At 44.8% G+C, this 43587-nt stretch carries 36 protein-coding genes and 1 riboswitch; of the genes, 21 read left to right on the top strand and 15 right to left on the bottom strand.

All coding sequences use genetic code 11. From position 1 onward, the window contains the following. Nucleotides 1–640: 640 nt before the first annotated feature. The 3 genes from HMPREF2983_RS07030 to HMPREF2983_RS07020 are packed head-to-tail and all read left to right on the top strand — an operon-like array spanning nt 641 to nt 4501. Nucleotides 641–2095: a PTS galactitol transporter subunit IIC gene (locus HMPREF2983_RS07030; protein WP_070667517.1), complete on the top strand. Its 1455-nt coding sequence runs from the start codon at nt 641–643 to the stop codon at nt 2093–2095. Continuing rightward, nucleotides 2092–3024, top strand: coding sequence for a 5-dehydro-4-deoxy-D-glucuronate isomerase (kduI, locus tag HMPREF2983_RS07025; RefSeq protein WP_070667516.1), 933 nt, complete (start codon nt 2092–2094; stop codon nt 3022–3024). The genes HMPREF2983_RS07030 and kduI overlap by 4 nt, the downstream gene beginning before the upstream one ends. 19 nt (nt 3025–3043) lie before the next feature. Then, on the top strand, nt 3044–4501 hold the full coding sequence (locus HMPREF2983_RS07020; RefSeq protein ID WP_141757637.1) for an MFS transporter: 1458 nt from the start codon (nt 3044–3046) through the stop codon (nt 4499–4501). A 252-nt stretch (nt 4502–4753) separates the two neighbouring features. Here HMPREF2983_RS07020 and HMPREF2983_RS07015 read toward each other — a convergent pair whose 3' ends face one another. Beyond that, complete coding sequence (locus tag HMPREF2983_RS07015) at nt 4754–5491, bottom strand: nitroreductase family protein (RefSeq protein ID WP_039873626.1); 738 nt, start codon at nt 5489–5491, stop codon at nt 4754–4756. 790 nt (nt 5492–6281) lie between these two features. Here HMPREF2983_RS07015 and HMPREF2983_RS07010 point away from each other — a divergent pair. From HMPREF2983_RS07010 to dnaA, 5 genes are all read left to right on the top strand, one after another. Continuing rightward, complete coding sequence (locus HMPREF2983_RS07010; RefSeq protein WP_070667515.1) at nt 6282–8867, top strand: adenosylcobalamin-dependent ribonucleoside-diphosphate reductase; 2586 nt, start codon at nt 6282–6284, stop codon at nt 8865–8867. Between the two features lie 26 nt (nt 8868–8893). After that, nucleotides 8894–9274 carry a dihydroneopterin aldolase gene (gene folB, locus HMPREF2983_RS07005; protein ID WP_070667514.1) on the top strand — a complete coding sequence of 127 codons (381 nt, stop codon included), beginning with the start codon at nt 8894–8896 and terminating at the stop codon, nt 9272–9274. Nucleotides 9275–9331: 57 nt separating this feature from the next. Beyond that, nucleotides 9332–10594 carry an N-acetylmuramoyl-L-alanine amidase family protein gene (locus HMPREF2983_RS07000; protein WP_026285882.1) on the top strand — a complete coding sequence of 421 codons (1263 nt, stop codon included), beginning with the start codon at nt 9332–9334 and terminating at the stop codon, nt 10592–10594. 40 nt (nt 10595–10634) lie between these two features. Further along, complete coding sequence (locus HMPREF2983_RS06995) at nt 10635–11534, top strand: MlaD family protein (RefSeq protein ID WP_004377231.1); 900 nt, start codon at nt 10635–10637, stop codon at nt 11532–11534. 367 nt (nt 11535–11901) lie between these two features. After that, nucleotides 11902–13308, top strand: a complete 1407-nt coding sequence (gene dnaA, locus HMPREF2983_RS06990) for a chromosomal replication initiator protein DnaA (RefSeq protein WP_004371497.1) — start codon at nt 11902–11904, stop codon at nt 13306–13308. A 631-nt stretch (nt 13309–13939) separates the two neighbouring features. On the opposite strand, the gene HMPREF2983_RS06980 is transcribed toward dnaA, so the two are convergent. The 8 genes from HMPREF2983_RS06980 to hflX form a co-directional block, all read right to left on the bottom strand. After that, the gene (locus HMPREF2983_RS06980) at nt 13940–14632 is read right to left on the bottom strand and encodes a thiamine diphosphokinase (protein ID WP_070667512.1); all 693 of its coding nucleotides are present in this window, start codon (nt 14630–14632) and stop codon (nt 13940–13942) included. Continuing rightward, nucleotides 14604–15221 (bottom strand): nicotinamide riboside transporter PnuC, encoded by a 618-nt coding sequence (pnuC, locus tag HMPREF2983_RS06975; RefSeq protein WP_070667511.1) that lies wholly within the window; start codon nt 15219–15221, stop codon nt 14604–14606. Before pnuC ends, HMPREF2983_RS06980 begins: the two co-directional genes overlap by 29 nt. A gap of 1 nt (nt 15222) precedes the next feature. Further along, the gene (locus HMPREF2983_RS06970; protein WP_070667510.1) at nt 15223–17400 is read right to left on the bottom strand and encodes a TonB-dependent receptor; all 2178 of its coding nucleotides are present in this window, start codon (nt 17398–17400) and stop codon (nt 15223–15225) included. 94 nt (nt 17401–17494) lie between these two features. After that, nucleotides 17495–17594, bottom strand: a riboswitch (TPP riboswitch). Between the two features lie 110 nt (nt 17595–17704). Next, nucleotides 17705–18622 (bottom strand): helix-turn-helix domain-containing protein, encoded by a 918-nt coding sequence (locus tag HMPREF2983_RS06965; protein WP_018919583.1) that lies wholly within the window; start codon nt 18620–18622, stop codon nt 17705–17707. Nucleotides 18623–19192: 570 nt separating this feature from the next. Continuing rightward, on the bottom strand, nt 19193–20848 hold the full coding sequence (locus HMPREF2983_RS06960) for a fumarate hydratase (RefSeq protein ID WP_004371477.1): 1656 nt from the start codon (nt 20846–20848) through the stop codon (nt 19193–19195). 790 nt (nt 20849–21638) lie between these two features. Beyond that, a complete protein-coding gene (locus HMPREF2983_RS06955; protein WP_070667509.1) occupies nt 21639–24545 on the bottom strand; it encodes a M16 family metallopeptidase in 2907 nt (968 codons plus the stop codon). 6 nt (nt 24546–24551) lie between these two features. Beyond that, complete coding sequence (locus HMPREF2983_RS06950) at nt 24552–26399, bottom strand: DUF4954 family protein (RefSeq protein WP_070667520.1); 1848 nt, start codon at nt 26397–26399, stop codon at nt 24552–24554. Between the two features lie 60 nt (nt 26400–26459). Continuing rightward, on the bottom strand, nt 26460–27707 hold the full coding sequence (gene hflX, locus HMPREF2983_RS06945) for a GTPase HflX (RefSeq protein ID WP_070667508.1): 1248 nt from the start codon (nt 27705–27707) through the stop codon (nt 26460–26462). 961 nt (nt 27708–28668) lie between these two features. Between hflX and HMPREF2983_RS06935 the strand changes: the two genes are divergently transcribed. Next, on the top strand, nt 28669–30642 hold the full coding sequence (locus tag HMPREF2983_RS06935; protein ID WP_070667506.1) for a glycoside hydrolase family 97 protein: 1974 nt from the start codon (nt 28669–28671) through the stop codon (nt 30640–30642). 247 nt (nt 30643–30889) lie between these two features. Here HMPREF2983_RS06935 and HMPREF2983_RS06930 read toward each other — a convergent pair whose 3' ends face one another. The 4 genes from HMPREF2983_RS06930 to porQ form a co-directional block, all read right to left on the bottom strand. Next, complete coding sequence (locus tag HMPREF2983_RS06930; RefSeq protein WP_070667505.1) at nt 30890–31171, bottom strand: type II toxin-antitoxin system YafQ family toxin; 282 nt, start codon at nt 31169–31171, stop codon at nt 30890–30892. Beyond that, nucleotides 31168–31416 (bottom strand): hypothetical protein, encoded by a 249-nt coding sequence (locus HMPREF2983_RS06925; RefSeq protein ID WP_070667504.1) that lies wholly within the window; start codon nt 31414–31416, stop codon nt 31168–31170. The genes HMPREF2983_RS06930 and HMPREF2983_RS06925 overlap by 4 nt, the downstream gene beginning before the upstream one ends. A gap of 115 nt (nt 31417–31531) precedes the next feature. After that, on the bottom strand, nt 31532–32224 hold the full coding sequence (gene cmk / locus HMPREF2983_RS06920; RefSeq protein WP_070667503.1) for a (d)CMP kinase: 693 nt from the start codon (nt 32222–32224) through the stop codon (nt 31532–31534). After that, nucleotides 32221–33168, bottom strand: coding sequence for a type IX secretion system protein PorQ (gene porQ, locus HMPREF2983_RS06915; RefSeq protein ID WP_070667502.1), 948 nt, complete (start codon nt 33166–33168; stop codon nt 32221–32223). Before porQ ends, cmk begins: the two co-directional genes overlap by 4 nt. 318 nt (nt 33169–33486) lie before the next feature. Here porQ and HMPREF2983_RS06910 point away from each other — a divergent pair, with 318 nt between their 5' ends. The 9 genes from HMPREF2983_RS06910 to HMPREF2983_RS06870 all read left to right on the top strand — a co-directional run bounded on the left by HMPREF2983_RS06910 (nt 33487) and on the right by HMPREF2983_RS06870 (nt 39662). Beyond that, on the top strand, nt 33487–34212 hold the full coding sequence (locus tag HMPREF2983_RS06910; RefSeq protein WP_070667501.1) for an energy transducer TonB: 726 nt from the start codon (nt 33487–33489) through the stop codon (nt 34210–34212). 1 nt (nt 34213) lies between these two features. Next, the gene (locus HMPREF2983_RS06905) at nt 34214–35185 is read left to right on the top strand and encodes a polyprenyl synthetase family protein (protein ID WP_004371463.1); all 972 of its coding nucleotides are present in this window, start codon (nt 34214–34216) and stop codon (nt 35183–35185) included. Between the two features lie 25 nt (nt 35186–35210). Further along, nucleotides 35211–35912, top strand: coding sequence for a hypothetical protein (locus HMPREF2983_RS06900; RefSeq protein WP_070667500.1), 702 nt, complete (start codon nt 35211–35213; stop codon nt 35910–35912). 2 nt (nt 35913–35914) lie between these two features. Continuing rightward, nucleotides 35915–36691: a TatD family hydrolase gene (locus HMPREF2983_RS06895; protein WP_070667499.1), complete on the top strand. Its 777-nt coding sequence runs from the start codon at nt 35915–35917 to the stop codon at nt 36689–36691. A gap of 15 nt (nt 36692–36706) precedes the next feature. Continuing rightward, complete coding sequence (locus HMPREF2983_RS06890) at nt 36707–37555, top strand: MotA/TolQ/ExbB proton channel family protein (RefSeq protein ID WP_070667498.1); 849 nt, start codon at nt 36707–36709, stop codon at nt 37553–37555. After that, entirely contained in the window at nt 37549–38064 is a 516-nt protein-coding gene (locus tag HMPREF2983_RS06885) for a hypothetical protein (protein ID WP_070667497.1), read from the top strand. The genes HMPREF2983_RS06890 and HMPREF2983_RS06885 overlap by 7 nt, the downstream gene beginning before the upstream one ends. Before the next feature lie 2 nt (nt 38065–38066). Continuing rightward, entirely contained in the window at nt 38067–38594 is a 528-nt protein-coding gene (locus HMPREF2983_RS06880; RefSeq protein ID WP_070667496.1) for an ExbD/TolR family protein, read from the top strand. Further along, on the top strand, nt 38591–39064 hold the full coding sequence (locus tag HMPREF2983_RS06875) for an ExbD/TolR family protein (protein ID WP_070667495.1): 474 nt from the start codon (nt 38591–38593) through the stop codon (nt 39062–39064). The genes HMPREF2983_RS06880 and HMPREF2983_RS06875 overlap by 4 nt, the downstream gene beginning before the upstream one ends. Nucleotides 39065–39161: 97 nt before the next feature. Next, a complete protein-coding gene (locus HMPREF2983_RS06870; protein WP_004371456.1) occupies nt 39162–39662 on the top strand; it encodes an Lrp/AsnC family transcriptional regulator in 501 nt (166 codons plus the stop codon). 52 nt (nt 39663–39714) lie between these two features. On the opposite strand, the gene HMPREF2983_RS06865 is transcribed toward HMPREF2983_RS06870, so the two are convergent. Then, entirely contained in the window at nt 39715–40197 is a 483-nt protein-coding gene (locus HMPREF2983_RS06865) for a dihydrofolate reductase (protein WP_070667494.1), read from the bottom strand. Beyond that, nucleotides 40194–41480 (bottom strand): methyltransferase RsmF C-terminal domain-like protein, encoded by a 1287-nt coding sequence (locus tag HMPREF2983_RS06860; protein WP_070667519.1) that lies wholly within the window; start codon nt 41478–41480, stop codon nt 40194–40196. Before HMPREF2983_RS06860 ends, HMPREF2983_RS06865 begins: the two co-directional genes overlap by 4 nt. A gap of 110 nt (nt 41481–41590) precedes the next feature. On the opposite strand from HMPREF2983_RS06860, the gene HMPREF2983_RS06855 reads away from it, so the two are divergent. From HMPREF2983_RS06855 to HMPREF2983_RS06845, 3 genes are read left to right on the top strand one after another with little or no spacing between them, the layout of a single operon-like run. Continuing rightward, nucleotides 41591–42373, top strand: coding sequence for a DUF6249 domain-containing protein (locus HMPREF2983_RS06855; protein ID WP_004377275.1), 783 nt, complete (start codon nt 41591–41593; stop codon nt 42371–42373). A gap of 6 nt (nt 42374–42379) precedes the next feature. Further along, nucleotides 42380–42919 (top strand): RNA polymerase sigma factor, encoded by a 540-nt coding sequence (locus HMPREF2983_RS06850; RefSeq protein ID WP_070667493.1) that lies wholly within the window; start codon nt 42380–42382, stop codon nt 42917–42919. Continuing rightward, on the top strand, nt 42903–43271 hold the full coding sequence (locus HMPREF2983_RS06845; protein WP_070667492.1) for a DUF5056 domain-containing protein: 369 nt from the start codon (nt 42903–42905) through the stop codon (nt 43269–43271). The genes HMPREF2983_RS06850 and HMPREF2983_RS06845 overlap by 17 nt, the downstream gene beginning before the upstream one ends. Nucleotides 43272–43587: the final 316 nt, after the last annotated feature.

The raw sequence follows: 43587 nt of genomic DNA, 5'->3' as shown, positions 1-43587 counted from the left end.
TGTTATTCGGTAACAAAGTATTATCTTTGCAAACGGAATAACAAGCGTTCTTTCTTTAGCAGTAAACAGCGACACAAAGCATTTCGCTCGTTTCCAAATCGTTACCTATTTAGTTGTATCAATAAGGTAACTTCTTTATTTTCAGTAAGTTGTATTTTAAGAGTTATTTTGCACCGCGTTTTCAGTCATTTTATGTTCTGATTTGCACCAAATGAGCCGCTGAAATGCCCCACTTTGCATGCTTTTTCAACTTAAAAGCCTGTTTTTTCTCGGTTTCTTTGGGAGATAATGTTTAAGCAATTGCGTAATGATTTGATGCTGAATGAATTACGAAACGGGCCCAAAACTCGCGTATTTGCAGCCGGGTTGTTCTCTGATGAAAACCGAACGAAACCTGAAAGAGGTTTTGTAAAGAATATTTGTATGAGGAGATGAAGGCGTAGCTTTGGCTCATTAATGACATATTTCTCTTGAACTGCTGTTTATAGTTGCTTTTTGTGAGTTTCTCATCTCATGTTTAAGGAAAACTAACATATGAAACCCTTTAGAATATGAAAACTTTTCTTAACTTTGCATCCAACGCGTGAAAAACGGCGGAATGACAGAAACAATCTACAAATATAAATCGTTTAAATAAGAAATGGAACAGATCTTTAGCTACATCATCAGCTTTGGAGCCAGCGTGATGATGCCGATTCTCTTCACCATTATTGGACTCTCTATTGGTATGGGCTTTGGCAAAGCTTTGAAATCAGGCCTCTATGTGGGTGTCGGTTTCGTTGGCTTGGGTGTCGTAACCGCCCTGCTTACTACGAATTTCAATACTCCTTTGAGTTCAATCTCCGATTTTTATCATCTTCAACTCAATGTCTTCGACATGGGATGGCCTGCAGCTGCAGCCGTAGCTTATAACACTGCAGTGGGTGCTTTGATTATTCCTGTCTGCTTAGGCATTAACTTTCTGATGCTCATCACGAAGACAACGCGGACGGTGAACATAGACCTTTGGAACTATTGGCACTTTGCTTTCATTGGCGCTGTGGCTTATTTCGTGATGGGAGAGAGCCTGCTTTGGGGCTATTTCTCAGCCATTGTGTGCTACATGATTACGCTTGTTTTTGCAGACTTGACGGCAGAACGCTTCCAGAAGTATTATGATTTGGAGGGTATTTCCATTCCTCAGCCGTTCTGTCAGAGCTTCGTTCCTTTTGCAGTACTTATCAATAAGGGATTGAAAAAGATACCGGGCTTCAACAAACTCGACATTGATGCCGAGGGATTGAAACGCAAGTTTGGTGAGTTGGGCGACCCTTTAGTGCTCGGAGTTATCGTGGGAAGTCTGATTGCTTTATTTGGGGAAGCCGGTCATATCACTGATTTCAGTGGCTATCTGAAAGAACTTCAGCAGGCTGAACCAAGCACTACAGCCACTGATGCAACAATGAGCATCGTGAAAAATGTGTTGGCTTTAGGCGTGATTATGGGTGCTGTGATGGAGTTGATACCGCGCATCACGAAGTTGTTTATCGACGGATTGATGCCTATTTCAGAGAAAACGAAAGACCTTGTAGCGCGTAAATTCGACGGCAAGAAAATCTATATCGGTATGAGTCCGGCCCTTGTTATCGGTCATCCCACGACACTTGTGGTCTCTCTTTTCCTCATTCCAACCATTCTCGCATTAGCAGTTTTCCTGCCAGGTAACCAGTTTCTGCCCTTAGCTTCATTGGCCGGAATGTTCTATTTGTTCCCCATGGTGTTGCCTTTCACTAAGGGTAATGTGGTGAGAACATTCGTTATTGGTCTTGTGGCCTTGATTTTCGGACTTTATTTTGTCACCGACATGGCTCCTGCTTTCACGCAGGCGGCAGCCTCTGTCTATGCAGAAACCGGTGATAAAGCAGCCCATATCCCCGATGGTTTTTCGGGTGGTGCACTCGATTTTGCATCAAGTTTATTCGGTTGGGTTATCTATAAGTGCACTGCCTCATTGGAATATGTGGGCATGGGACTGTTGAGCGTGTTCACCATTGCACTTTTATTGTTCAACCGTCGACAGATTATTGCAAGTGAAAAAATAACAAATACGAAATGAAGAAAACATTATTAACCTTGGCCTTTGGCCTTACTGCAACCATCAGCATGGCACAAACGAATTATGAAGTGAGATGGGCTAACCATCCGGAAGATGTAAAACACTACGACACACAACGTCTTCGCAAAGACTTTGCAATAGAGAAAGTGTTTGCTCCAGGCGAAGTTAACTGGGTCTACAGCATGTATGACCGCTTCCTTATCGGTGGAGCTGAACCTGTAGGTGCACCAATCCATCTGACAACGATTGAGCCTTTGCACACGGATAAGCCACAGGATAAGAAGCGACTGCTTGATAATCGTGAGCTGGGTATCATCAATGTTGGTGGTAAGGGCACGGTGATTGTCGACGGGAAAACCTATGAATTGGATTTCCAGGAAGCGCTTTATGTGGGCCGTGCAGATGATAAGAACAATAAGGATATAGTGCTTTCAAGTGTTGATGTGGCTCATCCTGCCAAGTTTTATATGAATAGTGCCTGCGCACATAAGTCTTACCCAACGAAGAAAGTGACTCTGAAAGAGGCCAATAACATTAAGGCCGGTTCACTCAAAGAAAGCAACGACCGCGTTATTCACCAAATGATTATCGACGGAGTTGCCGGAGTTCGCACCTGTCAATTACAGATGGGAATCACTGAACTGAAGGAAGGTTCGGTGTGGAACACCATGCCTGCCCATACACATATGCGCAGAATGGAAGCTTACTTCTATTATAATGTGCCCCAAGGACAAAAGATTCTCCACGTAATGGGCGAGCCTCAGGAGACAAGACCAATCTGGTTGAACAACGAACAGGCTGTAATTTCACCGCAATGGAGTATCCATTGTGCAGCAGGTACAAGTAATTACACCTTCATTTGGGGCATGGCAGGCGAGAACTTGGTTTATACTGATATGCAAGTCGTAAAGATACCGACTTTAAAATAACTGATAAAACCAACTGAAAGTGGAAAAGATACAAACTGCAAAGATGTCCAACTTCCGTTGGGTGATATGTGCTTTGCTTTTCTTGGCAACCACAATCAACTACATGGACCGTCAAGTTCTGTCGTTAACTTGGAAAGATTTCATCGCTCCTGAATTTCACTGGAGTGATGATGACTATGGAACGATTACGGGTTTATTCTCAATCTTCTATGCTGTGGCCAATCTCTTTGCGGGTAAGTTCATTGACTGGATGGGCACAAAGAAGGGCTATTTCATTGCAATTCTCGTCTGGTCAACCGGTGCGGTGATGCATGCGGGGTGTGGATGGGTAGCCATGCAGGTTGAAGGTTACGGGAGTATAGAGGCCTTGCGCATGGTACAGGCGGGCAGTGATGCCGCTGTTGCCATTGCAACTATCAGCGTCTGGCTCTTTCTTTCGTGTCGTCTGATACTTGCAGTAGGCGAGGCAGGCAACTTCCCTGCGGCCATTAAGGTGACTGCCGAGTACTTTCCTAAGAAGGATCGTGCCTTTTCTACTTCTATCTTTAATAGCGGAGCGTCGGTTGGAGCATTAGCTGCGCCGGCCACAATCCCATTGCTTGCCCGTGCATGGGGCTGGGAAATGGCTTTCATTATCATTGGTGTTCTGGGCTATGTGTGGATGGGTTTCTGGCTGTGGCTGTATGAAAAGCCAACTCGAAACAAGCATGTCAACAAGGCAGAGCTATGCTATATTGAGCAAGACAGCGACCTTTCAGCAGTTGAAAAGGTTGAGACGGAAGAGAAAGAAGAGAAGACTATCAGTTTCATGAAGTGCTTCTCGTATCGACAGACATGGTCGTTTATCATGGGAAAGTTCATGACCGACGGTGTGTGGTGGTTCTTCCTGTTCTGGGCTCCGGCCTATTTCTCCGACCAATATGGTTATAAAAGCGATTCAACGATGGGCATCATGCTTGTCTTCACGCTGTATGCCATCTGTACATTCCTAAGTATCGGCGGTGGTTATCTGCCCACTTACTTTGTGGATAAGAAAGGAATGAACCCCTATATCGGCCGTATGCGGGCAATGTTAATCTTTGCTTGCTTCCCTGTGTTGGGTTTGTTTGCACAGCCAATGGGTGCATATAGTCCTTGGTGGCCAGCCATTATCATTGGTCTTTTGGGTGCCGGACATCAGGCATGGTCGGCAAATCTCTATTCCACTATCGGCGATATGTTCCCCAAATCAACGATAGCTACAATCACAGGTATTGGTGCTATGGCAGGCGGAATAAGTTCGTTTATGATCAATAAAGGTTCGGGAAAGCTCTTCACCTACGCTGAGGCGCAGGGTTCTGCGTTCTCTTTCATGGGCTTTGAAGGTAAACCTGCCGGCTATATGATAGTCTTCTGCATCTGTGCAGTGGCTTATCTTGTAGGCTGGTGTATCATGAAATTGCTTGTGCCTAAATACAAACCTATCGTTGTGGAGTAGGGGGAGGAGTTGACAAGTGGAGGAGTTGACGAGTAAACAAGTTAGCTGTAGACGAGTTGACTGTAAACAGGTAGACATGTTATTTGAACCTTTAACAATAACTTGTCCACTCGTTTACCCATAAAAATACATGTGTTTACGACCGCCCTTAATAATAATTGACGGGTAAACAAGTTGTGTGTTGGTTAGCAAACAACTTGTTTACCCGTTTACTTGTTCACTCGTTTACAGCCAACTTGTCAACTCGTTTACTTACAAAAACCCTTGCTTTTTCAGTGCTTCTAAAAAGCCTTTACTCATTTCCTCGTTATCTTTCTTCGTATATCTAAGGTCAGTAAACACCTGTGCAAGCGTCTCCTTATGATTGATTTCCACGAAATGTTTGTTCTCGGGTAAAGTCTCTTTTTCGTGATAGATGTCGTTGATACAGTTGGAAGTGTAGTCGTTAAAAGTCTCCTGATGCATGATAGCACGCAATGGAAGACGGTCGGTGAGAGCGGGATTTTCGTCAGGCCAGCCCAAAGTTATTGTTGCCACAGGAAACACCAAGCGTGGAAGTTTCAGGATATCAATAATCATTTGTGGCATATAGAGCGTGGTGCCGAGAAAGCAGGTGCCCAATCCTTCAGCCTCAGCAAGGTTACAAAAGGTCTGCGTATAAAGCAAAGCATCTGTTGAAGCATTCATGAAAGAGAGGAAATTATCATATCCCGGTGTTGCTTTTCGCTGCTCAGCCCATGCTGTTGTGCGTCGGAAATCAGCGCAAATCGTCAGTACCACAGGCGCTTCCACTACCATGGGCTGATTGAAATGCGCCGGAGACAGCTGTTCTTTCCTTTCTTTACTGCGGGTCACGACAACGCTATAGAGTTGCAGATTGCCCATCGTTGGGGTACGTTCTGCCGTTTCCAACAGGCGATTTAGCAACTGCTCGCTGACCTCTTTGCGTGCATATCTCCTGATAGTCTTTCTGTTTTGGAATGTATTCATCGTCATTTTGCTTGGGATTTATTATGGTAGCAAAGTTACATAAAATATTCCATTTGGGCAAAGTGCAGTCAGTTGGTCGTTTCATTTATTGCATGACGCAGCACTTCTGTCATGTAAACGGATTATATGTTAATTTCTTTCAAGTATGTTTACAATTGTTCTCATCATGCTTGTCCATTCGAAAAGAAAGGCCCCCTTGGGCCGAATACGGGCTGATTTTGGGCACTTTGTAATGCACTGATTATAAGGTTATTACGAAACTAAAGGCAAGATGTGAAGCATAATCACGCTGAAAAACATTGTAATTAGCATCAAATCATCCCGCAATCTGCATCAGATTATCGCATCACTTGACTCAAATAACCGTGCATTTTGCATCAAGTTGCAGTGTAGGATGAATGAAATTAAACACCGACTTCTTTGAAATTACGAAATAACACCTGTTTTTTTATTTTCTTTTTCCTAAAAGGGGACATCTCAAAATGTTAAAAATGGGCAATAATTATTACACGAAGAGGAAGCATAGATGAATGCAATTCTCCGGCTATTCGCTTCATATTGCAGTTTGGAGAATATGTCGTTGCCTTTTCATATCAGGACTGTTGTCTGAGAAAATGTTTCTGTTGAAGTGTTTATTTGCAAGTTGTTGATTTAGATAAACTTTTATTTTAAATCATATAATAAGTTTTCAAAAAAGAAAATCTTTAGTAGAAAATAAAGCAAGTAAGTTTTCCTTTTGTCGAATTTAAAGGCTAATTTTGCAACTATAAATTTACTTTTACACAAGAAAATGGAAAGCAATAAGATCTATTCTTTTGAAGAAGCATACCAAACTTCTTTGAAATACTTTGATGGCGACGAGCTTGCTGCCCGCGTTTGGGTAAATAAGTATGCAATGAAAGATAGCTTCGGGCATATCTTTGAGTGCAGTCCTGAAGACATGCATCGGCGTATTGCCAATGAAGTGGCACGTATAGAAGCGAAGTATAAGAACCCGATGAACGCGCAGGAAATATTCGAAATGCTCGATCATTTCAAGTATATTGTGCCGGCAGGAAGCCCAATGACCGGCATCGGAAACAGCCACCAAGTGGCCAGTTTGAGCAATTGCTTCGTAATAGGTCTTGAAGGAAAGGCCGACAGTTACGGTGCTATCATGCGCATTGACGAGGAACAAGTGCAGCTGATGAAGCGTCGTGGCGGTGTTGGTCACGACTTGAGCCATATCCGTCCGAAAGGAAGTCCGGTGAATAACTCGGCACTTACGTCAACAGGTCTTGTGCCTTTCATGGAGCGTTACAGTAATTCTACGCGCGAAGTGGCGCAGGATGGCCGTCGCGGTGCACTGATGCTGTCGGTCAGTATCAAGCATCCCGACAGCGAAGCTTTCATTGATGCTAAGATGGAAGAGGGCAAGGTGACGGGTGCAAACGTGTCAGTGAAGCTCGATGATGAGTTCATGCAGGCTGCTGTTGATGACAGAAATTACATGCAGCAGTGGCCTATTGATGCGAAAGAACCTAAGATTACGAAGGAGATTTCAGCCCGCAAGCTGTGGGAAAAGATAGTGCATAATGCGTGGAAGAGTGCAGAACCCGGCGTCTTGTTCTGGGATACAATCCTCCGCGAGAGTATTCCCGACTGCTATGCTGACCTCGGTTTCACCACCGTGAGCACCAATCCATGCGGTGAAATCCCGTTGTGTCCTTATGATTCCTGCCGTCTGTTGAGCATCAATCTCTATAGTTATGTGGAGAAACCTTTTACAACAGAGGCTTCATTCAATTTCGACAAGTTCAAGAAGCACGTTCAGATTGCACAGCGTATCATGGATGATATCGTTGATCTTGAAATGGAAAAGATAGACCTTATCATTCATAAGATCAAGGAAGACCCTGAGAACAATGAGGTAAAAGAGGCTGAATATCATCTTTGGGAGAAGATAAAGCGCAAGAGTGGAATGGGACGTCGTACCGGTGTCGGCATCACTGCAGAGGGTGATATGCTTGCAGCTTTGGGATTACGCTATGGTACTCAGGAGGCAACTGACTTTTCGGTGTCTGTTCATAAGACTTTAGCTTTGAATGCTTATCGCTCATCTGTGACCATGGCAAGGGAGCGTGGGGCCTTCGAAATCTATGATGCTAAGCGTGAAGTCAATAATCCTTTCGTTCAAAGAATAAAGGAGGCTGATCCTGAACTCTTTGCAGATATGCAGCAATATGGCCGACGCAACATTGCCTGTCTGACCATTGCACCGACCGGAACAACTTCACTGATGACACAGACTACCAGCGGAATAGAGCCGGTTTTCATGCCTGTATATAAGCGTCGGCGTAAGGTTAACCCCAATGATGCTGATGTTCATGTGGATTTTGTAGACGAAGTGGGCGACAGTTTCGAGGAGTATATCGTTTATCATCGTAAGTTTTTGCAGTGGATGCAGGTCAACGGATACGATACAGAGAAGCGATATACGCAGGAAGAGATAGATCATCTCGTTGCAAAATCACCTTATTATAAAGCTACCGCCAATGATGTTGACTGGCTGATGAAGGTAAAGATGCAGGGCGCTATACAGAAATGGGTGGATCATAGCATCTCCGTGACTGTCAATCTGCCTCATGATGTCGACGAAAGTCTTGTGAATCGTCTTTATGTTGAAGCCTGGAAGAGCGGTTGCAAGGGTTGTACTATCTATCGGGACGGTAGCCGTGCGGGGGTAATGATATCTGTTTCGAAGAAAGACAAGAAGAAAGGCAGTCATACAGAAGGTGCAGATGTTCGGGAAGATACACCGAAACAGCACGAGTGTGTCCGTCCGGAAGTGACAGAAGTACGGCCGAAAGAACTCGAATGTGATGTTGTTCGTTTCCAGAACAACAAGGAAAAATGGGTGGCTTTTGTGGGCTTGCTCAATGGTTATCCTTATGAAATCTTCACTGGTTTGCAGGATGATGAAGAAGGAATTGTGTTGCCAAAGAATGTCACTAAAGGCAAGATCATCAAGTCTACCATTGAGGATGGCTCGCATCGCTATGATTTTCAGTTTGAAAACAAGCGGGGATACAAAACTACAGTGGAGGGACTGAGCGAGAAGTTCAACCCGGAATATTGGAACTATGCAAAGTTGATATCCGGCGTTTTGCGCTATCGTATGCCGATTGATCATGTGATGAAGCTTGTGAGTTCATTGCAATTGAAGGATGAAAGCATTAATACTTGGAAGAATGGTGTAGAGCGTGCGCTGAAGAAATATATCGTTGATGGCACTAAAGCCAATGGACAGAAGTGCCCGGTATGCGGTCATGAGACGCTCGTCTATCAGGAAGGATGCCTCATTTGCACTAACTGTGGCGCCAGTCGGTGTGGTTGATAGCGCCTCAAGTGATATGAATTGAAATGAAAATCAGAAATAGTTATATCTTTCTTAACGGCCTGCGGTTTCATGCTTTCCATGGTGTGATACCGCAGGAGCGTTTGACAGGCAATGATTATCGGGTGGATTTAAGAATCAGTTACCCGTTGGATGAAGCCGTTATTTCCGATGATGTAGCTGATACCTTGAATTATGCAGCGGTCTATGAGCTTGTTTCGCAGGAGATGAAAGTGCCCGGTAATCTCGTTGAACGCGTGGCTTATAGGATTGCTGATCGCCTGTTTCGAAAGTTTTCTTCTATCAGGGAACTCGATATAAAAATACTTAAATGCAATCCACCAATGGGTGCTGACGGTGAAGGTGCAGGCATTGAACTTCATTTAATAAATGATAAAACTGAATGAGGACATAAGGTTTTATGACATTTTTTCATTAACTTTGTCACCCGATATATTGGTTTTATGCGTAGAAAGAGAGTCTTCTTCCTGATAACAATGTTGCTGTTTGCTGTTGCTGTCATGGCGGCAAACCGCAAGTTTACACTCGTTATTGATGCCGGACACGGTGGAACTGACCACGGAGCACCTGGTAGTTACTCCAAAGAAAAAGACCTTACACTGAAATATGCGCTTGCTTTTGGGCGCTATGTTGAGGATAATAGTCCCGATGTTCGTGTGGTCTATACGCGTAAGACCGATGTTTTCGTAACTTTGGCAGGGCGTGCTGATATTGCCAATAAGTGCAATGCCGACCTTTTCTTGTCGTTCCATATCAATGCGGTTACAGGTTCGAAATCGGCCCACGGCTTTCAAAGTTGGACGTTAGGTCGCGGTGAACATTCAGGCGATCGAGGCATTAAAGCTAACCTCGACGTAGCAAAACGCGAGAATTCTGTCATGTTCTTAGAGAAAGACTACAAGACAGTTTATAAGGGTTTTGACACGAATTCTTCGGAAAGTGATATCATGTATGAGTTCATTGCAGATAAGAATCGTGAGAAAAGTGTTGAACTTTCACGCCTATTGCAACAGTATGTATGTGCTTCAACGGGTCGTGTCAATGGAGGATCTCACCAGAATAACCTCGCAGTTCTGCGCTTAACGTCGATGCCAAGCTGTCTTTTGGAATTGGGATTTATATCGACTCCTGATGAAGAAGACTTCTTGAATGATGATGCTTCAGTAGCTTTGTATGTGAAAGGTGTTTATAATGCCTTTATGAAATATCGCCAACGTTATGGCAACGACATCAGTGTGCCTTATAAACCCATTAAGGAAGAGCCTACAATACCGCAGGTTGTGCCCTCTGATTACCGAAAACCAGCTGCTGATAATCCTGCTCCACGCAAGTCAAAGCGACGTGTCGAACGCAAGTCGGCTGAGGCAGATAACAACCTTGCAAAAGTGGAACCACCACATAAGGAAGGTGATGTTCAGGTACCGAATAGGGTAGAGAACGACAAACCTGTATTCAAAGTGCAGCTCCTTGTCAGTTCCAATGTGCTGAAATCTGATGACAACCGCTTCAAAGGATTGACCAATATTGAGTCGTATAAAGAGGGACTGTATAAGTACACTTATGGGGCATCGACCAATTATAACGAGATATATCGGCTGCGTAAGCAGATACTTGACAGGTTCCCTGACGCTTTTATAGTTGCTTTCAAGAATGGAAACAAGATGGATATCAACGCTGCTATTCAGGAATTCAAATTGAAAAGATAGTTTTATATAAGTCAAACAGACAGAAAGTTAAGATAAGAATATGAAGTTAACAAAGGAAATCAAAATTGCAATAGTAGCCATAGTGGGTATTCTTGTGCTCTTTTTCGGACTCAACTTCCTTAAGGGAATGACGCTGTTTTCCAATGACAACACTTATTATGTGTCGTTCAAGGATATCAGCGGATTGTCTTCTTCCAATCCGATCTATGCCGATGGATACAAGGTGGGCGTTGTGAAACGCATTCAATATGACTACGATAAGGGTGGAGATATCCTTGTTCAGATCAATGTAGACCAAGACCTTCGCATCCCGAAAGGCAGTTCTGCCGAGATAGAAAGCGACATCATGGGTAACATTAAAATGAATTTACTCTTGGCTAATAATCCTCGTGAGCGCGTCAATCCCGGCGAAACGATGATTGGTTCGACGAAAAACGGACTTATGGGAAAGGTTGCAAGCTTGGTGCCTACAGTAGAAGTGATGTTGCCGAAGATAGACAGTATCCTCACAAACCTCAATGCGTTGTTGGCTAATCCGGCACTTGCCCAGTCGCTTCAAAACATTGAAGGTATCACCGGTAACCTCAAGACGACTTCCAAACAGCTGAATGTGCTGATGGCAGATCTCAACAAGAACGTACCCGGGTTGCTGCATAAGGCCAACGGTGTGCTGACGAATGCCGATAAGTTTACAGGCAATTTAGCGCGTGTGGATGTAGCAGGAACGATGTCACAAGTAGACCAGACAATAGCAAATCTCAAGGATTTCACCCATCAACTCAATAGCAGGGAAGGCTCTTTGGGCCTGCTGATGCACGATCCGACACTGTATAACAATATGAACAAGACCATGCGCAGTGCCGACTCTTTGTTGATAAATGTGCGGCAACATCCCAAACGTTATGTGCATTTCTCTGTCTTTGGAAGAAAAGAAAAATAAGAGATTGCAGTTAAATTAAAAATGGTCTAAATTGTAAAGATAAATGTTTCACGGCTTTTGGGCATACCCGAAAGCCGTTTTTATATGCTTCATACAGACATATTCTCAAATGTTTCACCAAATCATATGACTTTATTCAGAACCTAAGATAATCCATTTGAAATCAAGACCTTATATATCTGCAAGTCTGTAAAGAGGCAAATAAATTGATAATATGCGTAAGTTCACATGTATGAGTGATTTAACTCATTTTATCAGAAAACATTCATCAGATAGATTTGTCATTTTGATTATCTTTTACTATCTTTGCAATCACGACGTAAAAAAGAGTCGAAAGACATACATTATTATACATCTTAAATGATAAATGAAAGTGAGTCCTGATAACCGTTGGGGCAAATCGCTTGCGCTCATCAGGCAGAACGTGACGCAACAGCAATTTGAAACCTGGTTCAAACCTATTGTCTTTGAGCATTACAACGAAGCAACGAAGACTATCTTAGTTCAAGTACCCAGCTTGTTTGTGTATGAGTATTTGGAAGAGAACTTCTTGAACCTACTCAAAACCGTGCTCTATCGCTCGTTTGGTGAGGGTGCACAGCTCACTTATCGCGTTGTTACAGACAAGGAACACAAGCTGACTCAAGACTTAGAAGCCGATCCAACAGATGCTGAACCACGCAAAGAGCGCAGCGGGGCCAATCAGTCGCCTTCGCCTATGGACGTAGACAAGGCTGCCGATATAGACACTCAGCTTGATCCCCACCTTAATTTCAAGAATTATGTTGAGGGAACCAGCAACAAATTAGCACGCAGTTTGGGGCTTTCTATCGCTGAACATCCGTCTCAACCGCAGTTCAACCCGATGTTCATCTATGGCCCTTCCGGTTGTGGAAAGACCCATCTTATCAATGCTATCGGCCTCCGTTGCAAGCAGCTTTATCCTGAAAAGCGCGTGCTTTACATTAGTGCACGCCTCTTCCAATCGCAGTTTGTAGACGCCAATCTCCACAGTTCTATCAACGACTTCATTCGCTTTTATCAGACGATTGACATGTTGATTGTCGATGATATCCAGGAGTGGGTCAATGCAACCAAGACACAAGACACTTTCTTTCATATCTTCAACCATCTCTTCCGCAATGGAAAACGCATACTTTTAGTAAGCGATCGTCCGCCGGTCGACCTGAAAGGCATGAACGAACGACTGCTCACACGTTTCTCCTGTGGGCTTATTGCAGAGTTGGAGAAGCCGAATGTGGAATTATGTACCGACATTCTGAAGGCTAAAATCCGTCGCGATGGCCTGCATATTCCCGATGAAGTCATCCGTTTCATAGCCTCAACAGCCAATGGAAGTGTGCGTGATCTTGAAGGCGTTGTCAATTCATTGCTGGCTTACAGCGTAGTTTACAACAGCAATGTTGACATGCGTTTGGCCGAAAGAGTCATCAAGCGGGCGGTGAAAGTGGATGACAATCCGCTCACAGTTGACGAAATTCTCGACACGGTATGCAATCATTTCAGCGTTACTTTGAGTGCTGTCAACAGCAAGAGTCGCAAGCATGATCTCGTGATTGCCCGCCAAGTGACGATGTATCTCGCCCAGAAATATACCAAGATGCCTGCATCTCGCATCGGCCGTCTTGTCGGAAACCGTGATCATTCCACAGTAATTCATAGTTGTGCACAGGTAGAAAACCGCTTGAAAGTAGACAGTTCGTTCAAGGAGGAAGTGAATTCTATCGAAGTTTCTTTTAAGTTAAAGTCTTGAATTCCTGTCGTTTCCTGTCGTTGTATGTCGTAAGAAAAAGGTAAGAAGAATAGTTTTCAAAGTATTTATTTATATAAAGTGAAAGCGTCTCTGATACTCTGTATCAGGGACTTTTTTCGTTAATGAGGATTGTATGTGCTGCATTTCATGAGCTATAATTCCATGAAGCGGATGATGTGTTAATTCATTTCAAGGATATTTACAATTGCTCTCGCTATACTCGCGTATTTGAAATGAAGTCCTTCCCCACGCTGAATATGCGCTGTATTTTATGATTTTGTAATGCGTTGGATATCAGTTGATTATGGTTTTCAATGCAAAAAGCAACATGAAATCATGTTGAAAAACAGTGCAATTTGCATCAAAACATATCGTCATCTGCGTCAGATTATCTTGCCATTTGCATCATCATACGAAGTCAAGTCTATGAGTTTATGCGGTGAACTGACTGAAATGACAACAAAAGAAGATAAAAACAAGAGAGCTGATAGACAGAAATGGCCTCACATCCGTGCTGAAAGTAGATTTTCATTTCTATTTGGTGGTGTCTTGAGATGTTAAAAAACAGGTGATAATCTTTACAAAAACAGGTGTGATTTTCACTTTGCAGAAACTTTCAGTCTGACGCAGATTATTTTCCTTGTCTATTGCTTTGGCATTTTCGTTTGCCCTCAAATGTAAGGTAAACAAGGTAAGGCCCGTCGGCCAGGAAACTGATTTCATCTCCTTGTGCCTCGTTAAGTGTGCCCTGCCATAGCGCATCATAGGCGAAAGAATCCCATACAAGACCTTTGCTTTTCAGTTGCTTGCACCCGAAATTGAAGATACTTACCTGTTGCCGGGCAAACGTTTTGAAGGTGCTGTTGCCTTGGGTGGGGATGAAATATCCTTGGGCTGTAATCATGACGGGCTGCAGGTGAAACTCTGAATAATAGCGCATCATGAGCGAAATGTTGGCTAATGTGTGGTCTTCGCGCTTGCCTGTAGCCCCTAAATAAGCAATCCGGCTGCCCTCTTGGATGTGCGGAAGCGTGGTTGCATAGCGTGTGGCTTTGGTTAAATCGTTATCATCTTGCTCGGCCATGTGGAAGAAATTCAATCGTGTTTTCAGTTCTGCCGACAGACTGTCTCCGTCACCAACCACCGTCATTTGCTCAGAACGAATGCCATGGTCAATGAGTGATAAGGCTGCGCCATCACATGCGATGAGGTGTCGGGCATGGCGAATAATGGTTTGGCCTACCTCGTTTTCGGGGTAGGAACCATTGGCCACGATGACCATGTCGAAGTGAGTTTCACTGTTGATGAGCGGATAGTTGTTCATGTTGTTGTTGCATCATTTGTTTCCATTTGTAGTATCCGGCCACGGCAATCACCACATATAAGCCATAAAGTCCGGCTTTGAAAGGAATTCCTTTGACGATGTAGAGATAGCAACTGATGACATCTACCACGAGCCAGAAAGCCCATTGCTCGATATATTTGCGTGCCAAAGCCCATAAACCAACGAAACTCAGGGCATTGGTAAAAGCATCAAGCAGTGGAACGGTAGAGTTGGTGAAGCTTCGCAACACCCAGTAGGTGACGCCCCAGGCCACGAAAAAGAACACTGTTGCAGGCAGATAGAGGCGTCGGCGCATGTGGGTGATGGGCAAAGCCTGCCCTTGTTGCTGTCCATGTTTACGGCCGAAGCGCCACACGGCATAGCCATAGAGTGCGGCTCCCGTATAGTAAACGGCCATAGCTGCATCGCCATAGAGACCGTGACTGAAGTAAAGCCAGATGTCAAGCAGGGGCATCACGATGCCCACGAGCCATAGAAAGATGCTTGCCCGATACTCCAATACGATGTAGGTGAGACCTAAGAGCGTAGTCAGAATATCGAGCCAGTGGAGTGATAAGTATGCTGTCATATCAGAAGGTAATGCTTAAATGCGCCAGAAAGTGAATGGGTGCCTGTGGAGAATAGGCTGATTCTGTCTTAGTTTCCTTTCCGTTGTCATCATAGCCTGCGCTGGCATAGCCGTTTGTGAAATACTTTTCGGAGAATAGGTTGTATATCGTTGCGCCTACAGTAATGGCTTTCACCGACTTCATCTTAAAGCTGTAACTCAGGTCAAGATTAGTGATGAAGTAAGCATCAAGCATGAGATTGCGGTTGTTGTCATTGGTCATATACTGCTCTCCGACGTATTGGCTTTGCACAGATGCTTCAAAACCGCGATAGTCAAAGGTGAAAATGTTGTTGAAAATGAGGTCGGGCGAGAAGCTGAGGTGGGTAGTTCCGAAGTTGAGTGACTTATTGTTATCGCTCTTTACCGTCCAGTCTTTCGCGCGGTTACGGCTCAATGTGGTGTTCATGTCCCAGCGAAACCAGCTCATGGGCTTCCAGGCAGCCTGCAATTCAACGCCTTCGCGATAGGAACTCCCTACATTTCGGTGGATCATCTCACCGATAGCGTTTCGCTCTCCGGTGAGAACAAACTGGTCTTTGTAGGCCATATAGTAGAGATTAAGGCCTGCACTGAACTTCACTCCTTGGTACTTGTAGCCCAACTCCCAGTCGTTCATGCGCTCAGCACGTGGCTTTGGGGAGGGATTTCCCTCGAAATCGTTGCGCACAGGCTCGCGATGAGAGAGTGCCCACGAGCCATATACAGCATGGTTAGGGTTGATTTGCCAGAAAAGTCCAGCCTTGGGATTGAGGAATTTGTAGCGTTCGTCATAACGCCAACCCGCAGAATGCGCGGTCGTGTATTTGTCTTCGGGATTCTCTATGCGGTATCTGATGTAGCGATATTGCAGGTCTGCATAGGCGTTGAGGCCCTTGACGAGTTCATAGTTCAGCTTTCCGTAGATGCTGTTTTCGTTTTTTTCGGCCTTGTTTCTATAGTATTCGTTATCGGGATAGTTGGCAACAGTGGGATTAATCACGCTGACAATGGTTCCGAAATGGCGTCCGTTATAATGGTTTATGGCTCCACCGAGCGATGCTTCAAGTTGGTTGTGCTTGTAATTCAAGGCATATACGCCACCAAAGAAGTCATTTCGCAAGTTCTTTCGACGGATAAGATCTGATTTCAAGTTTGTGGTTGTGAGTCCATACTTGGCAAGTTTCTGTCCCACCATATACTGTTCATAGTAGCCGAAGCCTGCCGTGTAGTGCAGGGCTACGTTGAAATTGAACCTGTCACCAAGCAACTGGTTCCAGATAAGCTGGTAGTTTTGCTGGTGATAGTTGTCAGTCTGGTTGTCATAGTAGCGTGTATTGCCGTCTGCATCCTTGTATTCTCCGCATGGATTATAGCGTCTTCCATACTTCTCCATCTGCTCTTTTGTGGCGTAATCCCAAGCGTGGTAGGTCTTTTCTATGCCGTTGAAAGTGAGCAGTTTCACGAGTGTGTTGTCTCCGGTATAGGCACCTTGCAGGAAATAGGAGTTCAGTTGGCTCGCAGCACGCTCTATATAACCGTTGCTGGCGATATTGGAGAGGCGGCCGTCAAAGCTCCAATGGTTTCCCAAAAGGCCCGAACCGAAGCGCAAACTCTCTTTATGCGTGGCGTAACTGCCTGCAGAAGCATTGAAATTCAAGTAAGGATAGAGCGAAGGAGCATCTGTCTGCATGTTCACAGTGGCACCAAATGCAGCGCTTCCATTGGTAGATGTGCCCACACCTCGCTGTATCTGAAGGTCTTTTACGCTTGACATGAAGTCGCTCATGTTAACGAAAAACACTTGCGAACTCTCTGCATCATTCACAGGAATGCCGTTAGCGGTGAAGTTGATACGGCTCGGGTCGGTGCCACGTACTTTCAAGGAAGTGTAGCCAATACCGTTTCCTGCATCGCTTGTTGTGGTTACACTCGGCGTGAGAGAAAGCAGAAAAGGAATATCCTGACCATGATTAATCTTCTTGATTTGGTCTTTATTGAGCGTTGAAAAGGCCATGGGAGTATGCTTTCCTGCACGAGTTGATGTGACTTGTACATTCTGTAACTCATAGGTCTTGAGTGTGTCGATGGACTCCTTTGCTGCATAACTCTGGCTCACTGCTATCAAAGCGGCCATCAGCATTTTTGGTTTTCTGTTCATTTTGAAGCTTTATTAATGAATAATCTCGATTTCTTTCCCAACAACATCGAGGTTTCTGCATTGCTTTTATGCATCAGATGGTCTTAAAAATGAACTCGTGGAATAATCTCTTCCCTGCGTCGGCATTATCCGTTTCAGGTTCCATGGGTCTGTTCTCAGCATCCGCAAACGCGGTAGCACCCCGTGTGTTGTGTCGTCAACGCAATGTTGAAGACGCCTGCAAAGGTAGTGAATAGCATTTAATTATGCAAATCTTTTTATGGATTTTGTTGTTTTATCCGAAACAACAGCTTGTTTCTTGTCCTTAAATTTCCGCTCTGTATTGTCGTGGTGAAAGTCCTATGTGGCGTTTGAAAAACTTGCAGAAGCTGCTGAGTGAAGGGAAATTGAATTCGTTGGCGAGTTGGGTGAGTGTTTTGTTGGAATAGCGTAACTCCGCCTGGATTGCTGAAATGGTGGCTCGGTCAATCCATGTTTTGGCCGTTTCTCCCGTTTCACGTTTCACGACCATACTGAGGTGGTGGTTAGACATGCAGAGCGTAGAAGCATAAAACGAAAGCTCATGTTCGGTATGTGCCTTTTGATTAACCAATTGAATGAAAGCCTCGGTCTGCTGTTTACCCAACGACCAATTCTTCTGTGGGGCTACAAAGTCTTGGTCATAAAGCATTTCGGCGAAGTTGAGTGCAGCGACAAACAGAGCATTGAGTGCTTTGTTTTTGTCGCCGGTAGGTAGTTTTGAGAGGCTCATGATCGTATCGAGATAGCACTTGTAAACCTTACTTTCTTCCTCGCTTAGGTGGACTTTGAAACAAAGTCCCGGGTTTTTGAGCATTGTGGGAATATCCAATCCGAAGAGTTGACGCAGGTATTCCTCGGTTAGAGCAAAGCCTTCAAACCGTGTGTCGGGTGCAAAGCTGTCGTCATCGAGCACACTTCCCCAGTTGATGAAAATCATATCTCCAGGCTCGCAAGCATAGGGACGCGAGTTTACTACAGGGCAACAAGAACCTTGTTTGACGATAGCAACACGCATACATTCCATGCGAATGGGCGCATTGGCCGCTATTATTGCTTGAAAGAAAGGACTGCAATCGGTGAAAGCCATATAGTCTGAGGTGACAACATGGTCTCCCAAAGTTTTGTATTCCGTAGATTGTAGCAATTCGGTCAGTTCTTTCAGTGATGCAATCGTGGGCATTTTGTTCTTGTTGCTTTCCATAATTGATGCTTGATATTGTAGTCGTAAAGGTACGAATAATAAGGACATATCAGGCTTACTTTGTTATATTTTAACATTTTTCGTAAGTGGAAAAACAGTATTTTATCCCAAAAAGGTAGCTAAAATGCCCTTTTTTATCTCTATTTCAGTGATTTCATACATAAAAGGAAAATTTACATACCTTTTTGACAAGGCTTATATAAGGAAATATGTGTACTTTTGCAACAATAAAATTCAACTCATGTAGGTGCGCGACTAATTAAACGATTATACTCATATAAGTCCAAATGATAATTAAGTATCACTTAAGATGAAATTATAGTGGTAGCTATAAGAGAGAAAGACTCGTCGGGATGACGGGTCTTTTTTTGTTTGTAAATCTCTTGTAGCCATTCTTCAAGAGAGTGCATCTGTATTTATCAAGGATATATAAAGCGAGCCTTGCAACCGATACTTGGTATCATTGCAAGGTTCACCTTATTATATAATGTATGCGTTTCTGCCCACAATCACTCTTCTCCTCGTGCTTCATGATTTTGAAAACAGAATGAGGGAGATTTTAAGTTGGCTTTATTTCTTGCAGTCGCAAGGTGTCCACGGCTTCAGTTCCTTAAAGAAATCGTGGCCTTTATCATCAACAAGAATGAAAGCAGGGAAGTCTTCAACGCGTATCTTCCATACGGCTTCCATGCCCAATTCCGGGTATTCTACGCATTCAATACTCTTGATACTGCTCTGTGAAAGCACTGCAGCAACACCGCCAATCGTACCTAAATAGAAGCCACCATGCTTCTTGCAGGCATCTGTTACAACTTGAGTGCGGTTGCCTTTGGCTATCATGACGAGAGAACCGCCGTGTTCTTGGAACTCATCTACATAGGGATCCATGCGGTTGGCAGTAGTCGGCCCCATCGAACCACAGGCATATCCCTTCGGAGTCTTGGCCGGACCAGCATATAGAACAGGATAATCTTTCATGTATTGCGGCAGATCTTCGCCTGCATCAAGACGCGCTTTAAGTTTTGCATGGGCTATATCACGTGCCACAATGATTGTTCCTTTAAGGCTGACACGCGTTGAAACAGGATACTTTGTAAGCTCTGCGCGCACGGCATCCATGCCTTTATCTAAGTCAATCTCTATGCCCTTAGCGCCTTCTCCAGGCTTTCTGTATGCTTCGGGGATAAGTTCTGAAGGGTTAGTATCCATCTTTTCAAGCCAGATTCCGTCCGCATTGATCTTTGCTTTGATGTTTCTGTCGGCCGAACAACTCACTCCCATACCGATAGGACAGCTTGCACCATGGCGTGGAAGACGGATAACGCGGATGTCATGTGCCAGCGCTTTGCCGCCAAACTGTGCACCGAGACCAATCTTGTGCGCCTCTTTGAGCAGCTTGTTTTCAAGATCTATGTCGCGAAAAGCACGCCCGGTCTCGTCTCCGGTGGTAGGAAGATTATCGTAATACTTGATAGATCCGAGCTTAACGGTAAGCAAGTTCTTTTCTGCGGAGGTTCCACCTACGACGAAACAAATATGATATGGAGGGCAGGCTGCGGTTCCCAAGCTCTTCATTTTCTCCACCAAGAAGGGCAGAAGTGTGCTTTCATTCTGGATAGTTGCCTTTGTCATAGGATAGAAGTAGGTTTTGTTGGCCGAGCCACCACCTTTAGCTACCATGACAAAACGATACTCTGCACCCTCTGTTGCTTCGATATCAATCTGCGCAGGCAGGTTACATTTGGTGTTAATCTCATCATACATGTTGAGCGGAGCATTCTGAGAATAGCGCAAGTTGTCTTCAGTGAAGGTGTTGTAGACGCCGAGTGAGAGCGCTTCCTCGTCTTCAAAACCGGTCCAGATCTGCTGACCTTTCTCGCCATGGATAATGGCCGTACCCGTGTCTTGACAGAAAGGAAGTATGCCTTTGACTGCAGTTTCGGCATTACGGAGGAACTGCAGTGCTACATACTTATCGTTTTCAGAGGCTTCCGGGTCGCTAAGTATGGCAGCAACCTGCTCGTTGTGTGCGCGACGCAGCATGAACTCAACATCGTGAAAAGCCTGCTGTGCAAGAAGAGTCAAGGCTTCTTTTGAGACTTTCACAATCTGCTTGCCTTCAAATTCGCTTGTTGTTACACCCTCTTTTGTCAGAAGACGATATTCCGTGTCGTCCTTTCCAACCTGAAACATCGGTGCATACTTGAATTCAACTTTATTTGCCATAATGTTTTTTGTTTATGATATTGTTTCGAATTTCTCATTGCTTGATAGTTGCAAAGGTATAAAAAATATGTGTAATTCGCAGCGAATTTCACGTTTTTCGTACGCATCTTTTTCCGGATTTTGCGAAAGGAAACCATGCAATATACAGCTCCTTTCATGATGAGGAGAATGCTTAAAGTGGAATATACGAGCCATTTGCATGGCTTGATAATGTAAACTTAATGTCTTGTTTTTAACATCTCAGAGCATCACCAAATAGAAAATAAAAAGCAGAAAAATGGGCGTTATCTCCTGCGTTCAAAGTCCTTGATGTGCAATTTCATTCATGATGTGCTGTGATTTGACGCAAGTCATGCTGCTGTTTGCGTCAGATTACACCATGAAGTGATGCAAGATACAAGCTGATTTGACGCAAATTGCAGTGTTTTTCAGCGTGATTATTCCCCATAATCTGACTTGAATTTCATAACAATATGACTGTCAATATGTTGCGAAACCGTAAAAAACAGCACTTATTTGGAACTAAAAAGACTTTGGTTTTGAATTCACTGATTTAACAAGTACTATTGTAAATATTAATGACAAGATTTAACATATCATTCGCTTCTTGATTAATTCCTTGTTATTCTCAAGGTCTGCTGTCACTGGATTGAAACATGATGCCACATTGAAAGCAGGAAAAAGGGATATGTTTCAATGGATGAAGCATATCCCTTTAACAGAAGTTGTATCTTATTTTTCGGCAAAAGATTGCTTTTCCATTCTTTTACCTTTTAGTTTTCTCAGCCTTTTACTCTCCGAAGATGTCTTCCGTCGTGAGGCGTTTCACGGGGGCTATCTTTTCAAGTACTTTCATGTCGAGGTTCTTTTCATTGCCAAGAACGGCATAACGATAAGGCTTATGGGCAATGTTCTGACGGGCGAAGCTGACAATGTCCTGCAAGGTAAGCTTCGGTAATGCGGCATATATGTCCTGCATGTAGTCATGGTCAAGGCCCAATTGCTTGAGGAACAGATAGCGTTGGAAGATGTTGAACTTCGTTGTTCGTTCGCTTTGAATGGATTTCGTGAGGCTTTGTTTGGCCAAATCAAACGCTGCTTCATTCTGCGGCATACTGTCGACAATCTCGTTGAAGACCTTGATGCAGTCGCCCATCTTGTCGTTTTGTGAGATGATATGCGTGAAGAAGCTTTCCGAATCGTCCTTATATTCAGGACGTTTATACATGGCATAAGCGTTGTAAGCCAGTGCACGTGTCTCGCGAAGTTCCTGGAAAACCACTGTGTTCATGCCTCCGCCGAAGTACTGGTTGAATAGGGTTTCAACGGGAGCTTTGGCAAGCGACCATGTCTTCCCTTCGTTGTTATACTGTCTGAGATAGATGTTCTTGGCGTCGTATGGGGCAATGAGCACTTCGTTTTGTGCCGTCAGCTGTGGCTTATAGGGCTTGTTGACAGGCATGGGTGCCCATTTTGCAGGTGTAGGATGCTCCTTGGTGAGCAGTTTGTCGAGCTGCTTGAGGTCGGATGCGCCGTAGTATAACACGGTGTGTTGCATCTTTCCAAGTTGTGCAAGCATGTCAACGAGCTGCTGTGGATCCATGGTCCGCAGGTCTTTTACAGGGGTTTTGTCGCGCGTCGGATTGTATTTCCCATAGATAGCATAGTCCCAAAGTGCATTGAAATTAGCCTTCTGATCGGTCTTTGCATCGTTGCGTGCCTTCTCAACCATGTCGCAATAGCGGCTCCAAGAGGCCTTGTCAGCCTTTGCCTGATGCATGATCTTTTCTAAAAGTTGCAGTGCTTGCGGCATGTTTTCATTGAGACCGGTGAGATAGATGCTTAGTGTGCGCTGGTCCATGACGGCATAATATTTACAGGCAAGCTTGTAGAAAGCCTGTTTGATTTGTGAAACGGTCATGTCGTTGGTGCCGATATAGTCGAGATAATCAAAGGCGGTGTTGTAGAGTTTGTTGGCAGTGTAGCCGAAATCATAGCGGAAAACGAGGTCGAAAATGCCGTCGTCAGTATTCTTCTTGTAAATCAGAGGCAGGCGAGACTTTGTGTTTGAGAATGTAAGTTCTTTCTTGAAATCCACGAACACAGGCTGTATCGGCTCTGTTTTTGCCGTGCGGATTTCGTTGAGGAACTTGCTTTCAAACTCGCGGTTTGCAGGAATTGGGGTGATGATAGGCTTCTCAATCTTCTTCAAGGTGGTGTCGGTGCCCATCTGTTTATAGACACATGCGTAGTTATCCGTGCGCAGATGACGGCGTGCAAAGTCTATGATGTCCTGCTTGGTAAGCTTTTCCTGGCGCTCTATCTGCTGTGTGACATCAGTCCATGGCTTGTCGTTGACGAAAGCATCTACCATCATGCTGACGCGCTTTTGATTGCTGTCGAGCGACTTGTAGTATTGAAGTTTCTTGTTGGCAAGCACAGCCGGCAGCAGATCATCGCTGAATTCACCGCGTCCCAGCTTGGTAATCTCGCCTAAGATGAGGTCTTTCAGGTCGTCAAGCTTTTGGTTTTGAAGGGGAATTCCTTCGATAAGAAGCGTTGAATAGTCGTGAAGATCAGCAAGATATGTGCCTGTTTCCATGGCTTTCATGGGCTGGTTGATATTGATGTCAAGGAGTCCGGCCTTGCCGTTCGAAAGCATACGGTTCACGATATCAAGCGTGTCATTCTGCAACTGATTGGCACCTTTGAAGCGCCAACCCATCATTATGTTTTCTGCATCAAGTCCGATGACGGTGGTATCGCGTGGACTCGTAATGGTCTTTTGGGCCTCGAACTCGGGTCGGGAAAGCTGTTTGCTGGGCTTCCAGCTGCCGAAGTATCGGTCGATGATTGCGATAACGGCGTCTGGATTGAAGTCGCCTGCAAGCACGATAGCCACATTATTGGGCACATAATAGCGGTGGAAATAGTTCTTGATGTTGACGATTGAAGGATTTTTCAAGTGCTCTTGCTCACCGATTGTGGTCTGGGTGCCGTATGGATGCGTAGGAGCGAGGAGCTTCCAAAGGGCAGCATACTCCTTACTTCCGTCGCTTCCCATGGATATGTTCTTCTCTTCGTAGACGGCTTCAAGCTCAGTATGGAAGCCGCGGATAATCATATTCTGGAAGCGGTCGGCCTGAATGCGTGCCCAATTTGCGATTTCATTCGATGGAATATTCTCCACATAGCAGGTCACATCGTTGCTTGTGTAGGCGTTACTTCCTTCAGATCCGATGCTCGCCATGAGCTTGTCATATTCATTCGGGATGTTATATCGGGCGGCAAGTTGCGACACTGAGTCGATTTCATGATAGGCGTTCTTGCGTTGTGCAGGGTCAGTGAGCGTGCGATAGTGCTCATAACGTCGCTCAATTTCGTCGAGATAAGGCTTTTCCTTGGCGTAGTCTGTGGTGCCAAACTGTTGTGTTCCCTTGAACATCAGATGCTCCAAGTAGTGTGCCAAGCCTGTAGTTTCGGCCGGATCATTGCGTGATCCCGTGCGGACTACAATGTTGGCTTGCAGTCTCGGCTGCGCTTTGTTGACACTCATAAACACTTTCAAGCCGTTGTCAAGGGTGTAGATGCGCGTCTGCATCGCGTCACCTTTGACGGTCGTGAAGTGGTAGTCTTTGGCCGAAACTGATGAGATTGCGGTCAAAGCCAATGTGAATAAAATCGTTTTTAGTCTCATATTCTTTTAGTTTTCAAAATCAATTTCGTGGTCAAGGTTGTGGATGAAGTCATCAAGTACATGCTTTTCAACATCTCCCATGGCGTATTCTTTTTCGGCATCTTTACGTATTTCGGCAATCCATGCACGTCGGGCACGCACATAGTCCTCGCGAATTCGCTCAATATCTGCGTCAGTAATCTCTGAAAGATGATAGTAGTCAAGTATCATCTGATAAGTCCAAGCCCACTGATATTCACGGTAATTGCAGTTGATTTCCTTGAAACGGTCAGTCACTTCCTGTATGGTTTCAATCTCTCCGCTCTTGATATCGTCAATCAGTCGCATCTCTTCACTCTCCGGAAGCAGCAGTCCGCTGAGGTCATTCCATTTTCCAAGCCCGACAGTTGTCGTCGGAGGTTCAACTGTTCCACATTTCTTGATGACTCGTTTCAGCACGGCTCCCATATAGATACGCAGGGCAATATCGTAGTATTTGATGCCCTTGTTGAGCGAACTTGCATTGATCACATAGTTATGATAGGTGTAAGTGGTGACATTCTCGCCACTGGCATCGAGCAGTTTCTCAAGGATTTGCTTTCCTTTTACTATCTCTCCGACGGAGAAAGGAGATAGCCAATCGAAGTTGACGATGCTCTTTTGGCTGCCCACAGGACGCACATCACGCTTCGGCCACTTGCGAATGTCGCGGTAAAGACCTACGGTTGTGATGTTCCTTCCTGGCGAAAGATACATCGTATCGCCGTAAGCGATGAGGTAAGAGAACGGCAGATTGCGCGTGTCGGGATGATACATCAGCTTGCCAAAGCACACGGAGAAAGTTCCGATATAGGCCGGCATGAGCACATAAGCACCGCTGGCTGTCTTCGTTCCTCGCTCCAAAATGCCGTAGTGCATAGGCCCCATTTTGTAGGCATGATTGCTGAAATTCGTTGCACTTCCAGCGTTATAGAAAGAGAACTGACCGCCAATAAGCAAGCTGCTTTTATGGTGACTGGCCGTAAAAGGCCCGCAGAATGCGGCGCAAGCTTCCCCATTACTCATGTAAGAATTAGCAAAGAACACACTTGAAGATGCCGTAAATCCGTTGCTGATCTGACAGGCTTCGCCCACAAAGCAGTCTTGAATTTTAACGCTGTTGATAATGCTTGAGCCTTCACTGATAATCGAATTCTCGCAGATAACGCCTGTACCGATATACACGCTTGAAGCAGGTGAACTCAGAATAGTACAGTCGCTGAGGCGTGCAGCGCCATTGATTTCGCAGTCATCATAGACAACCGTGTTCGTAATTTCCTTGGTGTTGACAATCTTTACATGGTTTCCGATGTAGGCTTGGTCGTGGCGTTTGCGGGCAATCTCTTCGTTGATGAGGCGCCGAATGGCATCTTTGAGGGGCTTGTCGCCGAAGTGTTTTGCCATGAAAGCAGCAAACTGACTGTTCAAGTCGCTGAAAAGTATCACGTTCCCATCGCCAACTTCATTGAGCACGGAGATGAGATTACCCTCGCCATAGGTAGCCCCGTCGGTGGTTTCCATAGCACTTACGTTGCTGATATAGCAGTCGTCACCAATCGTGTAGTTATTGATGAAGCCGCCGATATTCTCAATCAGGCAGTTATCACCAATGCTTACGTTGCGCAACGTGGCGTTGTTGATGCCCGAATGCTTGAGGAAACCACGGCTCACTTCAATGTTCTTGTCGAAGTCGCCGATAGAAATCTCACCGTAAAGCATTACCCGGTGCATGTAATTCGGCTTGAAATCATCTGATACATGCACGTTTGTCCAGTCCTCAGCCCAGCAGTTTCGGTCTTCAAGAACTCTTATTTCTTCATCTGTAAGTTGTCGCATGATGTTCATTCATAATTCATTGTTCATTATCCTTAATTACGATTACCGGGGTAATGTGGTTTATTCCACCTCCGGATATAGGAAGTCATTGTAGGGATATTTCTGCACATGAAGCTCTCTCACCTTTTTATATAGGGTACTTCGGAACTCATCTATGTTCATTTTCTCCTTGGCACTGATGAACAGGCAGTTATCATTGAGGCGTGCCATCCATGTCTTTTTCAGTTCCTCTAATGTGATATTCTCGCGCGTTTCGGGCGTAAGGTCGTCTTCATCTTTCTCTACCCAATGATAGTTGTCAATCTTGTTGAAGATAATCATCGAGGGTTTGTCACTGCAACCCAAGTCGGCAAGTGTCTTTTCCACTACCTGTATCTGCTCTTCAAAGTCGGGATGTGAGATGTCAACCACATGCAACAGCACGTCAGCCTCGCGCACTTCGTCGAGTGTACTCTTGAAGGAATCAACGAGATCTGTGGGGAGTTTGCGAATGAAACCTACCGTGTCAGCCAGCAGGAAAGGCAGATTGTCGACAACAACCTTGCGAACGGTGGTGTCAAGCGTGGCAAACAGTTTGTTTTCGGCAAACACTTCGCTCTTTGCCAACAGGTTCATGATGGTGCTTTTGCCCACATTCGTGTAGCCCACGAGCGCCACACGGATCATTCGTCCACGGTTCTTTCGCTGGGTAACCTTTTGCTTATCAATCTCCGCGAGGCGCTGTTTGAGCAGCGTGATGCGCTGAAGAATGATACGACGGTCCATTTCAAGTTGTGTTTCTCCAGGGCCACGAAGTCCCACAGAGCCTTTACCTCCACCCGAACCAGAGCCACCTCCCTGTCTTTCCAAGTGCGTCCAAAGTCGTTGCAAGCGTGGAAGCATGTAACGATATTGGGCTAATTCCACTTGTGTTTTAGCGTTGGCAGTCTGTGCCCGCATTGCAAATATGTCGAGAATCAACGAGGTTCGGTCGAGTATCTTTACCTTCAACTCGTTTTCTATGTTGCGGATTTGCTTGGCAGAAAGCTCATCATCGAAGATAACCATACCTATAGGCTCTTCGTTTTCTTCGCAAGTTTCGATATAATTCTTGATTTCTTCCAACTTACCTTTACCCACATAAGTCACCGCACTGGGGCCGTTTGCCTTCTGAGTGAAGCGCTTCACGGTCACGGCCCCTGCCGTGTCAGCAAGGAATTCGAGTTCATCTAAGTATTCTTTTGTCTTGGCTTCCGACTGGTTATTGGTGATTAAACCCACCAAAATGGCTGTTTCGGCCTTGACTTCAGAGATTACAAATTCTTTCATCAGCTTTGTTTATATATACAATATGGTGCAAATTTAATAAATTAGCACGATAATTCATCGAATGACTGTAAGAAAGTTATGCAGGAGTTCAATTCTTTCCGCGTGCGAAAAGCTATGAGGTGACACTTCATGCAGATAGACTTTTTGCCGCAAACGTTTACGTAATTATTTGCATGATTTGTTTCGTTTCATGCTAACTCATTGAAACTTTTGCCTATCTTTGCCCCAGATTGATAATGGAAACAATACAGATTTTCAATAAACTCATAACTTCTTAAGAATAAACTACTGAAACATTTCAAAAAGAAATAGGCCTCGACGTTGAGTCGGGGCTTTTTCTTTGCCATATAGTCTATGCTCTGTTTCAAGGAGAAATGATAGGAAACATACTCTCCGATGTGTTGAAAGTCATGATGAAATAGCAGGAGGCGGATGATATGTTAAATCTTATCATTAATGTTTACAGTTGTGCTTGTTAAATCAGTGAATTCAAAACAGGAGGCTTTTTCGTTCCAAATAGGTGCTGTTTTTTACGGTTTTACAACATATTGACAGTCAGATGGTTATAAAATCCAAGTCAAATTATGGGGAATAATCACGCTGAGAAACACTGCAATTTGCGTCAAATCAGCTTATATCTTGCATCATTTCATGGTGTAATCTGACGCAAACAGCAGCATGACTTGCGTCAAATCACAGCGCATCATGAATGAAATTGCACACAAAGAACTTTGAAAAAGCAAACTGACTCCTGTTTTTTCGTCTGTTTTTCTCTGTTTGGTGGTCTTCTGAAGTGTTAAAAACGAGCAAGGAATTCAACAAAAAATCATCATTCGTAAGGTCTTTTCTTCTCCGTTTTGTCGCTTAGTTTCGTCATTCGGATGATTTTCTTCGCTTGGCTTTTGTGGTTTGTTGCTTTTGTCTTATCTTTGTGAATGCAAAACAACTTTTACGTAATAACATGAAGAAAACCTTTTTATTGGCATGGGCATTGAGCCTCACTGCAATGGTCTTTGCCGACGTTCACACTGTTTATTCACCTGACAAAAAGCTCAAACTCTCGGTCAACGATGAAGGAGGAAAGCTTGCTTATGCGATTTTCTATGACGGAACAGAAGTCCTGAAGCCTTCAGCGCTTGGACTGAAAGCCGATTATGGCGACTTCACACGAGGCATGAAAATCGTTAAGGCCACGGAAAAGGCGATGAATAAGGCATACGATATGACGCGTACAAAACGTGCACATGTGGACTATGAAGCAACTCAATTGACGTTGAAATTAGTCAATGAAAAAGGTTTCCCGTTGCAGATGACGTTCTCTGTAGGCAATCATGATGTGGCTTATCGCTACACCTTGCTGCCTTCCAAGGGTGAAAATCCACGGTGTGGCGTTGTATATAGCGAGGCCAGCAGTTTCAATTTCCCCGATGAAACGCATACTTTCCTCACGCCACAGATACAGCCTATGTCGGGTTGGGAACGCACAAAGCCGAGTTATGAGGAAGAATATCGCGCCGATGCACGCTTGACCGACAAGTCAACCTATGGCGTTGGATATACTTTCCCCTGTCTTTATCGCATTCCAAACGGCAGAGAAAACACGTGGGTTCTTGTCTCTGAAACAGGTACAACGAGTTATCCCGGATGCCGACTCTCCGAATATGAGCCTGGCAAGGGATATCATGTTGCCTATCCGCAAGCAGGAGAAAACAACGGTGTTGGCAGTGAGTTTGCGTCTATTCCTGTACCGGGAAGCACACCATGGCGCACGATAACGGTAGGCCGTTCGCTGCAACCTATTGTTGAAACCACCGTCCCTTATGATGTCGTTGAACCGCTTTATAAGGCGAAATATGAATGTAAACCGGGGCGCTACACATGGAGTTGGATACTTTGGATGGATGAAAGTTGCAACTATGATGACCAGGTAAAGTTTATTGATGTGGCTTCCAAGATGGGCTATGAATATATCCTTGTGGATGCACTTTGGGACAAACAGATTGGCCGAAAGCGCATTGAAGAACTCTCACGTTATGCACAAAGCAAGGGTGTGAGCCTCATGTTGTGGTATAACAGCAATGGAACGGAGAACGATGCACCGCAGGGGCCGCGCAATGTTATGAGCAATTCGATTGCCCGTAAGCGTGACATGGCGTGGATGAAGAAGATAGGTGTGAAGGCGATAAAGGTTGATTTCTTCGGTGGCGACAAGCAACAGACGCTTCAACTCTACCAGGATATCCTCAGCGATGCCAATGACTATGGACTTCAAGTCATCTTCCATGGCTGCACATTGCCACGTGGCTGGGAGCGTATGTATCCTAACTTTGTGGCTAATGAAGCCGCTTTAGCGAGTGAGAATGTGTACTTCACAGAACATCATGCCAAGCAGGAAGCATTCGAACTGACCATGTATCCGTTTACAAGAAATGCCGTTGCAGCATTCGATTGGGGTGGGGTGCTGATGAACCGCTATATGAGCAAGGACAATAAGAGTCGTCATCAACGGTTCACAGGTGATATCTTTGAAATGGCAACGGCCATCACCAATCAGTGTAGTGTGAACTGTGTGGCACTGACACCGAACGCACTTGAAAGTCTGCCTGCTTTCGAAACAGACTGGCTGAAGCAGCTCCCTACAACGTGGAAAGACCTCCGTTTCCTTGCCGGTTACCCCGGAAAGTACTTTGCTGTGGCTCGGCAAACCACGGAAGGTAAGTGGTATGCTGCTGCTATCAGCGCTGAAGAGAAACCTGTTACCTTGACACTTCATCTCCCGATGTTTGCCGGAAAAGAAGTCAATGTGTATGCAGATGGCCCGAAAAAGACAGGTTCTTTGTGGCTCACGCCAGGCATGAAGCGTCAGAAAGTGGGGCGTAACGGACAATTGAAAGTGACGGTTCAGCCGCGTGGTGGCGTCATTGTGAACGAGTAAATGCAAGAAATGCTTCTCCCTGTCTTTAGTTTTTAGCCGTTAAGTAAGTTCCTGAAAGGAAATCAAAGGTTTCTGAAGACAGGGAGAAGTCTGTTTGTGAATAGTGAAAGTTCTATATTGAGAGCCTCTATATGAGCATTAATGATTTGCGAAGATATGTTTGTTTTGTACTTGTACTATAGTGAACAGTTACTATTCAAAAGCCAAAATGTGATTTATTAGTGTGTGTTTTTGCGTAGATTTTAACTTATTTTTTGAATAAATCACTATGTGTTCCTGTACTGAGAAAGTATAGAATAAACTCTTTATCGTTTTGTTCCCAAACAAGAAGCCAGTCTGGTTGGATATGACATTCCCATAGATCTTTATACTTTCCTTGTAGAGTATGGGCATGATATGTAGGAGGAAGTTTTCCTTCTTCAGAGAGAATTCGAATTACTTCCTTTAGTAATAACATGTCAAGTCCTCTCTTCTTACAACGTTTATATGCTTTCTTGAAGTTTGAAGAATAGCGAATAATGTAACTCATGCATCCAATTGGGCAAATAAATCATCTGCATCTTTAGCCAAATATCCTTTGTCTTTGCCTGAACGGTAGGCCACAATGTCACTTACAATGTCGTCATTCAGTGCCCAACCAGTATCAGGATCGACAATGGTTTCAGTTTTTTCACTGCATGTCTTGACATTAACGACCCCGCTTATAGCTTCAAGAACTTTCTTGAGGTAGGGGATTATCTTATCGTCTTTAATCGTAATTACCAATTGTGTCATTGCAGTTCTGCTCTTGTTGTCTTTGCAAATATAGATTATTTTCTGTCATCTTCCAAATATTTATGTCCTTAATATGATAGGAACTAAATAGAAGCTACACTGTAAAATAAGCCTTTTACGCCTCAATTTTCTGTTCAACCTGCTCCATGAGCCATGCACTTTGTTCGGCAATTGTCATGTGGCTGTTGTCGAGTTCGATAGCATCGGGAGCCTTTCGAAGCGGACTTACCTCGCGATGACTGTCGATATAATCGCGCTCCTGCACGTTTTTCAGAATGTCGTTGAAGTCAGCAGGCATGCCTTTTTCTTTGAGTTCGTCATATCGGCGCTGTGCTCTTACTTCGGCAGAAGCTGTGACAAACACTTTCAGTTCAGCCTCGGGGAAGACTGTTGTGCCGATATCTCGCCCGTCCATCACGACACCTTTGTCTTTCCCCATACGCTGTTGCTGGGCTACCATGGCTTCACGTATGAAAGGAACTGCTGCAATCTGGCTGACATGATTGCTCACTTCAAGCGTCCGGATGTCGTTTTCTACAAGTTCATTATTCAGGTAAGTATCGGGTCTTTCGGCCCTCTTGTTAAGTTTGAATGTTATGTTAATCTTGCTCATCTGCCGTTCAAGGTCAGCCGTCTTGACGCTACCATCGGCATTGAAAAGCCCATTTCTCATGGCATAAAGCGTCACGGCACGATACATGGCACCGGTATCTACATAGACATATCCTAACTTCTTGGCCAAGTCTTTGGCCATAGTGCTCTTGCCACATGACGAAAATCCGTCAATGGCAATGGTTATTTTCTTCATAATGAATAAGCAATATTAATGATGATTGAATTGTTGCTGACGTGATATTTGCCATAGGCGAGGTTGATTTTGAACCGCTCCAAGTTCAAACCTGCACCCATACTGAAGCCTGCCCCGTGGCTACTTTCTTCGCCGGACGTATCGGTAATGCGCATCTCATGCGCCCTGCGGAAGTTGTATCCAAGGCCAACCCAGATGCTTTCTGACAGATGTGCATCGATGCCTGCTACCAAATGGTCGATGAATTTGTAGTTCCAGTGATTCATGTCTACAAGGGTTGCAGACAGCCCAATGGGGGTGTTTGTGAGCTTTTTGCTTACTCCAAGCTGAACATCTAAAGGCATTTTCTCAAACTGGTCATCGTAAGCTTTGAGTTGTCCTCCAAGGTTTTTAGCCACTAACGAAACGCTCCATTCGTGGTCACTGTCATAGTAATTAAGTCCCAAGTCAACGCCCATGGCAATGGAATTATACGAGCTGATATATGATGTTATCAACTTCGCAGCAATGCCACCTGCAAGCCGTTCGGTAAGCATATACGAGAAATAGCCGGCCAACGAGATGTCTTTTGCCGAGAATTCTCCTGTCTGCACATTGTTCTCATCCACCTCTTTTATCTTGCCATAGTTGAGATATTGCGCTGAAACAGCCCACGAAGCATGCTCGCCGACATTGCGGTTGAAGGCTGCACTTGCCATGTTTGCGCCACGCATATAGTTCATATAGTTGAGGCTTATGGTCTTATCTGAAACACTTGAAAGCAGGGCCGGATTGTTGAAAATAAGCGATTCGTCGTCCTCAATCAGTGTGATGTTGTCGCCACCGAGGGCTGCTCCATGGGCACTGTTGGGCAGTCTGAGGAAGTTATATCCCGTCAGACTTTCCTGCGCAACGGCTGGAGTTGCACATAAACTAAATAGAAGTGCGAATGCAGTTATTTTCATTTAATTTTCCTAATTATTCGACAAAGATACGGTTTTTTTCAAATATAAGCATTAATTTTGCCTTACAATGTGAGACCGTTGACAGCATGTTAATGAATAAGTCCAAAGAGACTGTATTTCATATAGCATGAAATGGGTTTCCAATCTGCGTCATTTTACCGTGCAAACTGACGCAGATGAGCGTGTAATCTGACGCAAGTTGCACGGTAAAATGACGCAGATTGCAAGGTGTTCTGAAATCAGTTGGTAGTCAATGAGTTATAGAAAGAGTTTTCAGATGTTGCATGATGCGTGGAGAGTGAATGTGTTTCATATAGCATGGAAATAAAAAAGCCATATCGTGCAGACATAGAACACAAGCGAACAACTAATTTCCTGTTGGGCTTAGTGTTAGTGCTCGCCATGCTTTATGTGGGCTTTGAATATACCTCGGGGCCTGCTGATGACAGTCACAACAATGACATGACCGATGATGTGAGCCAGGATATCGAGCTGATGCCGGCCATGGATGTCAGGGATATGATAGCGGTTGCACCGAGTGGGGCCACACATGCCGTCACCGAAAAACTCAAAGCCGTGGACAAGACGCCCCAAATGGCTGAGAAACTCAGTCCTGACAATGGTGATATGACACAGGGCGTAGGCGGTGAGAACGTGCGTACGAACACGCAGGATGATGCTAATTCTACCGCTGCTCAATCGCAAGTGGCTGTTGACGAGAATGATAATCCGCTGCATTTCCGTATTGTAGAGAAGCTGCCGGAGTTCCCGGGAGGCATGGTTGAGCTGATGAAATGGCTCACACGCAACCTGCATTACCCCGCTTTGGCACAGCGCCAGAGGCTTGAAGGCAAAGTAGTTGTGTCGTTTATCATCAATAAGGACGGTTCTGTTACGAATGAGAAAATAGAGAAAAGCATCGATCCTTTGCTTGACCAGGAGGCCTTACGTGTGGTCAAGATGATGCCGAAATGGAAGCCGGGAATAGAGAAGAACAAACCTTGTCGGACGATGTTTGCCATCCCGATAAACTTTAAGTTATAAAATGAAAGCTGAAGAATTATTAGTAAAGGTCAATGACTTTTTAGACAATCTGAAGTATGATCGCAAGCCAAGTGGCCTGTATGACCCCGTGAAATACGTGCTTTCGATGGGTGGAAAGCGTATTCGGCCAGTGCTGATGCTGTTGTCTTACGGTCTGTTTAAGGACGATGTGGAGTCTGTTCTCATGCCGGCCTGCGCCTTAGAGACCTATCATAACTATACATTGTTGCACGATGACCTGATGGACAACGCTGACATGAGGCGCGGACATGAAACAGTTCATCGCAAATGGGATGCCAACACAGCTATCTTGAGCGGTGATTCGATGCTGGTTCTTGCCTATGAACGCATGGCAAAGTGTAATCCTGTTTATCTGTCAGATGTGCTTCATACGTTCACGGAAACGGCCTTGGAGATAGGTGAGGGGCAGCAATATGACATGGAATTCGAAACGCGCAATGATGTCACTGAAGACGAATACATAGAGATGATACGCCTCAAGACGAGCGTTCTGCTGGCTTGTGCACAGAAGATTGGGGCTATCTTGGCCGGTGCCTCGAAGCAGGATCAGGACAATCTCTATAAATTTGGCGAGCAAATTGGATTGGCTTTTCAGCTTCAGGACGATTATCTTGATGTTTATGGCGACCCGAAAGTCTTTGGAAAGAAAGTCGGAGGAGACATCATCTGCAATAAGAAAACCTACATGCTCATCAATGCTTACAACCGAGCTGATGCCGAACAGCGGCGTGAACTGCAGCATTGGATGGAAGCAGAGACGTTCAACAGCGATGAGAAAGTGGCTGCTGTGACTGCTATATATAATAAGGTGGGCGTGGATAAACTGGCAATTGAGAAGATTGCCTATTATTTTGAAGAGAGTAAGAAGTATCTTGATGCAGTGCAAGTGAGCGATGAACGTAAGGCCGAACTTCGGCTTTATGCACAGAAAATGATGCATCGGAAGAATTAAGTGAACCAATCCCGAGAAGCAGATAATGCCTTATAGAAGATTACCTAAAACGGATGCAAGCAGGCTTAAGGCCTTAAAGACATTGCTTGGAAACGACAGTCTCTACACGGTGAGAGGTCGGTTTGTAGACTGGGAGACTATCAATGCGGCACAACCGGCTTATAACGAACTGAAAACTGCTGTCGACCAATATACCCTTCAGTTGAAAGTACAGACGCGAAGAACGCCGTATGTAGAGAAGCCTCAACGCAATGCAGCAATGTATGTGGGGCATTTCATTCAGGTTCTGCTCATGGCTGTAGAGCGTGGAGAAATACGGAAAGCACAGCTGAAGCTATATGGTTTGGATGAAAAAGCAAAGGCAATGCCGGCTAATCTGAAGTCGGCTGAAGGGTTGCTTGTATGGGGGCCGAAGATCATTGAAGGTGAGAAAGCGCGACTAAAGCAGGGTGGAAGGGCTATCTATAACCCTACTATCAGCATGGTGTCAACCCATTTCGACATCTTTCGTGAAGCTTATGAACAGCAGCGGAAACTGATGTTGCAGACTCAAACAGCGCTTGATAAGGTGCAGATGCTGCGTCCTAAGGTCGATGAAATCATTCTTAATCTGTGGAATCAGATAGAGGCGCACTTTCAGAATGAACCACCCGAGGTGAAATTTGAACAGTGCCGGAAGTATGGGGTGATTTATTATTATCGCCGAAATGAGGAACATATTTATTGAAAATGACATTTACAGATACACATACACATTTAGATGGCGAGGAATTCAAAGCCGATTTGCCCGATGTAATCAGCAGGGCTAAGGAGCAAGGTGTGGGCCGTGTGTTCATTCCTGCCATTGACTTGAAGTCTGTTGACACCGTCCTTGATGTGTGTCGGCAGTTTCCCGGCTATGCTTTCCCAATGATTGGCCTGCATCCCGAGGAAGTAAAAGCCGACTGGGAGATGCAGCTTGATGCAATGAAATCGCGTTTCAATGAGGCTCCTTTCATTGCTATTGGTGAGGTTGGACTTGACTTTTATTGGGACAGGACATTTGAACGGGAGCAGTTGTTGGCTTTTGAAGCGCAGGTGGAGTGGGCTGTTGAGGTGCAATTGCCATTGATGATACATTGCCGTAAGGCCCAGAATGAGTTAGTACATATCCTGAAAAAGTATGAAAGTCGGCTCTCGGGAGGTGTCTTCCACTGTTTCACGGGCAATCAGAAAGAGGCAGAACAGCTGCTGCAATTCAAGAGATTTGCACTTGGGATAGGTGGTGTTTTGACGTTCAAGAGCAGTCATTTGCGTGAAGACCTGCCCGCTTCAGTTCCTTTGGAGCGTATTGTTTTAGAGACAGACAGCCCATATATGGCCCCTGTTCCACATCGGGGAGAACGTAATGAGAGTGCTTTCGTACATTTGGTATTGGAGAAATTGGCTGAGGTTTATGGTGTTTCAGCCGACAAGGTGGCGCAAGTGACAGAAGAAAACGTAAGACGTATATTCACGAAAATATAAAAAACAGGAATAAAGATGAAACATTTTATGGCATGTTTTGCCATGCTGTTGCTGCTGACAGGCTTGCTTTTCAGTCCGGCAATGGCGCAGAACAAGAGTGCAGGTCAGGCAAAAACAGATACGGCGAAAGTCGATACAGCAACTAATGATGATGCTCTTGCAGCCCAACTTGATGAAGCTGTGGCCGACAGTAGTGCGTTGTTGGGAGATGGCGTGACGAGCGAAGGCTTTCATCAAGCCTTGAAAACCAAGTTCATTGAGGGCGATGCAGGCTTCATGTCATTGGTAGCTTTGGCCTTGGTCATTGGTCTTGCCTTCTGCATTGAACGCATCATCTATCTCAGTTTGTCTGAAATCAATGCGAAAAAGTTTATGACCGACCTTGACGAACGCATCATGAAAGGAGATATTGAGGGTGCAAAGAAGTTGTGCCGAGATACCCGTGGCCCTGTAGCCTCTATCTGTTATCAAGGTTTGGAGCGTGTACATGAAAGCATTGATAACATAGAACGGTCTGTTGTCTCCTATGGTTCCGTGCAGGCTGCAAACCTTGAAAAGGGTTGTTCATGGATTACTTTGTTCATTGCCATGGCTCCTTCTTTGGGCTTTTTAGGTACAGTTATCGGCATGGTTATGGCCTTTGATCAGATTCAGACAGCAGGAGATATCAGTCCGACCATCGTGGCTTCAGGAATGAAAGTGGCTTTACTGACAACGATTTTCGGTATCATCGTGGCCCTGATCTTACAGGTGTTCTATAACTATATCCTTTCAAAGATAGAGCATATCACGTCACAAATGGAAGAAAGTGCTATCACTTTGTTAGATGTTGTGATGAAATATAAGTTGAAAAAAGAATGTTAAGACTGAGCAATATAAGGCATTGGCCTACGGAACGGATATCACAACGGGTGCTTTATCTGCTGATAGCGTTGGCTGCAGTGGTGTTTGTTTTGTTCTATGGCATAGGTTATGACCGTCCTTTCGCCGACAATCCAAGCTTCAATGCGCCATTGTTTACCGACTTGTTATTGTCATTGATGCTCGTGTTGACAGTGCTTGCAGGTGGTTTGTCGATATGGGCTGTTGTGCGAAGTGTACGCAAATTGCGTGGCTCGGGTAATGGAATTGAAAACAATGTGCCTGCTGCACGCATCTCTCGAAGTGTCATTTTGGGTACGATAGGCATAGTAGTCTTTTCTTTTCTTGTGGCTTCCGGTCGTGAAATGCTTGTCAATGGACGGCCTTATGGAGATTGGTTTTGGTTGAAAGTATCGGATATGTTCATCTATACATCGGTCATTCTGTTGCTTGTAACCATTGCCGCTGCCATCTATGGCGCTACAAAATATTATCGGGGAGCAAGGAAGTGAGCATGTTTAGGCATAGAAAACATAGGGTTCCTGGACTGAATACGACGTCTACAGCAGATATATCTTTCATGCTGTTGATATTCTTTTTAGTGGCTTCTTCTATGGATGTTGACAAAGGACTCCCACGACAATTGCCGCCTGCGGAGCACAAACAGCAGCAGGATGAGACTGAAGTTGACAGGCAACACCTGTTAGAAATCAAGATAACTGCACAGAATCAGCTGCTTGTTGACGGTAAAGCTATGTCGCAGAAACAGCTTTCGAATCATATCTTACGCTTCATAATGGCACGTGGGAAAAGCCATCTTATCTCTTTGGATGCTCATCCTGAGTCGAGTTATGATGCCTATTTTCATGTTCAGAATGCCCTTGTAGCAGCCTATCGCGAATGGCGTGACCGCACAGCACAGCAGAAATATGGCCGTGTTTACAATCAACTGTCTCCTCAACAACGCGAAGAATTGCGCACACTTTGCCCGCAACGCGTGGCCGAAACCTATAATATGGCAGAGAAAGGAGGCACACAATGAGTTTCTTTCGGCGTCATATTCATGAAATGCCAGGCTTGAATACCGCTTCACTTCCTGACTTGATATTCTCCGTTTTGTTCTTCTTTATGATTGTTACTCACATGCGTAAGGAGACGCTGAAGGTAGAATATCGCGTGCCACAAGGTACAGAACTGACGCGCTTGACTAAGAAGTCGGCTGTCAGTTATGTGCATATAGGTCGGCCGATAAGTAGTCGTTATCCCGTCTCGGCTTTGGTTTTCGACGGTTCGTGCATTCAGTTGAATGACAAATATGTCACGCCGAGCGAAATCATTGATTATATTTCGGCAGAGAAAAGCAGGCTTTCTCCCGAAGATCAGCAATTGATGACCGTCTCTATAAAAGCCGACAAAGCTACTAAAATGAGTGTTGTCAATGAGGTGAAACAGGCATTGCGCCAGGCAAAAGCGTTGAAGATAAACTACTCTGCAACAGAGATAAAGAAATAATTCCTATAAAATTAGATAACAATCTGTCATAATATTATAATTTTAGTTGCAACATTCAAACTAATATACTAACTTTGCAAGCAAATTAATATATAATATGTCACATCATAATTTAGATTTACTGGATAGGAAAATCCTTAAGCTTATTTCAGAGGATGCACGCATTCCATTCCTTGAAGTGGCGCGAGCTTGCAACGTAAGTGGTGCTGCAATTCATCAACGTATACAGAAGTTAACGGCTTTAGGCGTATTAAAGGGCTCACAATTCATTATTGATCCCGAGAAGGTTGGTTATGAAACATGTGCTTATATCGCTCTTTATCTGAAGAATCCAGAGAAGCATGACATCGTCGTTGATGCTTTGAAGAAGATTCCCGAAGTGGTAGAATGCCATACAACTACAGGCGGTATGGATCTCTTTATCAAGCTTTATGCCCACAATAATCGCCACATGATGCAGATTATTCATGATAAACTGCAACCTTTAGGGCTATCACGTAGTGAGACTATCATTTCATTCAGCATGCTCATTGACCGACAATTGCCGATTACCGACATTCAGGTTGAAGAGAATAATGATGAGGATGAAGACGAATGAGCATAGGAGATGACCGTTAACCTGTCCACCATTAACTCGTTAACTCCTCTCCTCAACGTCTCTGATAAACAGTAAATGCGAAGGCAAAAGGGTTGTCTTCGCTTTTTTTATGGGCTTCGTGAGCCACCAAATGCCAGGAGTTATAGGCAGGGAAATAAGCATCGGCCTGCTCTGCCGGGGCATCTATCTCTGTCAGATAAAGCCTGTCGGCCTGCGTAATGGCTTCTTTATACACCTGTTCTCCGCCGATAACGAACACTTCTTCTTCTGTTTGGCACATGTCTAAAGCCTCTTTGAAGGATGAAACACGTGTACAACCATGAAAAGAAGCAACAGATTTACTGATGACAATACTCTTCCGATGAGGCAAGGCGCCGTTGGGCAGCGATTCGAACGTATGACGTCCCATGATAACCACATGCCCCATGGTCAGCCGTTTGAAATGTTCAAGGTCGGCTTTGATGTGGAATAGTAATCTGTTCTGATAGCCGATGGCACGGTTTCGGGCCACTGCTGCAATGAGAGAGAGTATCATTCAATCACAATGTTGTTGTCTTCGGGGATGTGTGAACTTTTGATTTTCCACGCCTGCGGATAGAGATTGTTGGCTCGGTTGCCTAAGTTCTTGGCAAAACCGATAGGAAAATCACGGTAAGTCAATAGCACTATACCGCGCGAAGCATCTGCTTTCAGCGTGACAGCTTCCGTGCGAAGGTAGGCAATAGCTTGCTGATAATCTACTTCTACGTGTGGATAGGCGTGCAAATCTGCCGTTACAGAGAGTGCTTTCGAATGGTCGGGAAGGGTTTGTCTGCCTTTCATCATGTCGGGCAATGGGCCATGTGACAGCACATGTAGCTTCTTCAGTGCCTTTTCATGAATAGCTTTTATTTCTTTCAAGTGCCTTTCTTCGTTCATATCGGCAGGCTCTCCATACTTCCGAAGCACAGCCATGAAGAGGCCTTCTCCACGCGTTTTGCCGGGAACGAAGCGGTAGACAGGGTTCTTGTCGATAAGACTTCCCATGATATTCCATGCTTTTTCTGTAGGAATTTCAATGAAGTCGGCTCCCAATTCCTTGGCTATCCATGCCACATTCTCTTCATCTTCATGTGCATTGAAAGTGCAAGTGGAATATATCAGCAGTCCTCCAGGCTTGAGGCATGACCATATATCGCTGACAATCTCACGCTGCAGGCGGGCACATTCCTCTACTTTCTTCATACTCCAATCGTCAATCGCCCCCGCATCTTTACGAAACATACCCTCTCCCGAGCAGGGAACGTCGGTCAGAATAACGTCAAACTGCAACTTGCTTTGTTGATAGTCGCGGGCATAGTTGTTGGTCACAATGATGTCTGGAACGCCAAATTTCAAGACATTCTCATTCAGAATATTCGCCCGTTGACGTATAGGTTCGTTGCTGAAAAGCAGACTTCCGGCGGGCAAAGCAGCATAGGCGCAAGTGGATTTCCCACCGGGTGACGCACAAAGGTCAAGTATACGGACGGGCTTCTTGACCACTTCGCGCAGCACATGGTCTACAAACATAGATGCCGCTTCCTGCACATAGTAGAGTCCGGCATGTAGCATGGGGTCGAAAGTGAAGTTCGGACGCGACTTCAGAAACATGGCATTGCGGCACCAAGGAACATCAGTTTCCCTGTCTTTCACGCAGACTTGCGCAGTATTGAGCTTGAAAGGGTTGAGCCGAATGCTGACAGGTGCCTCTTCCTGCATGCCTTTTTCAAACGCAGCATACAGTTCTTCACCCATCAACCGGCGTGTATATTCTATGAAATCTTTTGGCAGATTCATGGTCATTTGTCTTGATATATAATGCAAAATTAGGAATTTTTTCGTTCCTTTGCAACTAAACGAGCCGGCGTTTCGTCTAAACAACAGAAATAATAAATAAAGCAATAGATATGAAACAGACTTTTATCACACTCTTGTTAGTGTTGACATTAGGAACAATCCATGTGGCACAGGCACAGCGGCACAGGCACACGCCGCGCACAGAAACCGTGTCTCACAAGGCAAAAGCCTCTGACAGATCTCATAAAGCAGCTGCTGAAAAGGCACAGAATGGAGGAATTGAGGCCTTTTCTGACACCACTTCTTCTGCTGATGATACTGTTGACACGGCTGTAGTCGACACCACTTACACTTCAGGTTATCATGTTCAGGAAGACGATTTCAACGAATCTCCCTGGTTTGTAAAAGCTATCACGGGGGCATTAGGCGTCGGAGCAGTTGTCTTTGCATTTCTGGTTGTGTTGCTTGTATTCTTGTTTCTCGTGTCGCCTTTCATCATTATCATCCTTGTTTTGCGCTATCTCATTCGTCGGCATAACGACAATGTGCGACTTGCAGAGAAGGCCATGGAAAGCGGACAAGCTGTTCCTTCGGGTGCAAAAATTGCGAAACATCGCACTTATTCCAATGAAGATCAGTGGCAACGGGGCATCAAGACGGCTTCAATAGGCCTCGGACTCATGGCTTTGTTCTGGTTTATTGGTGCAGAACAACTCGTTGGAGTGGGCGTCTTGATACTCTGCATGGGGGCTGGACAGATGCTTATCGGGCGCACAAGCCGTAGGAATGAGTCGCCTATTTATGAGGAGTTTGAAGACGAAAAGCAGGATTCTTATGAAGAAGAGTCTACGGAAAACAAGACTCAGAACACGGATAATCAACCACAAGCGTAACGAAACGTGAAGGAACTGAACGATATCTCTCTCGTAACACAGGTGGCTGTGTTTCACAACCGAAAGGCTTTCGACCGATTGGTTGTGAAATATCAGTCGCCTATACGACGTTTCTTTCTGGCCCAAACGGGGGGAGATGTCCAGCTCAGTGACGACCTTGCACAGGATACTTTCATCAAAGCATACACCAATATTACGCATTTCCGTGGCCTGTCGAGCTTTTCAACCTGGCTCTATCGCATTGCCTACAACACCTTTTACGATTATGTGAGGCGTAACAAACCTACGGATGACATTGATGCTCCGGGCATGTCGGGACGTAAGTCGGCAGGAGTGGACAGCGGATTGAAGATGGATTTGCAGCAGGCTCTGCACATTTTGTCGGCCCGTGAGCGTTCTTGCATCACGCTTCAGCTGATAGAAGGGCAGAGCATTGATAAGATATCAGAAATCACGGGCATGGCAGAAGGAACGGTGAAAAGCCATCTCTCGCGTGGAAAACAGAAACTGACCGTTTATCTTAAACAGAATGGATATGACAGATAATCATATTGATGAGAAACTGATTACAAGCTTCTTTGAGGCTCATCAGATAGGAGAAATCGAAGACCGAGGCTTCTCACGCAGAGTGATGCGACGGCTCCCGGAGTCGCGTATGCGTCGGTTGAACACGGTATGGACGCTCCTTTGCATGGTGGCTGTGGTCGTTTATTTCATCATGCAGCAGGGAACGAAAGTGCTTCTTGTGGCTTTAACCCATCTGTGGAGCAGTCTTTCAGAGGCTGTCGTCATGCCCGATTTGAACATGACCACAGCACTGTTGACTTATGTCGGACTTGTTGCGGTGATGATTTTTGGGGTGTATCATGTCTTGAAAAATGTGCAAAGGTATATTTAGGGAGGCTTTTATATGGAGCGATAGCCTTTATATTTATTTAACAAAATACTCAAAAAAGCGGACAAAATCATTTTGTTCGCTTTTTTGTTTGTTGGTAGTTGCGTTCTAAAATCGGTCATTTTGCAAGCTGACTAAAGTCATATCGTCTTGTAATCTGCGTCACTTCACACGCTGATTTGATGCAGATTAGCTGCTGATTTCATATGACTTTGCGAGTGGTTTCAGCCTTTTTATACTTCTTGTTGTACTTAGGCATGAAAAAAGGGAAAGCATCTGCCTGCTTTCCCTACGGCAAAGATAATCAATTTCAGAGGCG

Origin of the sequence: Prevotella sp. HMSC077E09, assembly GCF_001814685.1 — a bacterium.
GTDB classification, from domain to species: domain Bacteria; phylum Bacteroidota; class Bacteroidia; order Bacteroidales; family Bacteroidaceae; genus Prevotella; species Prevotella oris.
Note: the sequence above shows the minus strand (reverse complement) of the source record. Positions and strands in the feature narration are given on the sequence as shown.

Coding starts and splice junctions, on each gene's coding strand:
- HMPREF2983_RS07030 (WP_070667517.1), top strand. CDS start 641: ATGGAACAGATCTTTAGCTACATCATCAGCTTTGGAGCCAGCGTGATG.
- kduI (WP_070667516.1), top strand. CDS start 2,092: ATGAAGAAAACATTATTAACCTTGGCCTTTGGCCTTACTGCAACCATC.
- HMPREF2983_RS07015 (WP_039873626.1), bottom strand. CDS start 5,491: ATGAATACATTCCAAAACAGAAAGACTATCAGGAGATATGCACGCAAA.
- HMPREF2983_RS07010 (WP_070667515.1), top strand. CDS start 6,282: ATGGAAAGCAATAAGATCTATTCTTTTGAAGAAGCATACCAAACTTCT.
- folB (WP_070667514.1), top strand. CDS start 8,894: ATGAAAATCAGAAATAGTTATATCTTTCTTAACGGCCTGCGGTTTCAT.
- HMPREF2983_RS07000 (WP_026285882.1), top strand. CDS start 9,332: ATGCGTAGAAAGAGAGTCTTCTTCCTGATAACAATGTTGCTGTTTGCT.
- HMPREF2983_RS06995 (WP_004377231.1), top strand. CDS start 10,635: ATGAAGTTAACAAAGGAAATCAAAATTGCAATAGTAGCCATAGTGGGT.
- dnaA (WP_004371497.1), top strand. CDS start 11,902: ATGAAAGTGAGTCCTGATAACCGTTGGGGCAAATCGCTTGCGCTCATC.
- HMPREF2983_RS06980 (WP_070667512.1), bottom strand. CDS start 14,632: ATGAACAACTATCCGCTCATCAACAGTGAAACTCACTTCGACATGGTC.
- pnuC (WP_070667511.1), bottom strand. CDS start 15,221: ATGACAGCATACTTATCACTCCACTGGCTCGATATTCTGACTACGCTC.
- HMPREF2983_RS06970 (WP_070667510.1), bottom strand. CDS start 17,400: ATGAACAGAAAACCAAAAATGCTGATGGCCGCTTTGATAGCAGTGAGC.
- HMPREF2983_RS06965 (WP_018919583.1), bottom strand. CDS start 18,622: ATGGAAAGCAACAAGAACAAAATGCCCACGATTGCATCACTGAAAGAA.
- HMPREF2983_RS06960 (WP_004371477.1), bottom strand. CDS start 20,848: ATGGCAAATAAAGTTGAATTCAAGTATGCACCGATGTTTCAGGTTGGA.
- HMPREF2983_RS06955 (WP_070667509.1), bottom strand. CDS start 24,545: ATGAGACTAAAAACGATTTTATTCACATTGGCTTTGACCGCAATCTCA.
- HMPREF2983_RS06950 (WP_070667520.1), bottom strand. CDS start 26,399: ATGCGACAACTTACAGATGAAGAAATAAGAGTTCTTGAAGACCGAAAC.
- hflX (WP_070667508.1), bottom strand. CDS start 27,707: ATGAAAGAATTTGTAATCTCTGAAGTCAAGGCCGAAACAGCCATTTTG.
- HMPREF2983_RS06935 (WP_070667506.1), top strand. CDS start 28,669: ATGAAGAAAACCTTTTTATTGGCATGGGCATTGAGCCTCACTGCAATG.
- HMPREF2983_RS06930 (WP_070667505.1), bottom strand. CDS start 31,171: ATGAGTTACATTATTCGCTATTCTTCAAACTTCAAGAAAGCATATAAA.
- HMPREF2983_RS06925 (WP_070667504.1), bottom strand. CDS start 31,416: ATGACACAATTGGTAATTACGATTAAAGACGATAAGATAATCCCCTAC.
- cmk (WP_070667503.1), bottom strand. CDS start 32,224: ATGAAGAAAATAACCATTGCCATTGACGGATTTTCGTCATGTGGCAAG.
- porQ (WP_070667502.1), bottom strand. CDS start 33,168: ATGAAAATAACTGCATTCGCACTTCTATTTAGTTTATGTGCAACTCCA.
- HMPREF2983_RS06910 (WP_070667501.1), top strand. CDS start 33,487: ATGGAAATAAAAAAGCCATATCGTGCAGACATAGAACACAAGCGAACA.
- HMPREF2983_RS06905 (WP_004371463.1), top strand. CDS start 34,214: ATGAAAGCTGAAGAATTATTAGTAAAGGTCAATGACTTTTTAGACAAT.
- HMPREF2983_RS06900 (WP_070667500.1), top strand. CDS start 35,211: ATGCCTTATAGAAGATTACCTAAAACGGATGCAAGCAGGCTTAAGGCC.
- HMPREF2983_RS06895 (WP_070667499.1), top strand. CDS start 35,915: ATGACATTTACAGATACACATACACATTTAGATGGCGAGGAATTCAAA.
- HMPREF2983_RS06890 (WP_070667498.1), top strand. CDS start 36,707: ATGAAACATTTTATGGCATGTTTTGCCATGCTGTTGCTGCTGACAGGC.
- HMPREF2983_RS06885 (WP_070667497.1), top strand. CDS start 37,549: ATGTTAAGACTGAGCAATATAAGGCATTGGCCTACGGAACGGATATCA.
- HMPREF2983_RS06880 (WP_070667496.1), top strand. CDS start 38,067: ATGTTTAGGCATAGAAAACATAGGGTTCCTGGACTGAATACGACGTCT.
- HMPREF2983_RS06875 (WP_070667495.1), top strand. CDS start 38,591: ATGAGTTTCTTTCGGCGTCATATTCATGAAATGCCAGGCTTGAATACC.
- HMPREF2983_RS06870 (WP_004371456.1), top strand. CDS start 39,162: ATGTCACATCATAATTTAGATTTACTGGATAGGAAAATCCTTAAGCTT.
- HMPREF2983_RS06865 (WP_070667494.1), bottom strand. CDS start 40,197: ATGATACTCTCTCTCATTGCAGCAGTGGCCCGAAACCGTGCCATCGGC.
- HMPREF2983_RS06860 (WP_070667519.1), bottom strand. CDS start 41,480: ATGAATCTGCCAAAAGATTTCATAGAATATACACGCCGGTTGATGGGT.
- HMPREF2983_RS06855 (WP_004377275.1), top strand. CDS start 41,591: ATGAAACAGACTTTTATCACACTCTTGTTAGTGTTGACATTAGGAACA.
- HMPREF2983_RS06845 (WP_070667492.1), top strand. CDS start 42,903: ATGGATATGACAGATAATCATATTGATGAGAAACTGATTACAAGCTTC.